A 57671-nucleotide genomic window follows, 5' to 3' on the forward strand; every position below is an offset into this window, starting at 1 on the left:
ACAAATGACAAACAATGACTACTACTTATTATGGTAACAGAAACACCTGAAGAAGCCAGAGCAACCCGTACTCAAAAGAACCACCTGCGCGAAGAAACGGGTATTGATGTAAACGCTTTAGAAGCCGAGCTGCGGCTGATGGTTAAAGGCGAAGTCCGGTTTGACCGGGGTAGCCGCGCTACTTACTCTACCGACGGCTCCAACTATCGGCAGGTGCCCATTGGCGTGGTGCTGCCTCATGACGATGACGACATCGTACAGACTGTCGCTCTCTGCCGAAAATACAACGCCCCGATTCTTTCGCGGGGGGGCGGAACAAGTTTGGCTGGGCAGGGCTGTAACGTGGCAGTAGTCATGGATATGTCGAAGTATTACAATAAGATTTTGAATATCGACCCCGACCAGAAAACCGTTACCGTGCAGCCCGGAATTGTGCTGGACTCCATGCGGGGCGAAACGAACAAAAAATACGGACTCACCTTCGGTCCCGACCCTGCCACGCACAGCCACTGTACGCTGGGCGGAATGCTGGGTAATAACTCCTGTGGTATCCACTCCGTTATGTCGCAGTGGGCGGGTATTGGGGCACGTTCGTCAGATAATACGCATTCGCTTAAAGTATTGATTTACGATGGTTCCATTATGGACGTTGGCCCTACGAGCGAAGATGAACTGGAACAGATTATTGAAGCGGGCGGACGGAAGGGCGAAATCTACGCCAAGTTAAAGGCCCTGCGCGACAAATACGCCGACGTTATCCGGCAGAAAATGCCGCAGATTCCGCGTCGTTCGTCGGGGTTTAATTTAGATGAGTTGCTGCCCGAAAAGGGCTTCAACGTAGCGCGGGCGTTGGTGGGCACGGAGGGCACCTGCGTGGTGATGCTGGAAGCCACGCTGATGCTGATGCCCAATCCTAAAGCGCGGTCTTTGGTCGTTTTGGGCTATCCCGATGTATATGATGCGGGAAAAAACGCGCCAAAATCCATGAAGCATCAGCCTATCGGTCTGGAAGGTATTGACGACCAGTTGATTGGCTATATGGAAAAGCGGGGACTGAACGTGGATGACCTCACCCTGCTGCCTGATGGCAAAGGCTGGCTGATGGTGGAGTTTGGCGGTGATTCCAAAGAGGACTCCGACAACAAAGCCAGGGTGCTTATGGACGACCTCAAAAAACAGGATAATCCGCCCAATATGAGTTTATTCGATGACCCGGCGCAGGAGAAAAAACTCTGGGAAATTCGCGAATCGGGCCTGGGTGCAACGGCTTTTGTGCCGGGTATGGATGATACATGGCCGGGCTGGGAAGATTCCTCCATTGCGCCCGATAAAGTGGGCGATTACCTCAGAGACCTACGCGACCTGTTCAACAAATACGACTATGAGGCCGCGCTTTACGGCCATTTTGGGCAGGGCTGTATTCACTGCCGGATAAACTTTGATTTGGTTACGGCTGAAGGCATCGAAAAATACCAGCGTTTTACCGAAGAAGCGGCAAAACTAGTGGTCAGCTACGGGGGCTCCCTGTCGGGCGAACACGGTGATGGGCAGGCCCGCGCCGATCTGCTCGAAATCATGTACGGCCCCGAACTGGTGCAGGCGTTCCGGGAGTTTAAGGCCATCTGGGACCCGACCAACAAAATGAACCCGGGCAAGGCTATTGATGCCTACGGCGAAACTGAACACCTGCGGCTCGGCACCGATTATAGCCCACCTCAGGTAATGACCCACTTCAAATTTCCTGACGACAAGGGCTCGTTTGCGCGGGCTACACTCCGTTGCGTGGGCGTGGGTAACTGCCGCAAGCACGAAGGCGGCACCATGTGCCCCAGCTACATGGTTACGCGGGAGGAGGAACACGCTACGCGCGGCCGCGCCCGGCTGCTGTTCGAGATGCTCCAGGGCGATGAACTGTCCGATGGTTTTCACAGCGATAACGTAAAAGACGCGCTCGATTTGTGTCTGGCCTGTAAAGGCTGCCTCGGCGAATGCCCCGTTCATGTAGACATGGCTACCTATAAATCGGAGTTTTTGTCGCACTATTACGACAACAGGCTGCGGCCCCGGTCGGCCTATGCGTTTGGCTGGATTTACTGGTGGTCGCGTTTGGCTTCGGTGGTGCCGGAGGTCGTAAACTTCTTTATGCATAATCCACTAACGGCTCCACTGGCTAAAAAAGCGGCTGGCGTAACGCAGAAACGAAGCATCCCGAAATTCGCCGTTCAAACCTTCCGCGACTGGTATCGGCGGGAGCACAAGCTGGATAGTACCGGCAGACCCCGCGTTATTTTGTGGGCCGATACGTTCAATAATTTTTTTCTGCCCCAGACCCTGGTAGCGGGCCATGAAGTGCTGGAAGCGGCTGGTTTTGAAGTGGTTGTGCCGAATCAAATCCTGTGCTGCGGCCGCCCGTTATATGACTTTGGAATGCTGGACACGGCCAAGCGGATGCTACGCGATATTATGACAACGTTACAGGCCGACATCCGGGCCGGTACGCCCATTGTGGGGCTGGAGCCGAGTTGCGTGTCAGTATTCAAAAACGAACTCTGCAACCTGTACCCCGAATACGACGATGCCAAACGCCTGCGTCAAAACACATTTACGCTGGCTGAGTTTCTAGAAAAGAAAGCGCCTGATTTCAGGGTGCCCAAATTAAAACGTAAAGCGGTTGTACACGGGCACTGCCACCACAAGGCGGTGATGAAAACGGAGGCCGAAGAAAAACTAATGGGCGATATGAAACTCGACTACCAGATGCTGGATTCGGGTTGCTGCGGCATGGCGGGTTATTTCGGCTATCTGGAAGGCCAGCAATACGACGTTGGTTTAGCGGCCGGGGAGCGCGTACTACTGCCCGCCGTGCGCGCTGCCGCTGCCGATACGCTGGTGATAGCCGATGGGTTTAGCTGCCGCGAGCAGATCGAGCAGGGAACCAACCGGCAGGGTATGCACCTTGCCCAGGTCTTACAAATGGCCCTGCGCGAACAAAAAGGGCCAAAAACCACTGTCTTTCCTGAAAAGAAATATGTGGAGGACATGAAACTGAAAGGAAAGGCTATCAAAAAAGAGCGGCTGGCGGTAGCACTAGGCGTGGCGGCAATGGGCGTGGTACTGATAAGTATTTTTTTGAAGAAACGTTAAAACGAGCCCTATCGGTTTTTAGATCCTGATGGGTTATGAGCTATAATCACTATGGAAATTGGTAAAAAAATATGGGCTATTGCCGAAGGATATATTCCCGGTAGGAGCAATGGGCCCGAACCACAGATGCTCAGCCACGAAGCAGCCTGTTTTCTGAACACCTCAGACCAGGAGGCTCACATCGAAATTACAGTGTACTTTGAAGACCGGGAACCGGCGGGGCCTTATATCTTCACCGTAGAACCCCGGCGAACAAAGCATGTCCGCTTTAATAACCTAACCGACCCGGAACCGATACCCCTGGATACCGACTACGCCAGCCTCATCCGGTCCGACGTGCCCATTGTGGTGCAGCACACCCGGCTGGATTCCCGGCAGGATGCCAACGCCCTGATGACAACTATCGCCTATACTGAATAACCCCGATACCAGGATGAAAAGTAAACTACTCAACGATGACCAGCAGAAAACCTACGCGCTCATTTTCGACAAAGGCGATGAGGTAATTGAGAAACTGAAAGAATTTGCCAGCTCCAATAGCTTGTCGGCCAGTCACTTTACGGCTATTGGTGCCTTTAGCGATGTGCTGCTGGGGTATTTCGACGTAACAAAAAAGAACTATAAAAAGATAGATGTACGGGAGCAGGTTGAAGTGCTTACCCTGATGGGCGATATTTCGCTCAAACCCGATGGTGAGGTGCAGATTCATGCCCACGTTGTGGTAGGCAAATCGGACGGAACGGCGCACGGTGGCCATGTGCTTTCGGCAACCGTATTTCCAACCCTGGAAGTAGTCCTGACGGAATCACCAGCCTATCTTCATCGGCAGTATGACGAAGAAACAGGCCTGGCGCTGATTCATTTATAGTCTATTGTCATTTATGCCGCGTTGGAATGACAAAAACAGCTTCTCAAAAACTGAATGCTATTATCTCTGCTCATACCGTCCATTTTCTCATCGGCCTCCTCAGAAGCCAGCGAAATTACGACGCTGACACTCTACTTTATTATTGCGTCGGTGGGCATATTGCTTACGGTTATCGGCCTGCTGATTTATGTATCTGTTAAATTCAGGGGTAAACCCGGCGACCCCGAACCCCGGCAGTTCACGGGCAACAAAGTGGTGGAAGGGGTTATGATTACTATCCCCACACTGCTGGTCGGGGGTTTTTTTTACCTGACCCTTTCCACCATGCAAACCGTGTTGCCCCCTGCCGATGGCCTTAAGCCGGAAGTCGTCATTCGGGGGCATCAGTTCTGGTGGGAAGCGCAATACGCCGGTAAAAACGCTGTTGTAGCTAACGAAATTCATTTGCCGGTGGGGCGCAGAATACTGATGCACATAGAAGCGGCTGACGTTATTCATGACTGGTGGGTGCCGGAACTGGGTGCGAAAATGGATGCTATTCCGGGCCGGACGAATCACCTGTGGGTAACCATCCGCAAGCCGGGTGTGTACGAAGGAGCGTGCAGTGAGTTCTGCGGAGCACAACACGCATGGATGCGCATTCGGGTAGTGGCTCAGCCCGAAGCTGAATACCAGCAATGGGTACGGGAGCGACAACAGAACGCCGTTACGCCCACGACCGCATCGGCGGTGGCGGGTGCTGCTTTCTTCAACCGGGAAACCTGCGGCACCTGTCACCGCATTCGCGGAACGGTAGCCAATGGCAATGTGGGGCCTGACCTGACGCATTTCGCCAGTCGGCAAACGATGCTGTCGGGAATGATGCCCAACACCCGCGAGAACCTGCGCCGGTGGCTACAGGACCCACAAGCTGTGAAACCCGGAGCCAAAATGCCCCGGTTTATTTATTCGAAAGACAGCATCAACGTGCTGGTAGATTATTTAACGACGCTCAAATGATAACGGACGTAACCATACCGGAACCACAGGCACCGCTACCCGGTGCGGGTGTTAACAGCAGTCAGGGGCTGTTGCAGTGGATTTCGTCGGTGGATCATAAGCAGATTGGTATCCTGTACCTGCTCATGTCGCTGTTCTACCTGTTGGTAGGCGGGGCGCTGGCGTTGCTGATGCGGGTACAGTTGATGGCACCGGAAAACCAGTTTCTGGGACCGGAAGCGTATAATCAGCTGTTTACCATGCACGGCACGACCATGATATTTTTCGTGCTGACACCGGCCATTCTGGGTTTCTCGGTCTACCTGACCCCGCTGATGATTGGCGCGAACGAAATGGCCTTTCCCCGACTCAATGCCTTCAGTTTCTGGATTGCCTTTTTTGGTGGGTTGCTGTTGTATTTCAGCTTCCTGGCTGGTGGCGCACCGAACGCGGGCTGGTTCAACTACGCCCCGCTCAATCAGATGCAGTACTCGTCGCAACCAGGCATTGATTACTATTGCATTGGCCTGTTGCTGGCGGGTATCGGTACGGTGGGTACGGGAGCTAACCTGATCGTAACTATTATTTCGCTGCGTTCTCATGGCTTTAAATATCGCTATCTGCCCATTTTTGTCTGGATGGTTTTTATCAACGGCTTTCTGATTCTGGCCGCGTTTCCGTCGCTCAATGCTGCGCTGGTGATGCTCCTGATTGACCGGCAGCTGGATGGGCATTTTTTCAATACCGCCAGTGGCGGCTCGGCGTTGCTCTGGCAACATCTGTTCTGGCTGTTTGGTCACCCGGAGGTGTACATCGTGGTGCTGCCTCCGTTTGGCATCATCTCCGAAGTGATTCAGGTGTATTCGCGCAAGCCGATTTTTGGGTATCCCTTCGTGGTGGGGTCGGGTTTTGCCATTGCGCTACTGGCTTTTGGGGTGTGGGTACACCATATGTTTGCTACGGGAATGGGCAATACGATGAACAGCTTTTTTGCGGCCAGTAGCATGCTGATCGGCATTCCGACGGGCGTGAAAATTTTCAACTGGCTGGGTACCATGTGGGGCGGTTCTATCCGGTTCACGACGGCTATGCTCTTCGCCACGTCCTTTCTGGTCGAGTTTACCATTGGTGGGCTGAGTGGTATTTCATTCGCCATTGTCCCCATCGACTGGCAATTGACCGATACGTATTACGTGGTGGCGCATTTGCACTACGTTTTTCTGGGCGGTAGTCTGTTCGGGTTACTTTCCGGGCTGTTTTACTGGTTTCCCAAGATGACGGGGAGGATGCTCAATGAAAAACTGGGTCGCTGGTTTTTCTGGCTGTTCGTCATTGGCTTCAACCTGACTTTTTTCATGCAGCATATTCTGGGCGTTATCGGGATGCCCCGGCGGGTGTATACGTTCCCGAACCTGCCCGGTTTTGGGTTACTGAACCTGATTTCATCACTAGGTGCTTTTCTGATGGGAGTGTCGATGCTGGTATTTCTGTACCTGCTGTATGAAGCACTCAGGCGGGGAAAACGAGCGTCGGACAATCCGTGGGATGGCTATACCTTCGAGTGGCTGACAACATCGCCCCCGCAGCTGAAAAATTTCGATACCCTGCCACCCGTATTCAGTTTCCGACCCTTGCACGACCTGAACCACCCTGAAATTGGCGACCATAAGAAATCAACGGACGATAAATACGGTACTTAACAGCGACGCTCATGGAATCTAAACTAATGATGAAACTGGTAGTCGGCTCCGAAGCGATTTTCTTTCTGGCCCTGATGATGGGGTTCGTGTATTTCGCTTACTTCCCCGGCTTCGATCCTAAATCGCTGGCTCTACTGGATTTGACAAAGACGGGGGCTTTTACTGTGTTACTACTGGCAAGCAGTTTTACCTTCTGGCGGGCTGAAATCAGCCATCGAAACGGGCAAATTGGTTCGCTGAAAGGGTGGTTGGCCGCTACGGTCGGGCTGGGTGTTATCTTTCTGTTTGGGCAGGGGATGGAATATAACCATTTACTCGTCAATCAGTTGGTTGTTAGTAAAGGCACGTTCGCAACTGGGTTTTTCACGCTGACGGGTTTTCACGGGCTGCACGTGTTTATTGGCCTTATCATGCTGGCGGTTGTGTTGTACCTGACTTTCCTGGGTGATTTCGACCGGCCACAATCCAGCGTTATCAGTGCGGTGGGTATCTACTGGCACTTTGTGGATATCGTCTGGGTCATCGTTTTTACACTGGTCTATATCCTGCCACACGTCGTAAACATGAAATAGTTATGAACCTGCTCATTAATTTCTGGACGTTCGATCTGGTCAGTATGCTGGTTGTATCCGGACTGGGTTTGGGATACGGATACTTGTCAGGCTGGCGGTTGAAGCCGGGTGCGGGGCTATATTTTTCAGGGGTAGTTTTAGTCTTGCTGGTACAAACGTCGCCGTTGCACTATCTGGGTATGTACTACCTGTTGAGCGCTCATATGGCTGGGCATATGCTGTTGCTATTGGTAGCGGCCCCGCTATTAGTACTGGGATTACCCAGCCAAACTGATAGCGGAAAATCCTGGAAAGCTATCTCTGTGTTCTTTCGGCAAAAGCCGTGGTTTGGCTGGCTGCTTTGCCTGGTCACTATGTGGTTCTGGCACATTCCCCTGGTGCATGACCTGATGGTTTCCCGCCCGGCTGCGGCTACGATTCCCCTGTGTACACTGACCGGAACAGCCGAAAATCCACTGGCAAATTTACTGCACATCATACAACCGGTTAGTCTGCTGGTGGCGGGTGTCTGCTTTGCCTGGCCCATTCTGGGGCCGATGCCTTCGTACCGGGTTCACCCATTAATGGGGGTGGGGTACCTGTTTACAGCCTGCGTCGGCTGCTCTTTACTGGGTATGTTGATCACGTTTGCGCCGGTCGGTGTTTATCAGGTCTACGGTGGGCCGGATTATTTCGGTATTGCTCATCAACTCAATACGGACTGGAACCTGAACCGAAGCACCGACCAGCAACTGGCGGGCCTGCTGATGTGGGTTCCGGGTTGCTTTATTTACCTGTCGGGGGTTTTGTATTTACTGATAAACTGGCTTGGGGAGAAGCAGCCGGTAGCCTGGGCTATCGAATCCAATGTGCAAACCGGTCATCGAACACTAGGAAAAGAGTAATATGGACGAAGAAGAGAAACAACGCCGAATCCAGGACCGTGCCAACTGGAAGACCGCACGCCCGAAAAAATTACCCAGACCCGCTTACTGGCCTTTCTTTCTGGCACTGGGCGTATCATTTCTGGTGTGGGGTATACTGACTAGCTGGATAATCAGCGTGGCCGGGCTGGTAGTGATGATCATTGCCCTGATGGGGTGGATAACCGAACTGCGACATGAGCAAGAATAAGGCAGATGCGAACGACGATAGCCGCCGGGATTTTATGATGAAAGTAAGTCTGGGTTTAGGCGGTCTGGCAGCCGTAGCCGTAAGCGTGCCGGTGGTAGGGGCTTTGATTGCCCCGCTGCTGGAAGCCAAGCCTGAACTATGGCGTAGCGTAGGTTCACCAGACGAGTTTCCGGTGGGTACTACTAAACTCGTGACCTTCGAAAATGCCGACCCTAAAACCTGGGCGGGTACCACGGCCCGTACCGCAGCCTGGGTGCGGCACGAGGAAGATAATAAATTCACGGTGTTCTCGGTAAACTGTACGCATCTGGGGTGCCCGGTACGCTGGGAGAAAGACGCCGAACTATTCATGTGCCCCTGCCACGGCGGGGTGTATTATAAAGATGGCTCCGTAGCCGCTGGTCCACCACCCATACCCCTGCCTCAGTACGCAGTTCGGGTGGAGCAGGGTCAGGTGCAGGTCGGCACGGCTCCAATTCCTATTACCAACTTTGGCGATAACTCGACCGTATGAAAATTCTTCGTTCCATCTGGCACTGGATTGATGACCGGACGGGCCTGTCTGAAACCATCGGCCCGCTGGCCAGACACCTTGTGCCGCCCGGTGCCAAATGGGCGTATGTATTCGGGAGTGGCACACTGTTTTGCTTTATTTTACAGGTCGTTACGGGCGTTGGTCTGTCGCTGCTCTACCAACCCTCTTCAGAAGGGGCATATGAATCCCTGAAGTTCATTACCGATCAGGCCGCTTTTGGCCGGGTGCTGCGGGGGATTCACTTCTTCGGCGCATCGGGTATGATCATTCTGGTGGGTATTCACATGATTCGGGTATACATAACAGCCTCTTACAAATACCCGCGCGAGATGAGCTGGATTAGCGGGGTTTTCCTGCTGTTTCTGACCATTATCATGGGTTTTACGGGCCAGCTACTGCGCTGGGATTCCAACGGCGTTTGGTCGTCGGTGGTGGCGGCTGAAAATCTGGGCCGTATTCCGCTGGTGGGCACCACGCTGGCTCGCTTACTGATTGGGGGCGACACCATCGGGGCGCAGTCGCTAAGCCGGTTCTTTTCGTTCCACGTCTTTCTGTTCCCCGCGCTCATTTTTATGTTCGTGGGGTTTCATCTGTATCTGGTGTTCCGCAATGGCATATCGGAACCACCAAAAGCCGGTCGGCCGGTCGACCCGAAAACATACCGGAAATGGTATGACGACATGCTCAAACGCGAGGGTGTTCCCTTCTGGCCCGATGCTGCCTGGCGAGACACTATGTTTGGCGCACTGGTCATTCTGGCTATTGTAGGGCTGGCCGTGATGATAGGGCCACCGGCATTAACACAACCCCCCGACCCGTCCATCGTCAACACCTCACCCGCCCCGGACTGGTACATGTTACCTATTTTCGCCCTGTTCGCGCTGATGCCGCCCCAGATTGAGTCTTTTGTTATTTTTGTGGGGCCAATCGTGGCGGTCCTGTCGTTGCTGGCGCTGCCGTTTGTGTCGGGTAAAGGAGAGCGTAGCCCCATCCGCCGACCCTGGGCGGTGTTTGGGGTCGTATGCGTTGTTATTTTTGTGGGGAGTTTGCTGGTAGTGGGAGAAATAGAACCCTGGTCGCCCCGGTTCAAAACGAAGCCGCTGGCGCAGTTTGTCCACTACGCCAGTCCAAAACTGCAACGGGGTACGGTGCTGTTCTACAAAAAGGGCTGTCAGTACTGCCACCAGATAAAAGGGTACGGTGGATTGAAAGGCCCGAACCTGAGCGCGATTGGACGCACCTGGACGGCAAACCAGTTAGCGGTCCGGATTGTCAATGGTGGGGGAGAGATGCCCGCCTACGGGGGTATACTCACTAAAACCGAACTCGCCGATCTGGTCTTCTTTTTACAGATGCAAAAATGAGTTTGGGCGGTACGAACACAAAGTACAACTTGTGCTAAAACGGATTTATACAAGCTGGATTGGCAAATTGACCATTCATCATTAACGGCTTCACAGGTCGTGTTGTTAGGGTAATCTTTATACGACCTAACAAAACTGCTATGCCCTCTTTTACAAAATCTGACCTCGATTTGCTGCGTCTTGACTTGACTGTCAAGGCTAAGAATGGTCTCAATTTCATTGTTGCCGCGATCCTCATCTGGCTGTTGATCACGTATATCTGGACGTTGCCCTACTCCACTGGCTCCAGGGGGCTACTAACATTTTATGCAGGTGGGCTGATGCTGCCCCTGGCCTGGGTATTCTCGAAACTGATGCGCACCAGCTGGAACATGCCCGACAATCCGATTCAACCGCTGGGTCTCTGGCTTAACTTCGCTCAGTTAGTGTATTTTCCTATTCTTGTGTTTGTCTATCTCAGGCATACCGAACATTTTATCATGGTGTACGTCATCATTACGGGTGCCCACTTTTTGCCTTATGCCTGGTTCTATAATACCAAATCGTTTGCGGTCATGTCTGTCCTGATCAGTGTTGGTGCTATGTGGCTTGGCCTTATCCTACCCGTTCAGAACGTCTACCTGATTCCGCTTTTTTTGAGTGCTTCGCTGTGTGTTCTGGCAATTTGGATAGGGTTGGATTATCAGGCCAAGAAAAAATTGGTCAAGGCTTATCTGTAGTCTATAGTTATTCGGTTGCCTGAAATTTATCCAGTCAAACCGGTGTACCACAGTGAGCCTGCACTGGTACGCCGGTGAGACACAAAACCTAATCGCTTTTCAGGTAGCCGGGTTTTGTGCTTTATCACAGATTGAGTTGTAGGCTATTGAACATAAATCTGGTATTGCAGTACCACCGCTCCCTTGCTTCCGGTGTGAGGGGCTAAACCCGTGGTGGTATCGGCCAGTCCGAAGATGGGACGATTCTGATAATTCAGCGAAAACTTACTGCCGTGCCCATTCACCAGCCAGTTAAGGCCCAGGTCATAACTCACCATCGTACTGGCCAATCGGTCGTAATTAGCCATCATTAGGGAAGCATAAGGCTGTAGTTGGCAGCTTGCTGGTTTGCTTTTTGGTAGTAGATACCCGGCTTGCCCGAAGAAAATGTCCCCCGTACCAATCATGGGAAACGCATTGCCAGACCCGTTGAATGAACCCTGCCCCGCTACGACTCCATTGGCCGGGTTGTTGACCCCCAGATTACGGATGTAGCCCGGTCCAAAGTCATAATGGGCGTAGCTGCCGTACAGCGTAACCGCCGAACTTTTTTCCCGGTTGATGGGCGCATCGTAGAAAACATCGACCGCAAGCAGGTTCATGGCCGTATTGACTACCTGACCCTGTGCGTCGAGGTGAGCCATAGCACCGGGCTGCGTAATAAAACCGGCTCCAACGTTAAAAACCCGCTTCTGACCCAGGTAGGAACCCGTATTGTACGGAGTCAGGTTTGATTCCTGATCGAAAAACTGGTACGAGAAATAACCCTGTACCTGGTTACTGGGGGCATCCAGCGAGAAATCAGCATTTCTGGTTACCACCGTTGGGGCCATAGTAGAGGTCTGAATCGGTAGTGGATTGGTCAAGGCAATCCGGTAATCCAGTTTACCCAGTTTTCCTTTGGCGTAAACACTCAGTTTCCGCAGAAACTGGTCGGTTGCATCGTTAGTTGCCTGCTGGTATAGCGGAGCATCCATACCCAAAATGGTACCCACACTCGGCGAGGCATAGCGCGAAAGACCACTCCAGGCCGTTAGCCCACCACCCAGCGAGAAGTGGCCGGGCACAACGGCGTATTCACCAATCACATCATGAAAAAACGTGCCGTTCTTACGCGCCGACAGGTAGTTGAAGTTATTCTGCCCAAACTGTGCGTAGAAGAAAACCCGATCGGTTAGCTGACCGAATAGCTGAATCCGGGTCCGGCGCAGGCTCACATCGAAGGTTGACGGTTTCGCTGTTTCATACACGCTGGTACCGGGGTTACTGTCGTTATACCGCAGCCATAGCTGATTGAGAAACGTTACCTGAATAAAGTGCTTCCCATCATCCGACAGGTTCATGCGTAGCATCGGTTTGGCGGCTGGTTCTGGTTTGGTAACGGGTGTTGTTGCCGGGGCGTTGGTGGAGTTCTGATCTGACGTTACCTGGGCTGAGCCAGTCAGGTACGTACCTGCTAATAGAAGCAGAAGCAAAAACAGCCGCTGTGAGGAGTAAGAACAGAGCATTGTATTCGGTATTGATGTTGTATTTAAAAGAAACCGGGTAACCCCCATCTAATGTTTACAGCGATTGCCCGGTAAAGCATAGCGTTGGTCAATCAGTTGCGTCGGTCTGCTGACTCTGTGCTACTGCCGACATTCCATCTTTTTAGAGACAGGACTGGAAATACTTAAAATAACGTGACTCCGGTATGGAGGTTACTTTGCCAGGCAAAGCGATCCCCATACCGGAGTCACGTTATGTATACGTTTTGGGTCAGATAACCGCTGTTTTGGTCGTTTCCGGTTTACTTTTACCCGTCAGCTCCGCTAACAATTCCTGTACGTTTACAGTGGCAAAGCTACTGGCGTAGTCGGCCATGGCGTAAGGAATAATCAGTTCGTCGTTGTTGATGAGTCCACCGCAACTATACACCACGTTGGGCACGTAGCCCTCCCGTTCGTTTTCGTCGGGACTCAGGATCGGCTCTTTCGTACGACCAATTACTTTGCTGGGGTCATTGAGGTCGAGCAGGAATGCACCGATGGCATACTTCCGCATAGGCCCTACGCCATGACTCAGTACTAACCAGCCTGCTTCCGTTTCGATGGGCGAGCCGCAGTTGCCCAGTTGTACATACTCCCAGTGATACGTTGGTTTCAGCAACAACTCTTTGGTTTGCCAGAAGTACAGATCGTCGGAGTACATCAGGTAAATATTCTCGCCGTCCTGCCGCGAAATCATGGCATATTTCCCATTGATCTTACGCGGAAACAGGGCCATTCCTTTATTGGAAACTTCGGCTCCGTTGAGCGTACTCACGCTGAAATGGGTAAAGTCTTTGGTCGCCACTAACTGGGGAAACGTTACCTTTCCATTGTAAGCTGTGTAGGTGGCGTAGTAGGTAACCTGTCCATCGTCCTCGGTGAACTGCACAAAACGGGCATCTTCAATACCGTTGGTTTCGTTGGGAGAGGTGGGGAAAATGCAGCGTTCGTCCAGGCTCTGGTCGTCTTCGAAGTGAATTTCGTAGTTCGATTTTGCCAACGCTGTCAAACCACTGGCAATGGTTTCGTACTCGGCATTGTAGCGGAATTGTGCCAGGACCCGCTTTATTTGTGCTTCGAGTTCGTCCAGGCTGAATTCGTCGCCCAGGCCAATCATCATCTTTTCCTGAATACTGTTTTCCAGCCGCAGCTCGTAGAGTTTTCGTTCAAACATAGCCCGGTTGAAGCGATGGTTAGGTACCATATCGGGCGAGGTTACATAGCGGGAGGGGGTTCGCAGGATGATTTTTCCCGCGTCGTCAATGTATCCCATTCGAAAAGAAATGGACGAGATATGCCCTTCTCCGGTAGCGCGCAAGCTTAAAATGAATCGTTTGAAACCCGGTGGCACGTTGCTCTGATCGGGATGCCAGATCATGGACGGGTTGAACAGCGCAGCCGATTCGAGCGAGTATTCCATGGTAAAATAAGCACCCAGCAGCAACTTACGATCTTCGGGCAGTGGTTCGTCGGTCAATAGTTGGGGTTTGATCTGCTCGAACCGCTGAAGAAGGAACCGCTCCAGTTTATAGTGCCTCCCCCCAAACTCGCGAATTACCTCATCGAGTTTCTGTTCGGCTTCATTATCACTCATGCTGCCCACGCGGGCAATTATTTTCAAGGTACGAGTCGTGCTGCCCAGATCAAACGGGCGAAATAACACTCGTGTTGGATCCGGTCGCAGAACGATACCAGTTCTGGTGGCTTTAATACTCATCTATATGTAGTAAGGGGTGTTTGTACAAACACAGAATAGAACGAAGAAGCCGCCAAAAGTAAGGTATGATTCGTAAGAAAGTAGCAATAGAATCGCTGAATCAATTGATTTTTAACTCTTTTACTCAGCCGTTCTCACGAATCGTTGACCGTTTATCCGTTCATCAGTATGGGCATTTTTACGTTGATGGGCTTTGCTGCAACCTGTTTTTTGTGGGCCAACTGTAACTCGGCCAGCGCTATCAGGTACGAAAGCGTCGATTCTGCCCCCTGGTTTTGATTGACCCGGTCAATGTGCAGTCCGTCACGGCATCCACCGGTTTGCTGGTCATATAATGGTAAGCCCAAGTCATTAAAACCCGAGAACCATTTGAAAATTCGAATTGCGGTGCGGTACCATTCCTCGTCCCCCGTAACTTCAAAGGCGGCCAGGCAGGCCGATACTGTACTCTGCGCTTCCAGTGGTTGCTGATCGAAAAAAGCGCGGGGAAAGCCTTTGGTGTAAAAACCATTGGACCCGATGGGCTGGAAGTGTCCGTACTGCGAGGTTTGCAGGTCGATTAACCACCGCAGCGAAGCGAGACCAGTCTCTACCAGCCGCTCATTACCGGAGCGCAGCAGGGCATGCGCCAGGATAGCATTGTCGTAGGTTAGTGCGTTCTCAAACCAGGGCCAGTCTTCCATAGCCGTTTCGGTATAGCGGAACATCAGTTTATCGAGTAACTGCCGCTGAATGTTTTTAGCCAGCCGGTCGTCATTGAATTTTTTCTGGTACTCATGAATACCCAGCAATGAAAAGGCCCAGGCGCGGGGAGATGTCATGGACGACACGCCGGAGAGTACATTTTCCAGCATGTTCATCGCCCAGGCAACCGTGTTGCGGTCGGTAGACCGGCCAATACAGGTACCCAATGCCCAGATGGTACGACCGGTGCTATCGTCGGAACCTACCTCTTCGAGCCAACGCCGGTCGTAACTCATAAAATTACGGAAGCGCCGGTAGTCGTGTGCGTAGGCGTGATTGATAAAGGCACAGTAATTATCGGCGGTCCGGGCCAGTTTGGGATCGTTCAGCCCGGCTTCCTGCAAAATCTGGGTCAGAATCAATGCCCGTGCGTTATCATCCGTACAATAGCCTTCCTCGTAATAAGGCAGGTGATGCCGGGCGTGCTGCACGATGCCAGTCGAATCGGTCAGCCGAAACAGATGATCAAGCCTTAACTCGGGCAGTTTGAAAGCGCCATTTGTGTGAGCACCCATTACGTAAGGCACTTCATTGTTGATGGTGCTCATCCGTTCTTGCCGGGCCTGGGTAAAGGAGTGAGCATACAATTTTATGACCTGCTCCCATATCATTTCGCGCCCCATCAGGTAGGCCTTCTTCCGCATAGAATGGCGGGTAGGTTCATCCGACAGCAAGTTGATAATTTGCGTAGCCAGAGCTTCCGAATCGCCAAAGGGTACCAATCCCCCGCGGCCATCGGCCAGGAGCTCTTCGGCGTGCCAGTAGGGGGTCGACACTACCGCTTTCCCACAACCGAAGGCGTAGGCCAGCGTGCCCGACGTAATCTGGGCTGGATTCAGGTAAGGGGTAATGTAAATATCGGCCGAACCCAGGTATTCCCGTAAATCGGCCAGTTCAACAAACTGGTTGTAAAAACGAATATGATCCCGCACGCCCAGGCTGGCCGCCAGTTTTTTCAGGCTGTTCCGATAGGCTTCTCCCTCATGCTTAAGCAGGTGCGGATGCGTAGCGCCCAGCACCATATAAACCACATTTGGGTGTTGCTCCACAATTTTAGGCAGTGCCTGAATCATGTTCTCAATTCCCTTATTGGGCGATAGCAAGCCAAACGTCAACAGCGTCTGTTTCCCCTCCATCCCAAACTTGTCCTTGTAAAAGTGCGGGTCGACAAAAGGCATATCGGGAATGCCATGGGGAATGACGTCTATTTTTTCATCGGGTACTTCGTAAATGTTAACCAGGAAATTCCGCCCTTTCTCCGTCATACAAATCACCCGGGACGATAAATCAGCAATGCTTTTCAGCACCAGCAACTGTTCTTCATTGGGATCTTTTAAAATGGTATGAAACGTGGTAACGATTGGCATGGTCAGGTTGCGCAACAGCGTCAGGATATAGCTACCGGCCGAGCCGCCATAAATGCCGTACTCATGTTGCAGGCATACCACATCAACATCTTTCGCATTCAGAAACTCAGCCGCTTTCTGATACGCGTTCTGGTCGTGCTGGTAAAAATCGTATCGAACTTCGCCCGGATAGTCATAGCCCTCCGGTGTATCGTTTACCGAGACGACAATGGCATTGGAATTGGTGATGAAGGAATTGTAGGATGCATAAAGGTCGGAGGTGAACGTAGCAATGCCGCACTGCCGGGGCAGGTAGTCACCAATAAAGGCAACATTTTGCGGGTTGTGCTCCCACACATCAGATGAGTGTTTATCTGGCGAAAGGGACCCATTATAGTTCATGAGCTTTGTCATAGATGTTGAGTTGACCGTACAAAAAAGAAGGTTCTTTACCTTCTACTATAAGCATCCAGCTTCGTTTTTGTTTGGCCATCTACAACATATTCTTATCCGCGAGACTGTTTTTTTCTATTCTGCCAATTATCGTTTAAATAAATCTTGTTTTTGGACTATAAGCCTGCTTTGAAGCTTCCGCTCTTTTACGAGCCAGGTGGTAAAAGATACACCGTTCAGTTAAACTTCTTCCAGCAGGGTATCGAACGAAAGAAACTGGTTGCCAAATCGATGCTGCATACGCTGACGCAGGGCGTCGGCGTGTAGTTCCTGATACGTAATATAGTCTCTCATCGTTTCAAAATTCAACTGAAATGAATAGGTGATACCTCCGTTGTCAAGCTCGGTAAGCAGGCGGAGAATTTTGTGGGAAACGGGCAGTTCTGTGGCTTCGGCGGCTGATATAAAGAACCGTTTCATCCACCGCAGCCAGTCATCGGCTACCTCGGTGGCAACGCTATAGGTCGTGTTGTAAAGAATCATTGCCATACAAACGTACAATTGTCGGTGTAAGTTGGCTGTTTGGTTGTTTCTTTGCTTTCAGAAACTGATATATTCATTAAATAGTCTGATTTATGTATTCTGGATTAGTACATGCTCACTCGGGGCTTCGGTGGGTAGCCCTCGTTTTGTTAGTTGCTGCTGTAGTTACGGCCATTGGTAAGTGGCAGGGGCGGGGCGGCTATACCGACGGTAATCGCAAACTATACCTGTTTACGCTTATTTCCGTACACACGCAGTTACTGCTGGGTATCGTACTTCTGTTCATCAGCCCAAAAGTAAATTTCGGTATGATGAGCGAGAAACTGTACCGTTTCTACAGCGTTGAGCACACAACCGGTATGCTCATTGCTATTATCCTGATCACTATTGGTTACTCCCGCTCCAAACGCGCTTCGGATGCCACGGCCAAACAACGACTGGTGGCTACTTTCTACGGAATAGGGTTGTTGCTCATTCTGGCTTCTATTCCCTGGCCCTTCCGAAATCTGGGAGCGGGCTGGTTTTAGGTTGATTGTCAACACGTAAAAAAAGCTGTCCGTTGTAAGGAGCCACAATCTCTTTACGACGGACAGCTTTTTTTATGAGTAACGCGTGAAAATAGTTTTCTCAACCGTTGAGGAAGAAAGATGAATTTGCCTTTATTTATCTAAAGGTCAATTGTTTATAAAAACTGGCACGAAAAAAATTGGGTAAAGTGTAGAGAAAAATCCTCATTTGAGTTGGTCCTTTTTTGAAAAAAAACTACTTTTATGAACCTAACTTGACTTTAACCCTATTATATAATGAAAAAAGTGCTCCTGACAGTACTTTGTACTGTCTCGTTTGGCATCGTTCAAGCTCAGAATATACCCACCGTAACACCAAAAGAGACTAGTTTTTACGAACAAATTCCGGTCGTTCATGAAGTAATCAGTTTTGCCAAAAAGCACCTTTCTATTCGGTATCGCTCGGGTGGAACAACTACACGGGGCTTCGATTGCTCAGGTTTTACCCGCTTCTGTTACAATCAATTCGGTATTTCTCTCCCTCACTCCAGCGCAGCTCAGGGTACGGTTGGTAAGGCTGTCGATAAAGAAGCCGCCCAGCCCGGCGACCTGATTCTGTTTAAAGGACACGATGCCGGAGGTAACCGTATTGGTCACGTCGGTATGATTACCGAAGTGATTGGGGACCAGATAAAATTTATCCATTCTGCCTGGAGTGGTGGTGTCCGGTACGATTACCTGAAGGCCAGTTATTATCAACGACGTTTTATGGGCATCAGACGGGTAACTAATTTACTCGCGGAAAAATAAAAGCTGTTGCCGGCATTATACTCTAATTTCCCGGAGCGGCTTCTCAGCCGCTTTATTTTTAGCTTGTCGGAATGACATAGGTGGCTGGTAGGGCAGATAAGCAGACTGGGGAAAGGCTACAACTTATAAAAACACTTCCTACCTTGCAGAATATCAGTCTAAAACCACCTGACCAACCATGAAACGTCTGCTTATTATCCTTGGGATTATTGCCGCTGTTGCGCTCATCGGCTTTTTTACACTGCGTAGCTGGACAAAATCAGGTAGCCCTGAAGCCATAGCACAGGTCGATCAGAATGGGCTTAAAATTAAAGTAGATTACTGCCAGCCTTACAAAAAAGGACGGAAAATTTTTGGTGGCCTGGTTCCCTATGGTGAAGTCTGGCGAACGGGAGCCAATGAAGCGACTGTTGTTGACTTTGATCAAAACGTACTCGTAGCCGGACAGCCGCTGGACGAGGGCGAGTACTCCCTCTGGACCATCCCATCAAAAGATGGCTGGATCGCTATTTTTAACCGGGAAACGGGCCAGTGGGGTACCAACTACGACCAGACCAAAGATATAGTGCGGGTGCCCATTGTTTCGCGTGAACATAGTCCCAAAGCGGAGCAGTTTTACATCAGCTTTTCGCCCACAGCTAACGGAACCGATATGATTCTGGCCTGGGATGAAACCGAAGCCATCATCCCGATTCAGAAGCGGGAAAGACGCTAGTGTCAGCGATGAAAACCCGTTCCGATAAACTTTAGTGCATCGGGCAGACCAGTACGCCAGTACGACCACGTATGAGCACCATCGCGGGCGCGGTATTCGTGCGGGATTTTTCGATCTAACAGGGCAATGTGCAGCATGGCATTACCAACTGTCAACGCATCATCATCGCCACAATCAATATACCAGCGTACCTGAGTGAGGTCGTTTGCCGGAGCCGACCGGGCCAGTACAAGGGGACTGTTTCGTTTCCAGGTGAGTGTTAGCCGTTCCTGCCCTTTCACGGGCCCACTGAATATAGGGGCGAAAACGGTATTATATCGTTCGTCGGGCATACTGGCAATGGTTTCGTCGGTGCGGACAGCCGCACTCAATGCTGCGCAGGAACTGAACAGCTCGGGATGGTGCATGGCCAGGGTCAATGAACCAAACCCACCCATCGACAGGCCCGATATAGCCCGGTATTCACGCTGGGTACGCGTTCTGAACATGGAGTCGATGTGCGGCACGAGTTCCTGTACGAACATATCCTCGTACCGGACTTTATTTTCAAAGTCATTTACGTACCAGGTAGTGCCTGCATTGGGCATGATGATAATCATGGGTGGTAACTCGCCGGATTTGATGCCTTCATCGGCAATACGGTCGGCCTCCCCAAACTGAACCCATCCGGTTTCATTATCTCCCAACCCGTGCAGGAGATACACGACGGGATAGCGCCGGTTGGAAACATAATAGTCGGGCGGGAGATAAACCGAATATTTGACTTGCCGATTCAGTAGGGAGCTGTTAAATATCATGCTCTCCAGCAAGCGTATCTGCGGAGCCGAAACAACCGGCACCGGGCCATTATTTTGGGGCGTTGTTAGCTGGGCACGCCGGCGCGATTGCGCCGGAGCGGTCAGCGTCAGTAGGATTAGGCAAAAACAAAGGAGTAAACTTCGAGCCATCATAATGTTTAACGAGAGGATTAAATTTTCAGGAAATTCATAGTAACCTACTTATCAAGAGTTAAGTTGACTTTTTCTTTACAAAGCCACTCCGCAAAACTAATCGCCTGTGTCATAAACTAAACGTGTTCACGATGTACAAACGCCTGCTAAGCTGTCTATTTTTAACAACTTTAACGATAGTAACCAGTATTGCCCAGAATCTGCCCGACTGGGAGAATCCTGAGGTTATCAGTGTGAATACAGAAAAACCCCATGCCACACTAATACCGTTTGCCAATGAACAACAGGCACTCAATACTGCCGACTGGCGTACGTCGCCCAACGTTACCCTGCTCAACGGGACCTGGAAATTTCGCTGGGTGAAGCATCCCCTGCTGGTACCGAATGATTTTTATCAGCCGTCAATCAACGACCAGTCCTGGGATAACCTGCCCGTTCCGTCAAACTGGCAGGTTGTTGGTGCCCGCGAAGGCAGGGCGTATGACCGGCCTATTTTTACGAATATAAAGCACCCTTTTCCCGCTACGCCCCCACGTATCACCTCAGATACAAATGCCGTTGGCCTGTACCGTGTTCGCTTTACGGCTCCGGCCAATTTTCAGGATCGAAATATATTTCTTCATTTCGCGGGTGTCCAGTCTACCTGCCGGGTATTCCTGAATGGAGAATTGGTCGGGTACCATGAAGACAGCATGACACCGGCCGAGTTTCTCATTACCGATAAGCTAAAGGCGGGAGAAAATTTACTGGCGGTGGAGGTTATCAACTGGTCGGACGGGAGCTACCTGGAGGACCAGGATTTCTGGCGGATTTCGGGTATTTTTCGCGATGTGTTCCTCGTCTCGACTCCCAGAAATTACCTGCGCGACCTGACCGTTCTGACGGACTTGGATGAGCAGTATAAAAACGCGACGATAAAAATTATGGCCAACGTCCGAAACCTGGCTCCCGGACGGACACCGCCCGTTTATCAGCTTCGCGCTACCCTGTACGATGCAAAAAAAGCGGTCGTTTTTACGGAAACCATCGATTCGGACAATATGACCGATACGGGGCAGGAACGTTTTTTTCGGTTGCAGAAGGCCGTGAAAGCGCCTGCCCTCTGGAGTGCTGAATCTCCTGAATTATACACACTTACCATGCAATTGATTGGAACGGGTGGGCAACCGACAGAAGCTATTAGTCAGCGGGTTGGTTTTCGGGAAATGACGCTGGCCAACGGACAACTCCTGCTGAACGGGAAAGCAGTTGTTTATAAGGGCGTTAATCGGCACGAATTCGATCCGAATACGGGGCGGGTTATCAGCCGGGAGTCCATGATTCAGGACATTAAACTGATGAAGCAACATAATATCAACGCTGTCCGGACGTCGCACTACCCGAACGTAACGGACTGGTATGACCTGTGTGATGAGTATGGATTGTATGTGATTGATGAAGCGAACATCGAAAGCCACGATCTGTGGTCGAAGGAGCAAACCCCGGCCGCTAAACCAGAGTGGCGCGATGCCTTTGTGGCGCGGGGACGTGCTATGGTGGACCGGGATAAAAACCATCCGTCTATCGTTATGTGGTCGCTGGGGAACGAAACGGGCATGGGGTCGAATTTTAAAGGGATGGCCGATATTGTGCGCCTTATTGATTCTTCCCGGCCTATTCATTACGAAGGCCGACAGCCCTATACCGGCACATCGCTAACCAGTTTTGATATTATTTCGACCATGTATCCGTCAGTCGATGACATGGTAAAACTGATGGAGAAAGACCCCAACCGGCCGTTGATTATCTGCGAATACGCCCATGCTATGGGAAACAGCGTCGGTAATCTGTCCGACTATTGGTCCATTATCGACAAGTACCCCCGGATGCAGGGGGGCTTTATCTGGGATTGGGTTGACCAGGGGCTGCGATTGAAAAATAAAGACGGCAAAGCGTTCACAGACCATATCAATCACATCGATGGGGCCAATGCGGGCGATGGGCTGGTTAATCCCGACCGCACCCCCCAACCCGAAATTAACGAGGTTAAATTTGTTTACCAGTCCATAAAACTGGCACCACCGGCCCCGTTGCTGGCGGGCCAACCCATCAAAATAAACGTTCGGAATACCTACAATTTTCAATCGCTCGAACCCTTCAGGCTGGAGTGGGAACTGATCAGGAACGGGAGCGTTGTGCAGCGGGGGGCAGAAAATAATCTGGTAGCCAGGCCTGGCCAAACGCAGGTACTGACCCTGCCTGTCAAACTGGGAGCTTTAGTGGATACCCGGTTGATTGATGGTAATGCACGACCTTCGGCGGCAGTGCTCGCCAAACGGGCTGCTCAGTCGGGAGAATATTTTCTGAATATCAGCGTACGACTGAAGCAGGCAACGAGTTGGGCATCCGCCGGGCATGAAGTGGCTTCCGGTCAGTTTCCCGTTAAAGCCGACCCCCTGCCCGCTACCGTTATGAATATGAGCCGTATTCCGCCCGTAAAGGCTACCGCTACGGCAACGGGCGTAACGGTTCGGGGAAAAGATTTTGCTCTGGTGTTCGATAAGGCCACCGGATCACTAAAGGAGTGGATGTATAAAGGCAAGAACCTGCTGGCGCAGGATTTTCAGCCGAGTTTGTGGCGCGTTCCTACTGATAATGATGAAGGAGGAGGGGCCGCTTCTTTCGCTGCCCGCTGGCGTAAAGCAGGCCTTGATACCGCAATCGCCTATCCGGTAGATTTTGCCGTCGAGAGCCACACGCAAACCGTGCTGGTAAGCTGTATTAATGATGTGATAGGCAAAGGAGGGCGTATCCGCCAGCAAACGGACTATACTGTTTATGGAACTGGCGATGTACTGGTTACAACCACCTACACACCCTCCGGCACCCTACCGCCCCTGGCCCGGGTTGGGCTGCAATTTCAGATGCCTGCTGTCTTTACTGACCTGACTTGGTACGGTCGGGGTCCGTTTGAGAGTTACCCAGACAGGAAAGATGCGTCTAAAGTCGGCCGGTACGAAGCCAAGGTTTCTGAACAGTTTTTTCCATACACCATGGCGCAGGAAAATGGCAACAAGACCGATGTGCGCTGGGCTAAGCTGACCGATGCAACAGGTATGGGACTACTAATTATGAGTGACGGAGTTGATAATCATTTTCTCAGTATCAACGTTCGGGATTATACCGACGATACGTTGCTGAACGCTAAACAACCCGATGCGCAGGAGGTGGAGCGTGGTGATGTTATTGTGGTAAATGTCGATATGGCACAGATGGGACTTGGTGGTGATGATAGCTGGTCACCACGTGTCCATCCCGAATACCAACTACCGACAAACAAGCCTTACTCGTACTCATTTCGAGTTCGTCCGGTCGATACGCGGACGAACGTTACGGAAGTAGTGAGCCTGTCGCTGCCTAAATAGGAGAGAATGAATTTGATGAAGGATGGTTTGTGGTAAATTAGTTGGTTATTTGTGTTTATATTTCCCTATCGGGAAAGTAGGGAACGTATATTACTTATTCGCTTAATTGGTAAAGAAAGAAATACGTTTAATGAAAAATTAGTTGCTTATGTATCGAATTCCGATATAAAATCACCTATTTTCGGGCTTGTACTAATCTATTAAATAAAAATTTACCCAGTTTATGGCCAAACTAATTATCGTGGACGACGAAAAACAAATTCGGGCTGCTCTACGCGATATTTTAGAATACGAAGGCTACGAGGTCGACGAAGCGAAAGATGGTGAAGAAGGGCTGGACATGATTATGCACAAAAAGTACGACGTGGCTTTGTGCGACATCAAAATGCCTAAGATGAACGGCCTGGAATTACTGATGAAGGTGAATGAAGCTGAAAGAAGCACGCAGGTTGTGATGATTTCGGCCTTCGGCAATGTAGAGAATGCGGTAGAAGCAACGAAGCGCGGAGCCTTCGATTTTATTACGAAACCACCTGATCTTAACCGGTTGCTGATTACCGTCCGCAACGCGATTGAACAGTCTAAACTGGTTCAGGAAACGAAAACGCTCAAGAAGCGTATCTATAAACTCAATGAAATTATCGGGGAATCCGATCCGATCAAAAAAGTTAAGGATACCATAAATCGGGTAGCGGCTACAGAAGCCAGGGTACTTGTAACGGGGCCAAATGGCTCCGGAAAGGAGATGGTGGCCAAGCAGATTCACGAAAAAGGAAGCCGGGCCACGCAACAACTAGTGGAAGTAAACTGTGCTGCCATTCCCAGTGAACTGATTGAAAGTGAGCTATTTGGTCACGAACGTGGGGCATTTACCGGAGCCGCATCCCGCCGGGTGGGTAAGTTCGAACAGGCAGATGGGGGTACGCTGTTTCTTGATGAAATTGGTGACATGAGCCTGTCGGCGCAGGCTAAAGTGCTGCGGGCTTTGCAGGAGAACAAGATTACCCGGGTAGGTGGTGATAAGGAAATCAAAGTAAATGTACGGGTCATTGCAGCGACCAATAAGGACCTTCGAAAAGAAATTATAAACGGCAACTTCCGCGAAGACCTGTTCCACCGCCTGAGCGTTATTCTGATTCACGTACCAGCCCTGGCAGAGCGACGCGGGGATATTCCACTCCTGACCGATAAGTTTCTACATGACATTGCCACCGATTACAATGCCCCCCCCAAAAAGCTGACGCCCGGTGCCATAAACTTCCTTCAGTCGCTACCCTGGACCGGTAACGTTCGGGAACTGCGCAACGTCATCGAACGATTGGTGATTATGTGTGGCGACGAAATTTCGCTGGAAGACGTAAAGCTGTACACGTAGCCTGTATTAATAATTGGTAGGCTGCTGCCGCACGGTCTTTTTCGCGATACCACTGTCATGAAAAGAACCGTGCGGCAGCAGCCTACAATCAATCTCCTCAGATAATCATCAGGTTACAGCCGCGAATATCCGAATTGTCGAACCGGCCAATAACCCGGAAATCTTCCTCTGTGCCAACATACTGACCCAGGTCCTGCGTCTCGATAAACGAACACGAGTCCAGATTGGCTAAATCTACCACGTTGATGCCGCCGGTGCGACGCTCGCCGGTACGGGTATAATCCCTGGGGTACAGATGGAAAGGGTCATTGATATCCCGCAATACGATCCGCATCGTTGAACCGGGCTGAAAAACGCCCCCGCCAGTCGAGTAAGCCTGCGACAGTAATTCGGTCATTCCGTATTCAGAATGGATGGTTTGCACACCAAGCCGGTCGGTTAGTATGTCGTGTACTTCTTCGCGCAGTAATTCTTTCCGCCGACCTTTCATGCCACCCGTTTCCATCACAATCAATTGCGGCAAGTCGCCCAAAAACGCCAGATCCTGGGCTGATTCCGCCCAGTCCAGCAAGCCAAACGTTACCCCGATAAGCAAAATCTTTTTCTGGTCGGGTTGCCGGGCCAGTTGTTTTAGTTGCTCGGTCAGGGCTGCGTGATTATGCAGGAAAAAACCATCCTCATTCCCGGAAGTCTCCCCATTTTTGGTTGGCAGACGGGCACTTCGGGCCATAAATCGCTGAACCATATACACCAGCGAGGAGTTATTTCGTTCAAGATAGGAGGGAAGTAATGCCAGAATCCGGACATCTTGTAGTGGGCCGTACGCCCGCTCGAAAATTCGGGTGCTGATCGCATCATAGAGGGCTGAATCCGGCACAAAATGCTGACTGGTCAACTGACTTTTTTCGGCCGTAGTGCCGCTGCTGGCAAAGGTTAGCGTATCTTTAGTCGTCGCTTTTGCCCAGTCGATACCGGTTAAAACCGCGTGGTTTTTGAAAAAGCCAATGGGCATGAACGGTATCTGTCGAAGGCTGGTAATTTGTTCGGGCTGCGTAGCCAAATGAGCCAGATACGCGTTGTAGAGGGGATTATGAACGGCCTGATACCGGAAAACAGCTAACGCCAGCGATTCGAAGGCGTGCTGGTGTGGTGGGGCCAAACTGATTGCCAGGATTTGCTGCCGGAGTGATTGCCGAAGAACAGCAGCCCCGTCGGAAAGTGTTAATGAAAAAGACAAGATAACAAAATCGTTTATTGCACAACGAGTACAACAGTATGCGACGGCAACAAATTCAACCGTATTTATTCGTGTTCGGACTGGTCCTGACAATGTCGGCCTGTTTTAATGAACCCAATTATTCGAGTACCCCCGAAATTGACTTTAAAGGGCTGTTCAAATACTCCCTTAATGCCGGTACGGGCGTTGGTAAAGCTAAGCGGGACTCCGTTGTGATTACTATCGGCTTCAAAGACGGAGATGGTAATCTTGGAGTCGATAATCCTACCGAAGCTACCACCTCCAGTTATTCGGCTAATGGCGGTTGGGGTAACTATGAAATAAAAGCATTCAGACTTATTAATAAGCAATATGTAGAGTACCCCCAGCCGGTTCTTACCACGTTATTCTTTCCTGACCTCACCAAAGGGAAGCCCAAAGGAGCGATTGAAGGGACACTGGATTTCAATCAGACGTTTCCGTACGGGACAACCAATGTATTCTATCCGACTAAGTTTCAGATTCGCATTCGGGACCGCGCTTTTAATGCTAGCAATATTATCGAAACCGATACGATCACGTTGCCTTACGTACGATAACAGTACTCTGAAAATTAATTTAAGCAGGCGACCCACTATTCAGGATAATTCGGAACGTAGTGCCTTTGCCGACTTCGGAGCTTTTGACGAACAACCGGCCCTGGTGGTATTCTTCCACGATACGCTTTGCCAGCGTTAAGCCCAAGCCCCAACCCCGTTTTTTGGTACTGAAGCCCGGAGAAAATACTTTCTGCATGTTGGCTTTCGAGATGCCTTTACCCGTGTCGGTAATGTCGATGGCTACCTGTCGCTGCGATAGGGGTAGTATGTTTATCTGCAACCCGCCTACTCCTTTCATGGCATCGACCGCATTCTTGCAGACGTTTTCGATGACCCATTCAAATAATAGTTTGTTAATTCGGACCATCTGGTCGGGTGGTAACTGGGTGGCGAAAGTCATCTTCACTTTCGTCGAAATGCGCCTTGCCAGGTAATTGATGAACTGTTGCACCACGTCATTCAGGTTCTCCTCTTTCAGCGTGGGTACGGAGCCAATGCTCGAAAAACGGGCGGTTATGGTTTCCAGCCGCTGCACGTCTTTTTCGATTTCATCGGTAATGGAATCGTCAAACTGGTCGGGGTCGGAGCGCATGTACTCCACCCAGGCCATCAATGAAGACATGGGTGTACCCAGTTGGTGAGCCGTTTCCTTCGCCAGACCAACCCAAACCCGGTTCTGCTCCGCCCGGCGCGAGGAACTAAAGGCCAGATAAGCCAATACGCCCAGTGCCGTAAGGATAGCCAGCAACGCATACGGAAAATAGGCTAACTGACGCAGTAGTCGCGAATTTGTATAGTACACCAGCCCACGCTGGTCATCCCCCATTTCAACCATCAGTGGATCATGCTTTTTTTTCATCTCAGCAATTTTTTGCCGAAGAAAAGGCTCCATTTGATCATCTGTAGTTCCTTCCGGAATATCAAGATTGCGCTGAGCGGATATCTGGTTGTTCTGATTCACATAAATGACGGGGATCGTCTGATTTGCCTGCAAAATCTCACTCGTTACAAAGGTCAGATCGCCCGCATCCGGGTGGCTTGAGCCATACAGATAGCCTAATGCCCTGGCGTAAAGCTGCACATACTGCTCTTCCCGGTCTTCCAGTTTATTAATAAGCCGGTCGGTGTATAGTAGCGAACCTGTGCCAACAAGCAGGAGATTCAGGGCCACAATAATTTTCAGAATATTATTCTGATTATAAATATCGAATGATTTCAGCATGGGATACGGGCAGCAAATCCTGAAAATAGCTGCCTGAAAAGTAGCGTTTACCCGCACAAAAGTAAAGTAGCTTACCCACTAAACCATTACCGGGTAACCCTACTCTAACGAATAAGGATGGACGTTTTTTACTAAACGATAAAACAGGCGTAAATGTGCAGATTTGAACGTATGACCAAGTTAAGACGTTTCTATTCGTAGAGAACACAGGCGTGAGATGCAATCTGTTTAGATGGATTATAAATAAACCGCCGACATTTACAGGTCGTATTTATATCCGGCAATTATGCCGTAATTTTGTAGAGGCCACGGGCCAGTTAAGGCAATGTCAGTACCATGTTAGATACCTTCAAAGCAATTAGTTTATCGCACAAAACAGCTCCCTTGCAGGTGCGCGAACTGATTGCATTAAACGAAGAAGAAGCGAAGAGACTCATGCTTCGTCTGCGTGATTTTTTTGGATTGTCCGATTTGCTGGTGATTTCCACCTGCAACCGGACGGAAGTATATTACGCGTTTGAGCAGGACGTAAGTACCGAAATTGCCCGATTGTTACTCATTGAGAAAGGGCTGACAGATACGGATAATTACCTGCCGTATTTTCAGTTTTTCGCGGCTAATGATCAGGCCATCCGGCATTTATTTGAAGTGTGTGTAGGTTTACACTCGCAGGTGGTAGGCGACATGCAGATACCGAACCAGGTGAAGCAGTCATACCAGTGGTCGGCGGATATGGAAATGGCCGGCCCGTTCCTGCACCGTCTTATGCACACCATTTTCTTCACCAACAAGCGGGTAGCGCAGGAAACTGCCTTTCGCGATGGAGCTGCTTCCGTTTCGTACGCAGCTGTGGAGTTGATTGAGGAATTAGTGGGCGATCATCAGAACCCGACTATACTGGTGATTGGTCTGGGCGAAATCGGGACCGATGTCTGCAAGAATCTGGAAGCCCGGAAACTGACTAATATCACCCTCTGTAATCGGACTCATACCAAAGCCGAAGAATTAGCCCGTCAGTATAATTTCCGCGTGGCTGACTTCGCCAACCTGACCGAAGAAATTCGTCGGGCCGATGTTATTATATCATCGGTCATGCGCGATGAGCCGCTCATTACGCCCGACCTGTTGCAGCAGGTTGATGTATTGACGTTTAAGTATTTTGTTGATCTATCGGTTCCCCGCAGTGTGGATACCGCCGTTGAACAGATTCCCGGCGTGCTGGTGTATAACATCGACCACATCCGCAGTCGGGCCGATGAAGCCCTGAATCAGCGACTGGCTGCCATTCCACGCGTGGAAGCTATCGTGACGCAGGCCGTAGCTGAATTTGGCGACTGGTCGAAAGAGATGGTCGTTTCCCCAACCATCAACAAACTCAAAAATGCATTGGAGCAGATTCGTCGGGATGAGATTGCCCGGCACATGAAGCACCTGACGGTGGATGAGTCGGAGAAGATTGATAAGATTACCCGGGGCATCATGCAGAAGATCATCAAACTTCCCGTCCTGCAGCTTAAAGCGGCCTGCAAGCGGGGAGAGGCCGAAACGCTTATCGATGTGCTGAATGACCTGTTCGATTTAGAAAAACAATCGGTCGTAGAGCAAAAGCACGACTACTGATTTTATTGATATCGTTTACTTTTCAAGACTCCTGGCTCGTTAGTAAGTCAGGAGTTTATTTTTGACCCCTGGTCAAACCCCAGGAAACACCACTATTCCATGGCCCGACTACTTAATGCCCTGCTGCGTTTATTTCTGATTGCCCTGTTCGTTGCCGGTCTGCTGGCCATCTGGGAGCAGATTCGGGGGAGTGATATGCTCAGTCGTTTCCGGCGGGGTGATAACACTACGCAAAGCATTGTGCTAAAGGAAATCAAGGCGCTGGGTAAACTGGAACTGGTGAAATACACCTTCAAGGACATTGTGGAGCATGAGCAGGTGAATACCTACTTGCCCAATGCCAACGCCATCCTAATTGTGGAAGGCGAAGCAACCGGCTGCATCGACCTGACTAAAATTACTGCTGATGACATTCAGGCTACCACCGATTCAATAACGGTTTACCTGCCCAACCCTGAACTCTGCACCTGGAAAATAAACCACGACCGGTCGCGGGTGTACGATACGCGGTTTTCGTTTCTGGATCAATCTATGTTGGTTAGTGATGCCTACAAGAAAGCCGAACGTCAGGTCAGGCAATCAGCGCTGGATGGGGGTATTCTGGATCAGACGCGCAAGAATGCGCACCAGCTATTGCCCCCGTTGCTGGAGCAACTCTCCGGCAAAAAAATAGGACTGGCCTTTCGGGAGTAAACACCACAGCCCCGTAGCGTTTACTCCCGGGATTTATGGCTCCAGTTTATACCATTTAACCTGTTTCATGGGGGGGCGTCGGAAGGTGCCTTTGTCACTCATCGACGCCGGGCCGTAATATGTTTCGAGGTAGTCCAGAACGACTTTTTCTGATTCGCCCAAATCCCAGAGCTTGTGGTATTTCTGCATCCACCGGATTCGGTCTACCCAGCCTGCCCGCGTAAAACGGTGCTGTAAAATAAGTTTTGAGGAGTGGCAGGCCGTACACTGCGCTTTTACCATCATCAGGTTCGGTGCATCGATGAGGCCACTTTCGGCATCTTTTTTTAGCGTATCGGCCCTGAAAGGTGGTTTTGCGCTGGAATACTGGGTTACGGAATTGTTCCGAAAACTGGCCAGGCCAATAAGTAGTGCACCCAGTAAGAAAGCTATTTTCACTCCATTCATACGGCTATTGGTTGAGCAATGGGAAATCCTATTTTATGTGAACGGTTTTATACAACTGCTTTGACTGCAATGCGGTGGCAGGCGTTATTCAGATACCCACCCGGATTCCATTGCGGAATAACCATAGGCTGCGTAACGCCTTTGTCGTCTGTTGCCCGTACCCATACCTCGTAGTAACCGGGTTGCGGAAAGGCCAACTCGGCCGACCACTGTTGCCAGGCCAGCCTGTTTTTGGGCGGTGACAACTTACTTTTCTGCCAGGTAGCGCCGTAGTCGATAGAGGTATGCACTTCGGCAACGCTTCGATCACCTGCCCAGGCATGGCCGCGTATCGCTAATGGCTTTTTTATATCAACCATGGCCCCCGTTTTGGGATAAGTTACCAGCGACTTCACCGGCATAGACTCGATGATGCGGAAGTTCTGGGGCGTTTCGGCAACTTTTTCACCCGGCTCCACGGGTCGAATGGGAACCTGGTAGCTATGCCCCTCCATCTTGGCTCCGTCGTGTATTTTGTTACGAACGGCAATCGTGTGCAGCCACTTGCCCGATGTGGATGCGGGCCAGCCACCTACTACCAAACGGAGCGGATAGCCATGTTCCAGCGGTATATCCTGCCCATTTACCGCCCAGGCAATGAGCGTTTCCTCTTCCAGCGCTTTCTTCATGGGCACCCCGCGCGAGATGGCTACTTTGGTGGGGTCCTGACTCAAATGCGGGTCTTTGCCGTAATAACCGATATATACCGCATCATCTTTTATACCCACATCGGCCAGAATATCCTTTAACCGAACACCCGTCCACTCGGCGCAGCTTACAGCACCCTGCTCCCACGGATTACCGGATGTTTGTGGCTGATACCCCGCCCGACCATTGCCCCCGCACTCAAGCACGAGTTGATAGGTGTAGGGCTTAAATCGCTTTTTCAGATCATTGAGGGTATATGTTTTTGCACTTTTCACCGATTCGCCATTGATGGTCAGGGTCCAGGTTGCCGGATTGATGGGGTCGGTTGGTATCAGGCCATTGTTTCGAATAAACATTTTGCTGACCGGTGTAACGGCATCGTCGAGCAGATGAACCGGCGGCTCCACATTCCAGGGTTTGTCGCCCAGCACGGTCATTTCAGGGCTTTTTCCTTTGAGTGGATCGTAGTCGAAGGCGAGTGGCCGGTAATGAGGGGGTATTTTATCGGCGAAAATAATACTAGTCCCTGCCAGGGTGGCTACTGTTGCTAAAGTACTCTGCTGGAGAAAGCCCCGCCGATTAAAAATTGGTTGTTTCATACCGTATGTTTTGCCCATTTAAAAGTAATCTGCCCAATAAGTATACTACTGAATAGATGCTCTGGTTCCACTGAAATCTGTTCAACTGCGTAATCCGTATAAATAATATCTCATTTTGCGATAGCGTATTTAAGACTTTTTAATGAATATAGTGGTTGAAAAAAGCGTTTTATTAGACCATTTAATGACCAGCGTTTTATGAATACAACCCCATTTTCTGTAATGAACGGAAGTCTGCTGATTGCCGAGCCATTTATGGGCGATACTAATTTTGAGCGTAGTGTCGTGTTGGTTTGCGAACATAATCAGGCCGGCACATTTGGACTTGTTCTGAATCAATCGACTAACATTCACCTGAGCGATGTCATTGAAGAAGTTCAGGCCGACCTCCCCGTGTTTGTGGGTGGACCTGTTCAACAAAACACGCTCCACTTCATCCACCGTCGCCCCGACCTCATCGATGATTCGATTCCGGTGGTGGATGGGCTGTACTGGAGTGGTGATTTTGACCAGATCAAACGTGCTGTCAATCTGGGAACGCTCACGGAACGGGATGCCCGCTTTTTTATCGGTTACTCGGGCTGGAGTGAGGGGCAACTAGAAGACGAACTGCGTCAGAAATCCTGGATCATCAGCCACATCAATGCTGATTTTCTGTTCGACACACCAACCAGCGAGTTTTGGCGGGGCGTATTGAAACGAATGGGGGGGGAGTACAAATCCATTGCCCATTACCCGGTCGATCCACGGCTTAATTAATTGGTCCGGATAGCCGTACACTGAAAGTAGACAACGGCTTCCTGACTTTTTTTAACCAATTTTGTACTACTCCTGCGTTTTGGACGAAACCGGGCCGGAGGAGTAGTTCACCTTATCAGTTCTGTATGCATACGTATCGATTACTGTTTTTTGTTTGCCTGATAACTTCTTGTTTCGTCGCGCAGGCCCAAAGCGACAAGCCCATTGGTGGGCATTTTGGGGTGAAAGTTGGTGCCTCATTCACGCAGATAGCCATTTCGGGTTCTACTGTCAATATTCCAAAACGAGGTTTACAGCCTCATCTGGGCCTCATGTACCGGTACCGGTACAACCGCTATGTGGTGCAGCCCGAAGTAATACTGTCTGTTAGAGGGGGTACGTTTCAGCAGGAACAGAATGGCGGAACGCGGTCTACAACGGGCGTTTCCTATTACTATGCCAGTATTCCGCTGATGCTTGGCTACATTCCAACGGAAGGCCTGACCCTACAGGCCGGCCCTGAATTTAGTTATGCCCTCAATGCCGGACAAACTGGTGGCCCTGGAGCCAATAGTGATCTTGGTATAGCCGTGGGAGCTCATTACGACTTCCTGGACATGCTCAATAAATTCAGTTTGCATGTCCGTTACATATACGGCTTTACCAACGTGTCGCCTGAAGCAACAGCTGCCTATTACAACCGAAACCTGCAAGTCTCACTGGTTTATAACCTGTTTCCCAAAAAGAAGAAGTAGCGAGGTAGTCGGTTTATGGTTTGTAGTATACGGTCAGCTGATCGCACCGGCGGACCGGCATGGATTACTGCTGCATTCGCTTCCCGTAAACTATAAACCATAAACTACAAACCTGTCCATTCATGCTCTCCCAGTTCGGTATAATTCTGCTGTTTATTCTGGCCGCGTTTGCGTTCGTAGCTATCGTATTGTTTGTGGCGCGTCTACTGCGGCCAAACAAACCGAATGTTGAGAAGAACAGCACGTACGAATCGGGTGAGGAGCCTGCCGGGAACGCGAACGTGCAGTTCAACATCCGATTTTATGTGATTGCCTTAGTGTTCGTCCTGTTCGATGTTGAACTGGTTTTTCTGTTTCCGTGGGCCACCGTATTCGGTCAGGAGCGATTGATCAGTGCAACGGGTGGTAGGTGGGGCTGGTTTGCCCTGGTAGAAGTTATCCTGTTCGTTGCCGTTCTGGCCCTGGGGCTGGCCTACGTGTGGGCAAAGGGCTACCTCGACTGGGTGAAGCCTCAACCTAAAGTGCCAACGCTGGAAACGAAAGTACCCCCGCATTTGTATCAACAGGTAAACGACCGTTACAAACGTTGACCTGGTCCCTGTTTCGCTACTTCTGGCTAACGCTATTTACGGGTTGTTTCCTGACTGATACCCTATGGGCACAGCAACCAGCTGTTGCAGGATATCACGTGAAAGTTAAAACAAGCTCAGGAAATTATTTTTCAGGCTTATTACAAGAGGTAACAAGTTCATATCTGTACATTGGGAATGACCCCTATGAACCAGAGAGTAGGATTCCGCTGGACGATGTATTGAAAGTAGTTATTCGTCGGCAAAACAAAAAGAACGCGGTTATCAGTGGAGCCGTTGTCGGAGGGCTCATGCTGGGATTCATAACGAACCAATCCCTTCAAAGGGTTCCGCCCCGAAGTTTGTTTACCTACGGTCTGATTCTGACATTTGCTGCGGCAGGTGGCGCTGCTGGCGGGGCATTGGCCGGATCAACACTACATAACGTATCGACCAGCCGAACGATTCGTCCGCCAAAAAATGAAGACGCCAGCCTTAACCTGTTTCGCCAGTTGGAGCCTTACAGCGCACGATATCAGCAGGATTTTATTAACCGATTACCCCAAACTAATAACTAAATGGCTACTCATCCCGCATCCGATAAATCAGGTGAAGCCAGCGTCATGCTGATGCACTCCGAAGACCTGCTAAACTGGTCGCGGGAGAAATCGATGTGGCCCCTCACGTTCGGACTCGCCTGCTGCGCTATTGAAATGATGGGCGCCATGACGGCCAGTTACGATCTCGAACGGTTTGGTATCTTCCCGCGCCCTTCTCCCCGTCAGTCCGACATCATGATCGTTTCTGGCACGGTAACCTACAAAATGGCCGATCGTATCCGACGCTTATATGAGCAGATGGCCGAACCCCGGTACGTTATTTCGATGGGGTCCTGCTCCAACTGCGGTGGTCCTTACTGGCAGCATGGCTATCACGTAGTAAAAGGGGTGGATCGCATTATTCCGGTAGACGTGTATGTGCCCGGCTGCCCACCCCGCCCCGAGGCCCTTATCGATGGTTTTTTGAAATTACAGGAGAAAATAAGAACTGAGCATCCGCTCCAGAAGGAGCCTGTGCAGAAAGAGCATCTCCCAAACGAGTGAATTTTTAGCCCTTGTAACACGCTGAAGGGAACACGCCATGAACGTACTAAGTAACGCACTTCGTCAAACGTCCGGATCAATCCGATTGATAGGACTCATCTACTGCGTCACGCTGGTGCTGGGTTTGCTGGTGACGTTGCCGTTTTATAACACGCTTAACGCTGAAGCGCATAGCTCAATGGCTTTCCTGAAGTTGCTGGATGGGTTTAATTATACCGTTTACTCCGATTTCATGCATAATAGCCAAAAGGCCCTTTCGCCACTTTTCAGCGTTGGCCGGTTGTTGGGTGTGTTGTACATTTTTCTGAGTATTTTCTTTGCCGGGGGTATCCTCCTGCGTTTTGCTCAACCCGGCACCCCATTCAACGCTGGTTCATTTTGGCAGGGATGTGCCGAGTACGTTGGGCGATTTTTGAAAATCTTCGGCGTAACGATGCTGTTTATTCTGGTCGAAACGATAATCTGGCTGTTGGCGGGTTCGCTGGCTGGTTTTGCTCTGAGCGATTCCCTGACAGAACGAGGACTGTTCTGGATTGGAGCCGTATTTTTCGCGCTCTTCCTTCTTACCAGTACCTTACTGCTGTGCATTGGCGATTATGCCAAAGTCCTGATGTTTCGGGAAGACGAGCGTAACCCATTCCGGGCGTTCGGTCGGGCTGGTCGGCTGGTGCTCAAAAACATAGCCCGAACCTATGGCTTATACTGGCTTCTTATTCTTATCGGTTCAGCTTTGTTTGGTATCTACTTTCTGCTCGATGCCCTAATTCCCATGAGCAACTGGGGGACCGTCCTGCTCATGTTTATGATTCAGCAAAGCCTGATCTTCGCCCGCACCGGGCTGAAAGTGTTGTCGTTGGGTGTAACTTATACTGTTTACGAAAGTCTGCCTCATCCAATTCTCATTCCCACCCCCATCACGGTAATTACCCCGGCTTCTGCATCCGATGATGAATCACAATTTAGTACGGTTTAAGCAGTGGGCGGAGTATGATGGACTTTAGTCCTATTACTACAGTGACATACCCATGAGCCGGAGTGAATGCCGTATTATTCGATCATTATTCACAACAAAAAAAAGCCCCAGCCAAAAGACCGGGGCTTTTTTTATAGACTAGCGAAGCGGATGTTACATCATACCGCCCATGCCGCCTGGGTGACCGTGGCCACCACCGGCTGGAGCTTCTTCTGGCTCGTCGGCAATAACACACTCGGTCGTCAGCAACAGACCAGCGATAGAGGCTGCGTTTTCCAGCGCCAGACGCGTTACTTTCTTAGGATCGATAACACCAGCAGCAAACAGGTCTTCGTAGGTGTCGTTTTTGGCGTTGTAGCCGTAGCCACCCGTACCTTCTTTCACCTTATTTACAACCACTGAACCTTCACCACCAGCGTTGGCTACGATCGTGCGGAGTGGTGACTCCAGCGCCTGACGGATGATGTTGATACCCGTTTTCTCGTCTTCGTTGATAGCGTTGATGCTGTCAAGGGCCGGAATGGCACGAATCAGGGCAATACCACCACCGGTTACGATACCTTCTTCAACGGCAGCGCGGGTTGCGTGCAAGGCATCGTCAACACGGTCTTTCTTTTCTTTCATTTCTACCTCGGTAGCAGCACCGATGTAGAGGATAGCCACACCACCCGACAGTTTAGCCAGACGCTCCTGCAATTTCTCGCGGTCGTAGTCCGATGTCGTGTTTTCGATCTGGGCTTTGATTTGGTTCACGCGGCCCGTGATGTCTTCTTTCTGACCATCGCCATTAACAATAGTCGTATTGTCTTTGTCGATCAGCAGTTTTTCGGCTTGTCCCAGATAATCAATCGTAGCGTTTTCCAGTTTGAAACCACGCTCTTCGCTGATAACCTGTCCACCCGTCAGGATAGCAATATCTTCCAGCATCGCTTTCCGACGATCACCAAAGCCAGGAGCCTTAACAGCGGCTACTTTCAGGGCACCCCGGATTTTGTTCACAACCAGCGTAGCCAATGCTTCACCATCAACGTCTTCTGCGATGATCAGCAACGGACGACCGGTTTGAGCTACCTGCTCCAGAACGGGCAGCAACTCTTTCATGGACGATACTTTCTTCTCCGAAATCAGGATGAACGGACGCTCCAGTTCAACTTCCATTTTCTCGGTGTTGGTCACGAAGTAAGGCGATAGGTAACCGCGATCGAACTGCATCCCTTCCACCGTTTTAACTTCGGTTTCCGTTCCACGCGCTTCTTCCACCGTGATAACACCTTCTTTGCCCACTTTCTGCATGGCTTCAGCGATCATCGAACCGATTTCCTCATCGTAGTTGGCCGAGATCGTTGCTACCTGCGTAATTTTGCTGAAGTCGTCTCCAACAGTTTGTGCCTGCTCAGACAAGTTTTTAACAACCGCCAAAACGGCTTTCTCAATGCCCCGCTTCAGGTCCATTGGATTAGCGCCGGCAGCCACGTTCTTGGCACCGATTGAGTAGATAGCCTGTGCCAGAACGGTAGCCGTTGTCGTACCGTCACCAGCCGAATCAGCCGTTTTCGATGCTACTTCTTTTACCAACTGAGCACCCATGTTCTCCATGGCATCTTTCAGTTCAATTTCTTTGGCTACCGTTACACCGTCTTTGGTGATGACTGGTGAACCAAATTTCTTATCTAAAATAACGTTACGGCCTTTAGGTCCGAGGGTAACTTTAACCGCGTCGGCCAGGGTGTCAACACCCTTCTTGATGCGCTCGCGGGCTTCTGTATCAAAAAATATTTTCTTAGCCATGATTGGTAATAAAGAATTATGAATGATTAATTATGAATGTAAAAGACGAATGGAAATTGCAGGTAAAGCAATTCATCATTCATCCGCATCGGCGGACCGATTCATAATTGAGTTACAGGATTGCGAAAATATCGGATTCACGCATGATGAGATACTCTTTGCTGTCAACGGTGATTTCCGTACCAGCATACTTGCCGTAAAGAACCGTATCGCCCACCTGAACCGTGAGTGGCTCATCTTTCTTACCCGCACCAACAGCAACGACCGTTCCACGTTGGGGTTTCTCTTTGGCTGTGTCAGGAATAATAATTCCGAACGAGGTTTTCTCTTCAGCCGGGGCGGCTTCCACCAGGACCCGGTCGGCCAGCGGTTTCACGTTTACTTTAACGCTTTCCGTTTCTGCTACCATGATAATGAATTGATTAAGGTTATTAAACTGTTTGTATAAATGTACATCCAACAACCGCACTAGCGGTTATACTTGTCAGGGTGCCAATTACTGTGCCAACCCGGGCAGACTGTCAAATTTTCAGACTTTAGCCTGACATACTGCCAATTACCCTCTTTACTAAACTTTCTTTGGCAGGTAAAGCGCATTTGACGAACAGAATTTGGCAGTCTTTTCTAAATTGAGTACTTTACGTATTGAATACACCTGAAAAGACATTGTCCGGTCTATGAAAAAATTACAATCCGACTGGTTCACGCAAAACTGGCTTGATGCCGAATACCAGAAATATGTCTTGATGGCATACCTGCAAGCCGTTCAGCAAAACTTTACAGACCATAAACTCTGCCCCGACTTGCCCGAACTGCGTAGTCATTACGACGATGGGATTCGTTTTTCGAGGGGCAAAGGTACGCTAAATGCTGCGTTCCCCAAGCGGGTTAGTGGAGTGAGTGGCCCACCACCCCGCATTGACTATAAATCGGAAGTGACGGACTCCGCATTCATGGCCGAAGTAGATGCCATTATGGATTTTGCCCTGCCGCGTTTTCAGGCCCTGGTGACGGAAGGGCAGCAGCGTTGGACTGATATTGCCCAGTCACTAATGCTGACCCCCATTGGGCTTTTGCCCCTGCGGCCGGAGGAGGGCTATTTAATGCTTCACGCGACTAACCAGGCCGAAACGCAGGTTTACTATTTCTGCCTGACGCTATACTCAGAACAGGAACCCGGTGGTCGTTTGGTCCAGCTACGATTGGTGGATGTTATCCAGAAGAGCATAGTGAACACGTTTGAAAATATTAAACTCGACCTCATTCGGAGACACCGGGAATTACCAAACCCGGCAACGTACATGCTGGAGAGTCAAAAACCCTACCCTGTTCAGGAAACGCTCCTGCCCATTGCCCGTCAGTTACTGGCGCAGGCAGTAGCATGACACATAGAAAATGCTGAAAATCAAAAAGCCACCTTTTATAAGGTGGCTTTTTGATTGCCGAATAATCAGTAATAAGTTACTTCTGGGGCGTCAGCGCCGAGGTAGAAGCACCCGGTGTAACCGCACCCGGAGCCGCCTGATTGGGGGCCGCGCCCGCAGCAGGACCTGGAGCCGCAGCGCCGGGGAGCGTTTGTGTTTGTGCCCGGTCTACGTTGGCACTGTTGATGACCCCTGCCTGATTTCGGTCTACCAGTACGTACGTGGCCAGCGACAGAACCATCATGGCGATTCCAAGCCCCCAGGTAATCTGTTCGAGCAGGTCGGTCGTCTTTTTGACACCCATCAGTTGATTGGAACCCAGACCGCCAAATTCACCTGTTAATCCACCACCTTTCGAATTCTGAATCAAAACAATCAGAATGAGCAGAACTGTGATGATGCAGATGAGGATAATAAGTGCCGTTATCATGAAAAAATTGCTAAATTATATACGTTATATGTGTTGTCAGGGCTAAAGAAAAGAATCGGTCAATCCTCCGTTGTGTTTTGGTTCGTCTTTAATTCTCCCATTTTTTCCGCAAAGTAAGCCTTTTTTTCGGGATTTTTCACCATCAGTTTGCTGTACATTTCCAGTGCTTTGTCAACTTTACCCTGCCTCACCAGAATCTTGGCTAAACTTTCCGTTACTAAACCATCGCCCACAGGCTTGCTGCGTTTTGTCAGGTCTTCCTGTTGCTGGTTAGCGATTGGTTTGGTGCGTATGGGCGATATACGGGGTTCATTGCGGATGAAACTATCAATCAGGTCGAATTGACGTTGCCGTTCCAAATCATCGGGCCTGGGTTCCGGTTGGTCCGGCACCGGTTCTATTTGCTTTGATAGATCATTCTGGAGCGTTTTTTCGGCCAGCGTTGGATCTTCCGGCATGGGTATCGTTTCTGCCTGTTCTGGCTCAAAATGGGCAGCAATCTGTAGTAGGGGTAGGGTTGGAAAGCCGTTTTCCAGTTCGACCTTCGATTTAAAAAGTGCGTAGCTTTCGTGTTGATAGTCCTCTGGAATCGGAACGTGTTTCGCTGATAGCTCATTCAGCTTCGTCAGCAGGTTGTCTGACCACTGGAACTCATTATCGATAAGCTTTCGCAGGGCATTTCTACTCAGTGCATGGGCGGCTGCCTGCCGTACGTGCCCTATGGCCTGACTTCGCTGGTATACGGAAGCCGCTTTGGCCGTTAGGGTGTGTAAAGACTGGCAATAGGGATAAGCCAACAGGCTTTCCTGCAACTGAACAAAATCGGTGGCGGTCAAATCATCTGGGTAAGTTACCCAGTATGAAAAGGTTTCTTTATCGAGCGCTAGCATGGGGCGAAAGTAATGATGAATGATGAATAGTGCAGAAATTTCTATGCTATTCATCATTGTGAGCTTACCAATCGGCGGCTGTTTTGCTGAAAATATCAAGGACTATCTGGTCGAGAATTTTAGGTACCAGCCGACTTTCATTCTGACTGAGGGTCTGGCCCTGCGGAAAATCCTGATAAAAGGAAAACGCCTGCTCGAAGTTCTTGGTCTCGTCTTTGTTGTTATAAAACCGGACCAAAACGGTTATCTGCAACCGGTTTACGGCGGCCTGGTCCTGGGCCGTTGGGGCTACGGCTACCAGTTCGTATCCCGTTATGTTGCCTTCCAGCAAAATATCCCCGTTAGCCGGTACTACTTTCAGGTTTGTATACCGCTGGTAATATTCCTTTAATTTTTCATTGAACGTCAGAGGCAGGTTAGCTGGTCCGCCCGCCGTGGCCAGCACGAAGTTGTTGACCGTTACGGTTTTTATATCGGGTGAGAGCGTTGTTCCCGTAAACGAATAGACACCGCAGGAGGTAATGAACAATGTACAATGGATAATGAATAACGTTAGGAATGCACTTCGCATGCTTGTGCGGCAGCCATTAGCCATTATCCATTGTACATTATTCATTAAGAACTTACTCTTCATCAATCTCATACTGTTTGATTTTGCGGTATAACGTCCGTTCGGATATACCGAGTGCCTGGGCTGCGTATTTTCGTTTGTTGTTGTTTCGCCGAAGGGCTTTCAGAATCATTTCCTTTTCCTGCCGTTCGAGGGAGAGGGAGTCATCCTCTTCGGTTTCGTGGGTAACATCTTCCACTTCGGTCACTTCGTTGATATCGCCATCAACCTCATCGAATAGCTGAACGGGTGGATGATGGCCGTAGTTTTCGGAGGGCGGTACGGCGGGCCGGGTCGGAGTTTCGGGTCGGGAGCCGTTGAGGGCGGGTAGAAAACGGGTTACGCCCGTTCCCATATCTGACGGTTGCCGGGGTTCTGCGTCCGGGGCAATAGAATCGAACAGGTCCTTGTGGTTACTCAATATCTGCCGGCTGTCATGTTCATTACCAAGCACATCGCGAACCAGTTTCTTCAGGTCATTGACATCCCGACGCATATCGAACAGCACTTTGTACAGCAGTTCGCGTTCCGAGAAATTATCGTTATGCGTACCTGAAAAAAGTGCCAGTGACTGCGTGGGTGCCTGCCATTGAGGCAGGTATTTTGCCAGCGTGTCTGTGTCGATGGGTTTATTCTGTTCTGATTCGAGAATAGAAATCTGCTCAGCGATATTTTTCAACTGACGGATGTTGCCCGGAAACGGGAACCCGATGAGGGTTTGCTTGGCACCTTCGGTTAATTGTAGTGGTTTGATCCGGTACCGTTCGGCAAAATCGGTAGTGAACTTGCGGAACAGCAATTCAATATCGGTGCCCCGTTCGCGCAGGGGAGGCACAAAAATGGGAACGGTGTTGAGCCGGTAATATAAATCCTCCCGAAATTTTCCTTTCTCCACCGCGTCCATCAAATTAACATTCGTGGCTGCAACGACCCGTACGTCGGTCTTCTGGGTTTTCGAAGAGCCTACCCGAATAAACTCACCATTTTCGAGCACCCGCAACAGCCGTGCCTGGGTGCCGACGGGCATCTCACCAATTTCATCTAAAAATATCGTACCTCCATTGGTCGTCTCAAAATACCCCTTTCGTGAGTCGACGGCACCCGTAAAGGAACCTTTTTCGTGGCCAAACAACTCGGAGTCGATGGTGCCTTCGGGAATAGCTCCGCAGTTGATGGCAATAAATTGACCGTGTTTACGCGCACTCAGGCTATGGATAATTTTGGAGAAAGACTCCTTGCCACTGCCACTTTCACCGGTAATGAGCACCGTCAGGTCCGTGGCGGCTACCTGCATGGCTACGTTGATGGCGTAGTTGAGGGCGGGAGCATTTCCAATAATGCCGAAGCGTTGCTTTACCGACTGTATTTCCTGTTGATTCATTATACTATTGTCATTTGTGGTCATTGATTGTCATTTGTGGTCATTCAATTGTTATCTGACGTAAGGACGACAAATGACAATCAATAACTGTGAATGACGATTAATGACTAACAACGCTTCCACGCAACGTGGCCGATGTGCAATCGGTCACCAACACGTTGACGTACTGGCCTTTCTGATGGTTTCCTTTTGGGAAAACGACCATTTTGTTCTGGTCATTCCGGCCACACAGAAAATCGTCAGAACGTTTGGACGGGCCTTCTATCAGTACCCGCTGTAGCTGCCCGATGTGACGCTGATTGCGCCTGGATGAGTGGGTCAACTGTCTGGCGATAATCTCACTCAACCGCCGTTTCTTCTCGTCTTCTGGGATGTCGTCGGCGTATTTTTTGGCTGCCAGCGTACCTGGCCGTTCGGAATACGCAAACATGTACGCATAATCGTACTGCACGTAATCCATTAGCGACAGTGATTCCTGATGTTCGGCCTCGGTTTCCGAGCAGAAGCCCGAAATCATGTCCGTCGAGATGCCGCAATCGTCACCCAGAATTTCGCGGATACGGTCAATTCTGCCGATATACCAGGGCCGGTCGTACGTCCGGTTCATCAGTTTCAATACCCGGCTGTTGCCGCTTTGTGCAGGGAGGTGAATGTAGTTGCAGATATTGTCATATCGGGTCATCGTATGCAGTACATCATCCGTAATGTCTTTCGGGTGAGAGGTCGAGAACCGAACCCGAAGGTCAGGGTGAATCTGGGCGACCAATTCGAGGAGGTCGGAAAATGTGGTAATAGAAGCGAGGAGCGAGGAGTGAGGAGTTGCTGACGCACCAGTCATTCCTGCGTCAGCAACTCCTTGCTTCTCACTCATCGTTTCTATTACTTCCCACTTATATGAGTCCACATTCTGCCCAAGCAACGTTACCTCGCGGTAACCCCGGTTGAAGAGGTCCTGCGCTTCGCGGACAATGCTGTATGGGTCGCGGCTACGCTCCCGGCCACGGGTGAAGGGTACCACGCAGAAACTGCACATATTATCGCAGCCACGCATGATCGAAACGAAGGCGGTTACCCCGTTGGAATTCAGGCGAATAGGTGAAATATCGGCGTAAGTTTCCTCCCGCGACAAAAAGACGTTCACTGCTTTCTGGCCTGATTCTGCTTCTTCCACCAGTTTGGGAATGTCGCGGTAGGCATCGGGACCCGCTACGATGTCAACCACTTTTTCTTCTTCCAGCAACTGGGTTTTCAGTCGTTCGGCCATACACCCCAGCAACCCAACGAGGAGTTCCGGCTTCAGCCGTTTCAGGCCCGTCAGGTGTTTGAGCCGGTTCCTGACTTTTTGTTCGGCGTTATCCCGGATGGCACAGGTATTCAGAAAAATTACGTCGGCTTCTTCGGCAACGGAGGTAGTAGCAAAACCAGCGTTGCGCATCACGGCCGCCACAATTTCGCTATCGGCGAAGTTCATCTGGCAACCGTAGCTTTCGATATATAGGCGTTTTTTACCCACGGCCAGTTCGTCCTCTGAGGTACGGGGCAGATCAATCTGTTCCTTATCAGCCGGTTGCAGGATAGTTAATTCAGGAATGCGAGTCATAAAAAGTTCCAGTCAACGGTCGATAACCACTGATGGCGACCGAATGGGCTACAAATTTACGAAGAAAGCCCCGTTTATGCTGTCATTTTGGCAGGAATTGGTGGTTAAATTCTCTTAAAAGGGCTGATTGTTTTTTGACCTTCCTATCCGTCGGCTTATTGATTTGATGTAAATAACCGCCGGATTGCGACCACCCCCAACCCCCTCCTAAAACAGGAGGGGGCTACGCTGAAGGGNTCCCTTTTTCAAGTCCCCTCCTGTTTTAGGAGGGGGTNGGGGGTGGTCGCAATCCGGCGAAAAAGCGATTGTTGGTTCGGCGGTTAATTAATTCAAATCAATAAGCAGACGGCAATGGGTGCGCAGTCCCCGAAGGGACTTTTCATGGGTTGGCATTAGCTAGAAGTCAATGGCTAAGTGGGTGAAGTCCCGCACGGGACTTCTCATTAGTTGCCGTCTGCTTCAGCGGACGGACTCAATTCCCGGTATTACCCATACCCGAAAGACTTCGCCAGCCCCAAACTCCGACTGACTGGCGGGCAGTTCCATAAAACCGTCGGCGGCTGTCAGGTTAGCAAAATCGGCCGAACCAGAGCCGGGTAGAGGATTCGCTATTGTTCGGCCATCGGTTTCGGAGGTGAGTTTTACCGGCAAAAAGTAGGTGACATTAGGCTTGAACGTAATGGAGGTGGCTAACTGGGCGTACTGCACTGGCGCGGGTGACAGCCCCAAGGATGCCCTTAGGTACGGCAGCACGTACCGGCACGCACAGAGCACCGTAGAAACCGGGTTGCCGGGTAGCCCGAAAACGGTCTTGTTTTCCGTCGTGCCAAACCAGAGTGGCTTACCGGGCTTTTGTTGTATCTTATGAAAACGCTGTTGCACCCCCAAGCGGGTTAGCACGGCAGGGACAAAGTCAGCCTTGCCGGCCGACACGCCCCCGCTCAGGATAAGCACGTCGTTATCGGCCAGTAAGCGTTGTATTTCGGTTTGCAGGACGGCTTCGTCATCGGTAATGTGGTGCATCGTTGCGTTGATGCCCAGTGATAGTAGCACCGTTTGCACCATATACGTGTTCGAACGCCGAATCTGGTAGGGTAGGGGTATTTCGTTTACTGCCACCAGTTCATCGCCGGTAGAGATGAGTGCTACGCGGGGCAGGGCGGTCACAACCAGTTCGGTTTGCCCAACTGACGCGGCTACGGCCATTTCGGATGGCCCCATCCAGGTACCAGTCGGCAGGAGTTCTTCGCCGGCGTGCCGGTCGGTAGCCTGGGCGTGGATGTTAAGCCCCTTTTCCACATCGTCGATGGTAATCGTAGCCTGACCATCGGTTATGGTCACGTCTTCGTAGCGGACCACCGTATCTACCCCGATAGGCAGCATAGCCCCTGTCATCACTTCGAGACAGGTAGTCGGCTCACGCAGTGTTTGGGGAGGCTCGCCAGCGCGTTGCGTACCCACTACCATAAACGTTCGTTGTCCGGCACTATAATCCGCAAACTGAATGCCGATGCCGTCCATCGCCACCCGATCGAAGGGGGGAAAGTCGCGGTCGGCGTTGATGGCTTCCCGCAGTACGCGGCCCGTAGCGTTGTGAATTGGAACTATTTCGGTGGGTAAGGGCAACACATGTTGTTGCATGAGGGTGAACGCATCAGAAACGGAAAGCATACGGATTGTACGGTTTATGGGCGGTTTTGTCCGGCGGTACTAGTTACCACTTCATTCTCAGTAAATGGTAAAAAGAGCATTATTGTTTTTTGTACGTTCGCGACAAAACTAATTGGAGATAGCTGGTCGATGAACAGATTATCTCCCGAACCCGCTACATCTGACCGGACGTTAAATTAAGTATGCCATAACCTGATAAACCATGAAGACTAGAGCCAGTACGACCGCATAAGGGACGCCGGATAAATTTAAAATGATGGATGTTGGGCTATTAGTTGCCGTCTGTTTCAGCGGACGACAACTGATAGCCCAACAGATGCCTGATTCAATTTAATCAATGGCCTACGATTCGTATTGATCGGGTTTGGGTATCCGTTATGGCCTGGAGTATGAAAATTCCCGATTGGTTACGCTTTATAGGGAAAACCTGTATTTCCTCCGCTCGTGCCATCTCGATATGACGGTTTTCAACCAGATTTCCCTGTAAGTCGCTTAATTTGAGTTGCACAGACTTATTTTCCAGACCCCGGATTAAAACCGTTAGCTGTTCCTGAACGGGGTTCCCCAATATAGTCAGGGTTAACTCTGCCGACGACTTTTCCACGGTGCCAGTCCTTGCCCGGCCACAGGTCTCCTTCAGGTTCCAGCTACAGGTAACTACCTTTCCACTTTGGCGGGCCATAATGACAAAAGGCTTCACGTCATTAGCTGTGCGACTTTCTCTGTCGACAAACTGGTCCGGGTCGGTTGTCCAGGCCGTAATGCCAGCGGCCATATACTCGATGGGGGTTCTGTCGCCCCCGGTCGTGTTAAAATGTATGGCTCCACTCTGGCAATCGTAAGAGGGAGTTAGCAGCCGTAAAGCGGGAAGATTGGAGCAGTATGTATTAAAGTCGAATAGATACGTTGATTTCTGCCCGTTTTGGCTAGCCTCTATCAGGATGGGCTTTGGGTCATTCCGTAATTGCTGCTCAACAATGCCAGAATTATCAGTCAGCGAGGTCCTTGTAATACCGGGAGCGGTGTAACTAATGGGGGTGCCGTCGCCCCCAGTCGTCAGAAAGGTGACGGCTCCCGTCTGGCAATTGTAATCGGGTTGTACCAGTGTTAGCTGAGTGTAAGGATTGTAATCTACAACTATAATGTTGAAGCTGGCGGTAACCGGCTTATCAGGAAAGGCAGCTGTGCTGCCCCTCACCGTAATCTGGAAGGTGCCGACCTGTTGGGGTGCACCTTCCAGATAAAAGAAGGGGATGGCACGGCCCTCTACAATTTTTGCAGAGACATATAAGGTCGCGGGCAATCCATCAATATGCAAATCCCAGACTGGATTGTAAACGGGGGAGCCGGGGGTATTGGTCGGTGTGGGATCGGAAAAGGGGCAGTACAACGTACGGGAGATGGGTTGTTTAACCATCAGCACCATGTCGGAGAAAGAAGGTTTTGTAAGGAGGGGCGGCAGGGGCGTAAATTCACAATAGGCCTTGAGATTGAAATTATACGTAACGCTGAAGCCCGACTGACTAGCGGTGATGGGAATTACTTTGGGGTCATGGCGTAGTTCCTGCTCTACAAATCCGGAAAAGTCAGTGGGCAGGGAGCGCGTAACGCCGGGAGCTGAGAAAGTGATAGCCGTACTGTCGCCCCCTTCGACCCTGAAGGTAATTGCGCCCGTTTCGCAATTGTAGGTAGGTTGTTTAACGGAAAGTGTATTGATGGAAATCGGATAATCATCGCTTTTCACGTCGGGTTTGGTACTGGCAACGCGGAGCCTGTACTGATTTATTCCTGAGCTTGTAGTCGTGATTATACCCGTTATGGTTGAAGCACCGGAGCCCTGCGCTCTGCCAATCTCGAATGAGTTGTTGTTTTTATCGATCTCAAAGAGCGTAAACTGATTTGCCGGGTCAAAAACACCCGTTGTTGTAAACGACACGGCAACTTTATCCCCAAGGTTAAAATGGCTGGCACTAACGCTGGTTAATTTGATCGAAGCGGCTGGCGTACTTACGGGAATGATAATGTCTGCGTTGTAGGTCGAGCTGGCTCCATTGCGGAAATAGGCATTCTGTACCTCACACAAGGGCATCCATTTATACACCACCGTCGAATTGAAGGTAGCTTTAATGAGGAAGTTTGAATAGCGCATGGTCCAGGGATAGCCGCTGGTGGCTGGCTGGAACGGATTCGCTGAAAAGGCGTAAGTTCCAAAAGGGGTGGTCGTGTACCGCAGGATCGGCGTTGGGCTAACCGAATAGGAAAACCAGTCGACCGGGTACATCTCTAGCAATACACCCGCCAGCGGCTGGCCCAGCGCATCAACGGCTGTCAGACGCATAGAGGCTGGAAATGGTTTGATAACCCAGGCATCACCGATGATCGGGTCGGGGCCGGTTGAGTTCAGCAGATTCGTCGTGTACTCGTCCCAGGTTACATTGCCATAGGGGTAGTTCATAATCGAATTCACCGGCTCAAAGGTCTGACCATTTACCGGATTCTTCGCGCCCTCAACCCGCATTCCGTAGATGTCAACCGCCCCTCTGGCGTGGGCAAATTCGTGGGTCAGTCCATCCGTGGCATACTGGGCAAAAGGGCCATCGAATGAATCCCATTTCCAGGCATGGTAGATGGACTGAGAGGAGCCATACCAACCACCTCCCACTGATCCATCAAAAAAACCATCGACAACGACGGCATAATTGTACCGGGGATGGGGCCTGAAAACTTCATTGGCTACACGCCCGCTAAACACATAAATCGAGTCAATCCGGAAGGTATAGGTGCCTTTGAAGTTGCCTGATTTGTTGAAGTTAGCATTCACTGTTTCAAACTGCTCTTTTGCAATCTGCTCAATACTCTTCGCGTATGCCCGTTGGTAGTAGTCAGCCGTTTGCTTTTCGATAGCTACCACCACACTGAGTGTCCAGACCGGTTTTGCCCAGAGGGTAAAGCTGAATCCAATCATGACCAGGGTCAGCCAACCGCTTTTTGTAAAATGTGTTTTCATATAGATCTCCTTAATCGTGTAGTTGCCAGCAAAGTAGTTGAAAACTATACTGAACGATTATGAGCCCTGATAGACAGGAAGATGATTTTGATTAGCTTTCGTATGATATCATCCAATGGAAAAACACAGTCAATTACCCCACGATAGGGTTATGGTGGAGAACGTATTGCCATCGACGCACCATTAAACCGGTACTCTATGGATATCCCACAGATATACATCAGCAACCGTCGGTTATAAGGATTACAAGTGGAAATACACAGGGTGTGCTTACAGTTTTCTACACGATTCGAATGTACTATCGATGGGAACCCTTACCTGTCAGGGTTTCAAATCATCCAGTAATTGCCGTACGGCAGCTCTTGGCAGTTTGAATGAGTAATTGCTTTCCCCGCCAGCCGGGCCTGCTTCCGGGCGGAACGTGGTTGAAGGGGACGCATATTGCCCGTTTCGACCGGCGTCGAGTAACTTTTGCATAGTAAGCGGATCAAACAGCAACTCGTTGGGAATGAGGTTGAATAACTCCAGGGGCATGAAATAAAACGTCAGGGTAATGGCCGGTTCCGTTTCCGAATCACTCACGACGGTGGTGGTCTGCATGGCTTCCTGTTGTTGTAGCAGTCGATTCAGCAATTTACCGATAGTAATGTTCATTTCGCGCGTTCCGCTGCCGTAGGTGTCGCGCGTTCGGATAACCATCTTCAACAGGGTCGCTTTGCCATTGGGCCAGTCTGAATCAGGTTCATCGGCACTCGGCGTGCTGTTCACGATAACATCCACGGCAGAGTACTTTTTATCGTAAGCAATCTGGAGGCCCTGCCGGATGGGTATCACATTCCGCACGCCCCCATCGAACCAGATGTCGGTTTTCCGGTGGCCTTATCCGTCGTCATATAAGGCGACATGAAGACCGGCTCATTGGCCGATGCCCACATCCAGTTAACCATCTCTTCGTAAACGGGGTACTCACTGGCCGACCGGTAGGCCGCTTCCCGTGTCCGGAAATTCACCACTGCCACCGTGAAGTCAAGGCCCCCGGAGCCGGTACGAATCTGCTGGTAGTCGGTCGGGGTGACGAATGTTCCGATTAAGGTGCGCAGGTTGTCTGTGGTACCAAGCGACGGTTTACAGAATCGGAACAGGGCGTTCAACGTTCGGATACCGCCATCTTTTTTAAACGGGTTGATGTTGAAAATGCTTTTTTGATTGACCGATGTGTAAGCCCGGTTCAGCACCTCGAACTTCCGCAGTAATATCAGGCTACCCGTGCTGGTGCCTACCACGTGGGCATAGCGGTTGCCCAGTGAGTCGAGCCGATTGGCAACGCCTACGCCCCAGGCACCCCGTGCGCCCCCGACCGATACGACTAACAGGCGATTGGGTGCCTGGGGCGATTGGGCCAGTACTTGAGTTTCTGAAGTCATGAGTATGATTGGTATGATTGACAGGTAGAACGAGTTCATGGTAGTGGATAAACAGGCACTTGAAACAACAGTCGCTAATGAATCAGGCATGTATGCAGTCATTCGGCAACCGGGAATACATAAAGTGGCCTGGTTGCTTTCCTGCTGATAGTCAGCAAGGTAGGAAAGACGGGTAGGTTAAGGTCTTACCTATTGATGAAACGGTCGAATTTGTCAATGGTACTAAATTTTCTCACCAAAGAGGATTTGGCCTGAAAAGATAACGTTCACTTTCAGGCAATCGCTCTGGTTTCCGTATGTCTTCCGAAACAACTAAAGCTTGAAAGAGGATTCTGCGAGTATAGCGTGTATTTTTGCAACCGGACAATAACACCCGACTATGGCTTCATTCACGCACCTCAACGCCGATAACAACCCCGCTATGGTGGACGTAGGGGGCAAAACTGTTACCCGACGGACGGCCCGTGCCCGGAGCGTCGTAGCCCTGGGTCCCGACATTATGCAGCACCTGGTACCGTCCGGGCCAACCGGACAGGATATTGCTACCAAGAAAGGCCCCGTGTTCCAGACCGCCATCATTGCCGGTACGATGGCTGCCAAACGCACCGACGATCTGATTCCCCTGTGCCACTCGCTCGGCCTGGACAATTGCCAGATTACCGTTACGACCGAAGGCACCGACGCTATTATCGAATGTCTGGTGTCGACCGAGGGTAAAACCGGGGTCGAGATGGAAGCGTTGGTGGGTGCATCGGTAGCGGCCCTGACGATCTACGACATGTGCAAAGCCTTCTCCCACGACATCGTTATCCGGGAAACGAAACTGATGGAAAAAACGGGGGGCAAACGGCACTTTCTGCGCGATGAATAAGCCGAATGTCCTCAACGGCCTTGTGCTGACGGGCGGACGCAGTACCCGAATGGGGCAGGATAAATCCCAGCTTATTTACCACGAAAAACCCCAGCGTGAACACCTCACAGACTTGCTCCGGCCGTTTTGCGATGCTGTTTTCTGGTCGGTCAATGTGGGGCAGGCGGCTGAGTTATCATCGACCGAACAACCCCTTATTGTGGATGCATTCGATATTCCGGGGCCGCTAAACGGGATTTTATCGGCCTTCCGGCATGACCCAAAAGCTGCCTGGCTGGTCGTGGCCTGTGATATGCCGTTGCTGACCGAAACCTCGTTGACCGCACTGGTAAACGGTCGGGATGCGGCTAAACCCGCCACGTCGTTTTATGATTCAAACGGGCAGTTTCCCGAACCACTCCTAAGTATCTGGGAACCCACCATGGAGCCCATTCTACAAACGGCACTGGCATCGGGCTATTATGCCCCCCGGCCAATTCTGATGCTGGCTGACTGTCACCTGCTGACGATTCCCGACGTTCGGGAACTGCTGAACGTGAATAAACCGGCAGAACAAAAGGCGCTGAAACATCGGGGTTGATTCTGGGGTTCATCCAGCAACGAACAACTATGAATCCCATCCGAAGCCTATTGGTTGCCGCTGGCTCCTTTTTGCTGGGCCATGCCGCAACGGCGCAGCGCGCAACGCTTTCGCCCGAATTACGGGCGTTTAGCGAGCAGCGCATCAAACACCAGAAAACCCTGGGTCTGGCCCTCGGTAGTTTTGCGCTGGCCAACATTGCCGTGGGTGCCGTAGCAGCCGGGCAAACAGCGGGCGAGACGCAGCAGTTTCACAAGATGAACGTCTACTGGAACCTGTTCAATCTCGGTATTGCCGGAGCCGGTCTGCTGGGGTCGCGCAGACGCAGTGCCGATACCGAAACCCTGGCCGATGCCGTGCGGCAACACGAGAATATGAAGCAGATTTTGCTTATCAATGCCGGGCTTGATGTGGCCTACGTAGTGGGCGGAGGTTATCTGCGGGAGCGCTCAAATTCGCACCCCGACAAGGCCGATCAATTGCGGGGCTACGGTAAATCAATCATGTTTCAGGGAGGATTCCTGCTGGCGTTCGATCTGGTCAATTACTTTATTTTCAGAAACCGGGGCGATAAACAGGAACGATTCCTACTCTCCGCTACCCCTAACGGCCTTGGTGTGGTACTACCCATCCGATAGCTACTGGCTTAACTGTAAAAACTGCACCGCTCCGAACGAATCAAACCGGCGGATGGTTACGTCATAATTTACCAGCCACAACTGAGCAATGCCCGATTATCTGCTACCCTTCAAGTCGTTCATTGCAACCGCGGTTAAAAAAATCCAGCAGGACTCTTACGCCGTCGGTTTAGCCGCTGGCGGCTCCTGGGCATCGGGCGATATGGACGCCTACTCAGACCTTGACCTGGTGGTGGTCACGAGCCGGAAAATTGCCCCTGACCTACATGAGATGCAGCAGTATGCCGCCAAATTCGGACCCATGCTGGCTTCTTTCCGGGGCGATCACGTGGGTGAAATTCGGTTGCTGATTGTGCTCTATGAAGTCTCTTTACTGCATGTTGACATCAAGTTCCTGCTGCCCGATGAGTTTCATGACCGGATAGAAGACCCAACCATACTCTGGGAGCGGGATCAGGCATTGACGACGATCATGGAGCAGTCGACGGCAAAATATCCGCCCTTTGATTTTCAATGGGCCGAAGACCGATTCTGGATTTGGGCGCACTACGCGGCCGTCAAAATTGGGCGGGGGGAGTTTTTTGAAGCCATTGATTTTCTGGCCTTTGTTCGGAATGCCGTGCTGGGCCCCATGCTGCACCTCAAAAATTCAGGCTTGCCCAGGGGCGTGCGCCGAGCTGAAACTATGTTTAAAACCGATGAACTGATGCAACTTCGCAGGACGGTAGCTACACCCGACCGCGCTACTCTGCTTAGTAGTTTGTGGGAGGTGATGTATCTTTACGAATCATTGCGCGATGCATTAACCCCGCATACATTCTCAAAAAACAGGGCTGCCCAGGTAGCCGTTACCAGGTATCTTTCTACGCTTTAAAATGAAGCATTCATTGCCATTAGTAACCAATAATGCCAAAATGCCAATGAATGGCTACCAATAACGATGAATGACGACTTCTTTCTCCGACAAACGTTCCAGCTCGCCCGCGAGGGTATGACCACGAATCAGGGTGGGCCATTTGGCTCCCTTGTTGTTCGCGATGGCGAAATAGTGGGACGGGGTTACAACCAGGTTACCTCAACCAACGACCCCACGGCCCACGCCGAAGTAGTGGCCATCCGGGATGCGTGCCGAAACCTGGGTACCTTTCAACTGGAGGGCTGTACGCTCTATGCCTCCTGCGAACCCTGCCCCATGTGCCTGGGCGCCATTTACTGGGCCAGACCCAGCCGAATTGTGTACGGAGCTTTTCACTCCGACGCGGCCGGTGCTGGTTTTGACGACCAGTTTATCTACGAAGAACTGGATAAACCCCGCGAGGACCGGAAAATTCCGATGCAGCAACGGCTGCGTGAAGAAGCCAACGCTGTTTTTCAGGAATGGGTAGCCCTGGAAAAACGAATTCCGTACTGACACTAGGTCAGTACGGAAACAATAAAAAATAGATAGGGGGAAGTGAGATCAGGCGGTAACCAGCGCATCGCTCATTTGCCGGAGCAGCGCGACCACGTCCCGCTGTCGGGCGAGCCGGTACCGGGCAAACGAAACACCCGCGCCCACTTTTATCGTGTAGGCCCAGTTGGGCAACTGTCTGAACATATCCTCGTCCGTGGTATCATCGCCGATGCTCACCACAAAATCATAGGGTTTGTCGTCAAAGAGTGTGACGGCTACCGTGCCTTTACTGTGCTGAGCGGGTTTTACTTCAATGACTTTATTACCCTGAATAACGGCCAGTGGAACGGAAGACGAAAGACCCCGGAGCTGGGTGGCCAGTTCAACGGCCTGTCCTTCAATATCGTCGGACTCCGCCCGCCGGTAATGCCAGGCAATGGCCGTTTCTTTCTCTTCTACAGATGTACCGGGAAACCGCTCCACAAACTGATTCATAGCGGGTCGGACGGAGTCGACCCAATCGTCGGCCGATAAATCGAGTCGGGTCCAGGGCTTATTCGGGTTCTTCAGGAACGCACCGTGTTCGGCTACCAGATGAACAGGAATACCCGCGAATGTTTTTTCAAGAAACGCCCGGTTACGACCGCTGATAACCACCAGATTGCTGTGCTCTGCCAGAGTATGCAGGGTTTCTGCCAGGGTCTCCGAAAGCTGTGCCTCGGAAGGGTCATTAACGATAGGAGATAGTGTTCCATCGAAGTCAAACAACAGCAAACGCTGTCGGGCTTCGCTAAAAGCGGTTATAAAGGGAACAACAGGAAGGGTCGTTTCTACATCAGGTTGGTTTGTCATGGTTTCATCGAAAGCAGTGAAAAAATCGTTACTCCATCGGAAAACGCTATGATTTTGCAGGTGATGCTGCATCGTCATTATACGTCGTTCCTGTTCCGGCAGCGGCATTAACAGCCCCTGTTTAATGGCACTGGCCATTTCCTGGGTATCGGTAGGGTTTATGATCAGGGCGTTACTCAGTTCCTGGGCGGCTCCGGCCAGTTCGCTCAGGATCAGTACGCCTTTATGGTCATAACGGCTGGCCACAAACTCTTTACAAACCAGATTCATACCATCCCGGACGGGGGTAATCAAAGCCACATCGCAGGCGGTGTACAAGGCCAGTAATTCGGTAAAGTTCAGCGACCGATAAATGTAGATGATGGGTCGCCAGCCGATAGTGCCAAATTGACCGTTTATCCGCCCGACTGCTTCTTCGATTTCCCGCTTCAGTTCCTGGTATTGACTAATCTTATCCCGGGAGGGAACAACCGTCATCACGAACGTTACCTTGTCGTGCCAGTCGGGATTTTCGGTCAGGAACCGCTCAAATCCCTGTAGGCGGTATGTGATCCCTTTGGTGTAATCGAGCCGGTCGACAGAAAAAATGATTTTGTTATTGCGGATCAGGTCCTGGTACTCCTGCCGGGTTGCTACCACTTCGGGCTCCTGACTGCTCCAGTTGAACTTGACAAAGTCGATGCTGATGGGGAAGTCTTTCACCAGAACGGAGCGTTCGGGCAAAACCACCCGCTGCTCAATGGTAGGTAAAGACAGCACTTCAGAAACACTCTGCAAAAAATGCTGGACGTAATCGGACGTATGAAAACCCACTACATTAGCACCAAGTAGTCCCTCAATCAGCACCTGCCGCCAGGTACGGGGTAGTAGTTTTATGATTTCATAGGTCGGAAAGGGAATATGGAAAAAGTACCCAATACTGGCATCCGGAATAGCCTGCCGCACCATATTGGGTAACAGCATGAGCTGGAAATCGTGAATCCAGACAAAATCGCCGGGCTCAATCAGGGTGGTTAGTTCTTCCAGGAAACGGGTATTTGCCTGCTGGTAATGCTGGAAGTCACTTTCATTGAAGTTGGCATACGAAGGAAAATAGTGGAATAAAGGCCAAATCAGGTCATTGCTAAATCCTTCGTAAAATCCTTTGTGTACGTCGTCATCCATGAATACCGGATGGGCCACGAAGGTTTCGTTTTCCAGTTTCGATTTGTCGATGTGTTGCAGGGAAGAATCGGCGTGGCCAATCCAGTGAATTTTGGCCGAGGTTCCATGCTGACTTTGCCCCATTCGTTCGGCCATCGATAATACCGCCGAAACCAGACCACCAGAGTTCTGAATCAGCTCCACCCCCTCTTCTCTCTCCCGAATGGTAAAGGGCAGGCGATAGGAGACGATTAGTAATCGGTTAGATGTGCTCATGAAGTTTGTTGTTGTGGAAGGTTAGTTGTATTCCTGTAAATATCGCTTCACTGACTTAGAGGAGGCTTAAGTAAATCTTAGAAACTCATTAGAATAAGTATCTGCATCCTCTAAGCAATTTCTAAGTGAATTGTAAGCCAATTCTTAAGGTATCGGTACAAATTGCCAACGATTCAATACGCCAGTCGAAAACACTAAAACCGTCCTGCGGTTAAATAGTTAATTCTTTGGCGGGCACATGATGTACTTTTCTTATGTGCCGCTGTACCACATACACCGAATGCACGGGTGTTCGTTGGTAAATCACTATATTCTTAAAAACCTAATCATGACGGATAACAACACAGACATACAGGCCAACCTGCGATGGTATAAGGACGCCATCATTTATGAACTACACATAAAAGCATTTCGCGATGGAAATGGCGATGGGGTTGGTGATTTTCAGGGCCTGCTCGAAAAACTGGATTATTTACAGGAACTGGGCGTTACGGCTATCTGGTTGCTTCCGTTTTATCCATCGCCCCTGCGCGACGATGGCTATGATATTGCCGATTATTACACCATTAACCCATCGTACGGGAACATTGCCGAGTTCAAGACGCTGCTCAAAGAAGCCCACGACCGGGACCTGAAGGTTATTACCGAACTGGTTATCAATCACTCGTCCGACCAGCACCCCTGGTTTCAGCGGGCACGCCGGGCACCCAAAGGCTCACCCGAACGCGAATACTACGTCTGGACCGATGACCCGATGCAGTTTAAAGACGTTCGGATTATTTTCCAGGATTTTGAAAACTCCAACTGGACCTGGGACAATGAAGCCCAGCAGTATTACTGGCACCGCTTTTTTCATCACCAGCCCGACCTGAATTACGATAGCCCGCTGGTACAGGCCGAAGTAATCAAAATGCTTGACTACTGGTGCGAACTGGGCGTTGATGGGTTCCGGCTGGATGCTGTTCCGTACCTGTTTGAACGGGAGGGCACCAACGGCGAAAACCTGCCCGAAACGCACGATTTCCTGAAAAAACTCCGGTCGCACATCGACGCGCATTTTCCGGGAGTGGTATTTCTGGCCGAAGCCAACATGTGGCCCGAAGATTCGGCTTCCTACTTTGGCGATGGCGATGAGTGCCATATGAACTACCATTTTCCGGTGATGCCCCGCATGTTCATGGCCCTGCAAATGGAAGATCGGTATCCTCTTACCGACATATTCGACCAGACCCCCGCTATTCCCGACAACTGCCAGTGGGCCATATTCCTGCGGAATCATGACGAGTTAACGCTCGAAATGGTGACCGACGAGGAGCGGGACTACATGTATAAAACCTACGCTAAAGATCCAAAAGCGAAGATTAACCTTGGTATCCGGCACCGTCTGGCTCCGTTGATGCAGAATAAC

General features: G+C 50.6%; 53 protein-coding genes (1 of these 53 running past the window's edge). 32 read left to right on the plus strand and 21 right to left on the minus strand.

What is annotated here, in order from left to right; all coding sequences use genetic code 11:
• The first annotated feature begins 30 nt into the window (after window positions 1-30).
• The 11 genes from B157_RS0100675 to B157_RS0100725 all read left to right on the plus strand — a co-directional run bounded on the left by B157_RS0100675 (window position 31) and on the right by B157_RS0100725 (window position 10993).
• A complete protein-coding gene (locus tag B157_RS0100675) occupies window positions 31-3144 on the plus strand; it encodes an FAD-binding and (Fe-S)-binding domain-containing protein (RefSeq protein WP_020601444.1) in 3114 nt (1037 codons plus the stop codon).
• A 51-nt stretch (window positions 3145-3195) separates the two neighbouring features.
• Complete coding sequence (locus tag B157_RS0100680; RefSeq protein ID WP_020601445.1) at window positions 3196-3564, plus strand: sensory rhodopsin transducer; 369 nt, start codon at window positions 3196-3198, stop codon at window positions 3562-3564.
• A gap of 13 nt (window positions 3565-3577) precedes the next feature.
• Window positions 3578-4012 carry a PPC domain-containing DNA-binding protein gene (locus tag B157_RS0100685; protein ID WP_020601446.1) on the plus strand — a complete coding sequence of 145 codons (435 nt, stop codon included), beginning with the start codon at window positions 3578-3580 and terminating at the stop codon, window positions 4010-4012.
• Between the two features lie 54 nt (window positions 4013-4066).
• Window positions 4067-5011, plus strand: coding sequence for a cytochrome c oxidase subunit II (gene coxB, locus B157_RS0100690; RefSeq protein WP_020601447.1), 945 nt, complete (start codon window positions 4067-4069; stop codon window positions 5009-5011).
• Window positions 5008-6690 carry a cytochrome c oxidase subunit I gene (gene ctaD, locus B157_RS0100695; RefSeq protein ID WP_020601448.1) on the plus strand — a complete coding sequence of 561 codons (1683 nt, stop codon included), beginning with the start codon at window positions 5008-5010 and terminating at the stop codon, window positions 6688-6690. The genes coxB and ctaD overlap by 4 nt, the downstream gene beginning before the upstream one ends.
• A gap of 11 nt (window positions 6691-6701) precedes the next feature.
• Complete coding sequence (locus B157_RS0100700) at window positions 6702-7262, plus strand: cytochrome c oxidase subunit 3 (RefSeq protein ID WP_020601449.1); 561 nt, start codon at window positions 6702-6704, stop codon at window positions 7260-7262.
• A gap of 2 nt (window positions 7263-7264) precedes the next feature.
• Complete coding sequence (locus B157_RS0100705; RefSeq protein WP_020601450.1) at window positions 7265-8146, plus strand: cytochrome c oxidase assembly protein; 882 nt, start codon at window positions 7265-7267, stop codon at window positions 8144-8146.
• 1 nt (window position 8147) lies between these two features.
• Complete coding sequence (gene ctaF, locus B157_RS0100710; RefSeq protein ID WP_020601451.1) at window positions 8148-8375, plus strand: aa3-type cytochrome oxidase subunit IV; 228 nt, start codon at window positions 8148-8150, stop codon at window positions 8373-8375.
• Entirely contained in the window at window positions 8362-8889 is a 528-nt protein-coding gene (locus B157_RS0100715; RefSeq protein WP_020601452.1) for a QcrA and Rieske domain-containing protein, read from the plus strand. The genes ctaF and B157_RS0100715 overlap by 14 nt, the downstream gene beginning before the upstream one ends.
• Window positions 8886-10274 (plus strand): cytochrome b N-terminal domain-containing protein, encoded by a 1389-nt coding sequence (locus tag B157_RS0100720; protein WP_020601453.1) that lies wholly within the window; start codon window positions 8886-8888, stop codon window positions 10272-10274. The genes B157_RS0100715 and B157_RS0100720 overlap by 4 nt, the downstream gene beginning before the upstream one ends.
• Window positions 10275-10414: 140 nt before the next feature.
• The gene (locus B157_RS0100725) at window positions 10415-10993 is read left to right on the plus strand and encodes a DUF7010 family protein (RefSeq protein ID WP_020601454.1); all 579 of its coding nucleotides are present in this window, start codon (window positions 10415-10417) and stop codon (window positions 10991-10993) included.
• Between the two features lie 143 nt (window positions 10994-11136).
• Here B157_RS0100725 and B157_RS0100730 read toward each other — a convergent pair whose 3' ends face one another.
• The 4 genes from B157_RS0100730 to B157_RS0100745 all read right to left on the minus strand — a co-directional run bounded on the left by B157_RS0100730 (window position 11137) and on the right by B157_RS0100745 (window position 17310).
• Window positions 11137-12540, minus strand: a complete 1404-nt coding sequence (locus tag B157_RS0100730; RefSeq protein ID WP_157618256.1) for a hypothetical protein — start codon at window positions 12538-12540, stop codon at window positions 11137-11139.
• Window positions 12541-12790: 250 nt separating this feature from the next.
• Window positions 12791-14278 (minus strand): glycoside hydrolase family 130 protein, encoded by a 1488-nt coding sequence (locus B157_RS0100735; RefSeq protein ID WP_020601456.1) that lies wholly within the window; start codon window positions 14276-14278, stop codon window positions 12791-12793.
• Window positions 14279-14430: 152 nt separating this feature from the next.
• Window positions 14431-16782 (minus strand): glycosyltransferase family 4 protein, encoded by a 2352-nt coding sequence (locus B157_RS0100740; protein ID WP_026308386.1) that lies wholly within the window; start codon window positions 16780-16782, stop codon window positions 14431-14433.
• A gap of 219 nt (window positions 16783-17001) precedes the next feature.
• Complete coding sequence (locus B157_RS0100745) at window positions 17002-17310, minus strand: DUF4286 family protein (protein WP_020601458.1); 309 nt, start codon at window positions 17308-17310, stop codon at window positions 17002-17004.
• A gap of 86 nt (window positions 17311-17396) precedes the next feature.
• On the opposite strand from B157_RS0100745, the gene B157_RS0100750 reads away from it, so the two are divergent.
• The 3 genes from B157_RS0100750 (at window position 17397) to B157_RS0100760 (ending at window position 19335) form a co-directional block, all read left to right on the plus strand.
• The gene (locus tag B157_RS0100750; RefSeq protein ID WP_020601459.1) at window positions 17397-17831 is read left to right on the plus strand and encodes a hypothetical protein; all 435 of its coding nucleotides are present in this window, start codon (window positions 17397-17399) and stop codon (window positions 17829-17831) included.
• 276 nt (window positions 17832-18107) lie between these two features.
• Complete coding sequence (locus B157_RS0100755) at window positions 18108-18620, plus strand: C40 family peptidase (RefSeq protein ID WP_020601460.1); 513 nt, start codon at window positions 18108-18110, stop codon at window positions 18618-18620.
• 178 nt (window positions 18621-18798) lie between these two features.
• The gene (locus tag B157_RS0100760) at window positions 18799-19335 is read left to right on the plus strand and encodes a DUF2911 domain-containing protein (protein ID WP_020601461.1); all 537 of its coding nucleotides are present in this window, start codon (window positions 18799-18801) and stop codon (window positions 19333-19335) included.
• Window positions 19336-19337: 2 nt separating this feature from the next.
• Here B157_RS0100760 and B157_RS0100765 read toward each other — a convergent pair whose 3' ends face one another.
• On the minus strand, window positions 19338-20285 hold the full coding sequence (locus B157_RS0100765; RefSeq protein WP_020601462.1) for an alpha/beta hydrolase: 948 nt from the start codon (window positions 20283-20285) through the stop codon (window positions 19338-19340).
• A gap of 131 nt (window positions 20286-20416) precedes the next feature.
• On the opposite strand from B157_RS0100765, the gene lacZ reads away from it, so the two are divergent.
• On the plus strand, window positions 20417-23689 hold the full coding sequence (gene lacZ / locus B157_RS34095; RefSeq protein ID WP_020601463.1) for a beta-galactosidase, LacZ type: 3273 nt from the start codon (window positions 20417-20419) through the stop codon (window positions 23687-23689).
• A 223-nt stretch (window positions 23690-23912) separates the two neighbouring features.
• Entirely contained in the window at window positions 23913-25064 is a 1152-nt protein-coding gene (locus B157_RS0100775) for a sigma-54-dependent transcriptional regulator (RefSeq protein WP_020601464.1), read from the plus strand.
• Window positions 25065-25161: 97 nt separating this feature from the next.
• On the opposite strand, the gene B157_RS0100780 is transcribed toward B157_RS0100775, so the two are convergent.
• Window positions 25162-26301, minus strand: coding sequence for a hypothetical protein (locus B157_RS0100780; protein WP_020601465.1), 1140 nt, complete (start codon window positions 26299-26301; stop codon window positions 25162-25164).
• A gap of 38 nt (window positions 26302-26339) precedes the next feature.
• On the opposite strand from B157_RS0100780, the gene B157_RS0100785 reads away from it, so the two are divergent.
• A complete protein-coding gene (locus tag B157_RS0100785) occupies window positions 26340-26879 on the plus strand; it encodes a hypothetical protein (protein WP_020601466.1) in 540 nt (179 codons plus the stop codon).
• 19 nt (window positions 26880-26898) lie between these two features.
• Here B157_RS0100785 and B157_RS0100790 read toward each other — a convergent pair whose 3' ends face one another.
• Window positions 26899-28101 (minus strand): sensor histidine kinase, encoded by a 1203-nt coding sequence (locus B157_RS0100790; protein ID WP_020601467.1) that lies wholly within the window; start codon window positions 28099-28101, stop codon window positions 26899-26901.
• 336 nt (window positions 28102-28437) lie between these two features.
• Here B157_RS0100790 and hemA point away from each other — a divergent pair, with 336 nt between their 5' ends.
• Together hemA and B157_RS0100800 are read left to right on the plus strand one after the other, a co-directional pair.
• On the plus strand, window positions 28438-29721 hold the full coding sequence (hemA, locus tag B157_RS0100795) for a glutamyl-tRNA reductase (protein WP_020601468.1): 1284 nt from the start codon (window positions 28438-28440) through the stop codon (window positions 29719-29721).
• A 99-nt stretch (window positions 29722-29820) separates the two neighbouring features.
• Window positions 29821-30414, plus strand: coding sequence for a DUF4230 domain-containing protein (locus tag B157_RS0100800; protein WP_020601469.1), 594 nt, complete (start codon window positions 29821-29823; stop codon window positions 30412-30414).
• Between the two features lie 33 nt (window positions 30415-30447).
• Here the strand turns inward: B157_RS0100800 and B157_RS0100805 are convergent, their stop codons facing one another.
• A complete protein-coding gene (locus B157_RS0100805; RefSeq protein WP_020601470.1) occupies window positions 30448-30861 on the minus strand; it encodes a hypothetical protein in 414 nt (137 codons plus the stop codon).
• Between the two features lie 47 nt (window positions 30862-30908).
• A complete protein-coding gene (locus B157_RS0100810) occupies window positions 30909-32147 on the minus strand; it encodes a sulfite oxidase (RefSeq protein WP_026308388.1) in 1239 nt (412 codons plus the stop codon).
• 222 nt (window positions 32148-32369) lie between these two features.
• Here B157_RS0100810 and B157_RS0100815 point away from each other — a divergent pair, with 222 nt between their 5' ends.
• The 6 genes from B157_RS0100815 (at window position 32370) to B157_RS0100840 (ending at window position 36285) form a co-directional block, all read left to right on the plus strand.
• Window positions 32370-32906 carry a YqgE/AlgH family protein gene (locus tag B157_RS0100815; protein ID WP_020601472.1) on the plus strand — a complete coding sequence of 179 codons (537 nt, stop codon included), beginning with the start codon at window positions 32370-32372 and terminating at the stop codon, window positions 32904-32906.
• A gap of 125 nt (window positions 32907-33031) precedes the next feature.
• Window positions 33032-33640, plus strand: coding sequence for a porin family protein (locus B157_RS0100820; RefSeq protein WP_020601473.1), 609 nt, complete (start codon window positions 33032-33034; stop codon window positions 33638-33640).
• Between the two features lie 122 nt (window positions 33641-33762).
• Complete coding sequence (locus B157_RS0100825) at window positions 33763-34230, plus strand: NADH-quinone oxidoreductase subunit A (RefSeq protein WP_020601474.1); 468 nt, start codon at window positions 33763-33765, stop codon at window positions 34228-34230.
• A complete protein-coding gene (locus B157_RS0100830; protein ID WP_020601475.1) occupies window positions 34227-34787 on the plus strand; it encodes a hypothetical protein in 561 nt (186 codons plus the stop codon). The genes B157_RS0100825 and B157_RS0100830 overlap by 4 nt, the downstream gene beginning before the upstream one ends.
• Complete coding sequence (locus B157_RS0100835) at window positions 34788-35312, plus strand: NADH-quinone oxidoreductase subunit B (protein WP_020601476.1); 525 nt, start codon at window positions 34788-34790, stop codon at window positions 35310-35312.
• Between the two features lie 37 nt (window positions 35313-35349).
• The gene (locus B157_RS0100840) at window positions 35350-36285 is read left to right on the plus strand and encodes a hypothetical protein (RefSeq protein WP_026308390.1); all 936 of its coding nucleotides are present in this window, start codon (window positions 35350-35352) and stop codon (window positions 36283-36285) included.
• Between the two features lie 153 nt (window positions 36286-36438).
• On the opposite strand, the gene groL is transcribed toward B157_RS0100840, so the two are convergent.
• Both groL and B157_RS0100850 read right to left on the minus strand, forming a co-directional pair.
• Window positions 36439-38073: a chaperonin GroEL gene (gene groL, locus B157_RS0100845; RefSeq protein WP_020601478.1), complete on the minus strand. Its 1635-nt coding sequence runs from the start codon at window positions 38071-38073 to the stop codon at window positions 36439-36441.
• A gap of 112 nt (window positions 38074-38185) precedes the next feature.
• Window positions 38186-38482, minus strand: coding sequence for a co-chaperone GroES (locus tag B157_RS0100850; protein ID WP_018620347.1), 297 nt, complete (start codon window positions 38480-38482; stop codon window positions 38186-38188).
• Between the two features lie 268 nt (window positions 38483-38750).
• On the opposite strand from B157_RS0100850, the gene B157_RS0100855 reads away from it, so the two are divergent.
• Window positions 38751-39458 carry a hypothetical protein gene (locus tag B157_RS0100855; RefSeq protein WP_020601480.1) on the plus strand — a complete coding sequence of 236 codons (708 nt, stop codon included), beginning with the start codon at window positions 38751-38753 and terminating at the stop codon, window positions 39456-39458.
• A 76-nt stretch (window positions 39459-39534) separates the two neighbouring features.
• On the opposite strand, the gene secG is transcribed toward B157_RS0100855, so the two are convergent.
• From secG to B157_RS0100900, 9 genes are all read right to left on the minus strand, one after another.
• Window positions 39535-39927, minus strand: a complete 393-nt coding sequence (secG, locus tag B157_RS0100860; RefSeq protein WP_020601481.1) for a preprotein translocase subunit SecG — start codon at window positions 39925-39927, stop codon at window positions 39535-39537.
• Between the two features lie 59 nt (window positions 39928-39986).
• Window positions 39987-40817 (minus strand): hypothetical protein, encoded by an 831-nt coding sequence (locus B157_RS0100865; protein WP_026308391.1) that lies wholly within the window; start codon window positions 40815-40817, stop codon window positions 39987-39989.
• Between the two features lie 64 nt (window positions 40818-40881).
• A complete protein-coding gene (locus tag B157_RS0100870; protein WP_020601483.1) occupies window positions 40882-41346 on the minus strand; it encodes an LPS assembly lipoprotein LptE in 465 nt (154 codons plus the stop codon).
• Between the two features lie 94 nt (window positions 41347-41440).
• Window positions 41441-42808: a sigma-54 interaction domain-containing protein gene (locus tag B157_RS0100875; protein WP_026308393.1), complete on the minus strand. Its 1368-nt coding sequence runs from the start codon at window positions 42806-42808 to the stop codon at window positions 41441-41443.
• Between the two features lie 100 nt (window positions 42809-42908).
• Window positions 42909-44408: a MiaB/RimO family radical SAM methylthiotransferase gene (locus tag B157_RS0100880; protein ID WP_020601485.1), complete on the minus strand. Its 1500-nt coding sequence runs from the start codon at window positions 44406-44408 to the stop codon at window positions 42909-42911.
• 459 nt (window positions 44409-44867) lie between these two features.
• Window positions 44868-46079, minus strand: coding sequence for a molybdopterin molybdotransferase MoeA (locus B157_RS0100885; protein WP_020601486.1), 1212 nt, complete (start codon window positions 46077-46079; stop codon window positions 44868-44870).
• 334 nt (window positions 46080-46413) lie between these two features.
• Window positions 46414-49086: a hypothetical protein gene (locus B157_RS0100890; protein ID WP_020601487.1), complete on the minus strand. Its 2673-nt coding sequence runs from the start codon at window positions 49084-49086 to the stop codon at window positions 46414-46416.
• Between the two features lie 321 nt (window positions 49087-49407).
• Window positions 49408-49929 carry a hypothetical protein gene (locus B157_RS0100895; RefSeq protein WP_020601488.1) on the minus strand — a complete coding sequence of 174 codons (522 nt, stop codon included), beginning with the start codon at window positions 49927-49929 and terminating at the stop codon, window positions 49408-49410.
• The gene (locus B157_RS0100900) at window positions 49917-50510 is read right to left on the minus strand and encodes a patatin-like phospholipase family protein (protein WP_026308395.1); all 594 of its coding nucleotides are present in this window, start codon (window positions 50508-50510) and stop codon (window positions 49917-49919) included. Before B157_RS0100900 ends, B157_RS0100895 begins: the two co-directional genes overlap by 13 nt.
• 379 nt (window positions 50511-50889) lie before the next feature.
• Between B157_RS0100900 and moaC the strand changes: the two genes are divergently transcribed.
• The 5 genes from moaC (at window position 50890) to B157_RS0100930 (ending at window position 54010) form a co-directional block, all read left to right on the plus strand.
• A complete protein-coding gene (gene moaC, locus B157_RS0100905) occupies window positions 50890-51381 on the plus strand; it encodes a cyclic pyranopterin monophosphate synthase MoaC (protein ID WP_020601490.1) in 492 nt (163 codons plus the stop codon).
• Entirely contained in the window at window positions 51374-51961 is a 588-nt protein-coding gene (locus tag B157_RS0100910) for an NTP transferase domain-containing protein (protein ID WP_020601491.1), read from the plus strand. The genes moaC and B157_RS0100910 overlap by 8 nt, the downstream gene beginning before the upstream one ends.
• A 29-nt stretch (window positions 51962-51990) precedes the next feature.
• Window positions 51991-52599: a DUF6992 family protein gene (locus tag B157_RS0100915; protein ID WP_026308396.1), complete on the plus strand. Its 609-nt coding sequence runs from the start codon at window positions 51991-51993 to the stop codon at window positions 52597-52599.
• A gap of 88 nt (window positions 52600-52687) precedes the next feature.
• The gene (locus B157_RS0100925) at window positions 52688-53473 is read left to right on the plus strand and encodes a nucleotidyltransferase domain-containing protein (protein WP_020601493.1); all 786 of its coding nucleotides are present in this window, start codon (window positions 52688-52690) and stop codon (window positions 53471-53473) included.
• Window positions 53474-53539: 66 nt separating this feature from the next.
• A complete protein-coding gene (locus B157_RS0100930) occupies window positions 53540-54010 on the plus strand; it encodes a nucleoside deaminase (RefSeq protein WP_020601494.1) in 471 nt (156 codons plus the stop codon).
• A 48-nt stretch (window positions 54011-54058) separates the two neighbouring features.
• Here the strand turns inward: B157_RS0100930 and B157_RS0100935 are convergent, their stop codons facing one another.
• On the minus strand, window positions 54059-56263 hold the full coding sequence (locus B157_RS0100935) for a bifunctional alpha,alpha-trehalose-phosphate synthase (UDP-forming)/trehalose-phosphatase (RefSeq protein ID WP_020601495.1): 2205 nt from the start codon (window positions 56261-56263) through the stop codon (window positions 54059-54061).
• A gap of 328 nt (window positions 56264-56591) precedes the next feature.
• Between B157_RS0100935 and treS the strand changes: the two genes are divergently transcribed.
• Window positions 56592-57671: the start of a maltose alpha-D-glucosyltransferase gene (gene treS / locus B157_RS0100940; protein WP_020601496.1), read on the plus strand. 2271 nt of this gene lie beyond the right edge of the window; 1080 of the gene's 3351 nt are visible here — the first part of the coding sequence; its start codon is at window positions 56592-56594; the stop codon falls past the right edge of the window.

The organism is Spirosoma spitsbergense DSM 19989, assembly GCF_000374085.1.
Classification (GTDB): domain Bacteria; phylum Bacteroidota; class Bacteroidia; order Cytophagales; family Spirosomataceae; genus Spirosoma; species Spirosoma spitsbergense.

Coding starts and splice junctions, on each gene's coding strand:
- B157_RS0100925 (WP_020601493.1), top strand. CDS start 52,688: ATGCCCGATTATCTGCTACCCTTCAAGTCGTTCATTGCAACCGCGGTT.
- hemA (WP_020601468.1), top strand. CDS start 28,438: ATGTTAGATACCTTCAAAGCAATTAGTTTATCGCACAAAACAGCTCCC.
- moaC (WP_020601490.1), top strand. CDS start 50,890: ATGGCTTCATTCACGCACCTCAACGCCGATAACAACCCCGCTATGGTG.
- B157_RS0100680 (WP_020601445.1), top strand. CDS start 3,196: ATGGAAATTGGTAAAAAAATATGGGCTATTGCCGAAGGATATATTCCC.
- B157_RS0100735 (WP_020601456.1), bottom strand. CDS start 14,278: ATGAGTATTAAAGCCACCAGAACTGGTATCGTTCTGCGACCGGATCCA.
- B157_RS0100820 (WP_020601473.1), top strand. CDS start 33,032: ATGCATACGTATCGATTACTGTTTTTTGTTTGCCTGATAACTTCTTGT.
- B157_RS0100850 (WP_018620347.1), bottom strand. CDS start 38,482: ATGGTAGCAGAAACGGAAAGCGTTAAAGTAAACGTGAAACCGCTGGCC.
- ctaD (WP_020601448.1), top strand. CDS start 5,008: ATGATAACGGACGTAACCATACCGGAACCACAGGCACCGCTACCCGGT.
- B157_RS0100875 (WP_026308393.1), bottom strand. CDS start 42,808: ATGAATCAACAGGAAATACAGTCGGTAAAGCAACGCTTCGGCATTATT.
- B157_RS0100915 (WP_026308396.1), top strand. CDS start 51,991: ATGAATCCCATCCGAAGCCTATTGGTTGCCGCTGGCTCCTTTTTGCTG.
- B157_RS0100935 (WP_020601495.1), bottom strand. CDS start 56,263: ATGAGCACATCTAACCGATTACTAATCGTCTCCTATCGCCTGCCCTTT.
- B157_RS0100730 (WP_157618256.1), bottom strand. CDS start 12,540: ATGCTCTGTTCTTACTCCTCACAGCGGCTGTTTTTGCTTCTGCTTCTA.
- B157_RS0100930 (WP_020601494.1), top strand. CDS start 53,540: ATGAATGACGACTTCTTTCTCCGACAAACGTTCCAGCTCGCCCGCGAG.
- B157_RS0100800 (WP_020601469.1), top strand. CDS start 29,821: ATGGCCCGACTACTTAATGCCCTGCTGCGTTTATTTCTGATTGCCCTG.
- B157_RS0100705 (WP_020601450.1), top strand. CDS start 7,265: ATGAACCTGCTCATTAATTTCTGGACGTTCGATCTGGTCAGTATGCTG.
- coxB (WP_020601447.1), top strand. CDS start 4,067: ATGCTATTATCTCTGCTCATACCGTCCATTTTCTCATCGGCCTCCTCA.
- B157_RS0100740 (WP_026308386.1), bottom strand. CDS start 16,782: ATGACAAAGCTCATGAACTATAATGGGTCCCTTTCGCCAGATAAACAC.
- B157_RS0100750 (WP_020601459.1), top strand. CDS start 17,397: ATGTATTCTGGATTAGTACATGCTCACTCGGGGCTTCGGTGGGTAGCC.
- B157_RS0100865 (WP_026308391.1), bottom strand. CDS start 40,817: ATGCTAGCGCTCGATAAAGAAACCTTTTCATACTGGGTAACTTACCCA.
- B157_RS0100785 (WP_020601466.1), top strand. CDS start 26,340: ATGCGACGGCAACAAATTCAACCGTATTTATTCGTGTTCGGACTGGTC.
- B157_RS0100685 (WP_020601446.1), top strand. CDS start 3,578: ATGAAAAGTAAACTACTCAACGATGACCAGCAGAAAACCTACGCGCTC.
- B157_RS0100840 (WP_026308390.1), top strand. CDS start 35,350: ATGAACGTACTAAGTAACGCACTTCGTCAAACGTCCGGATCAATCCGA.
- B157_RS0100805 (WP_020601470.1), bottom strand. CDS start 30,861: ATGAATGGAGTGAAAATAGCTTTCTTACTGGGTGCACTACTTATTGGC.
- B157_RS0100790 (WP_020601467.1), bottom strand. CDS start 28,101: ATGCTGAAATCATTCGATATTTATAATCAGAATAATATTCTGAAAATT.
- B157_RS0100855 (WP_020601480.1), top strand. CDS start 38,751: ATGAAAAAATTACAATCCGACTGGTTCACGCAAAACTGGCTTGATGCC.
- B157_RS0100880 (WP_020601485.1), bottom strand. CDS start 44,408: ATGACTCGCATTCCTGAATTAACTATCCTGCAACCGGCTGATAAGGAA.
- B157_RS0100775 (WP_020601464.1), top strand. CDS start 23,913: ATGGCCAAACTAATTATCGTGGACGACGAAAAACAAATTCGGGCTGCT.
- B157_RS0100725 (WP_020601454.1), top strand. CDS start 10,415: ATGCCCTCTTTTACAAAATCTGACCTCGATTTGCTGCGTCTTGACTTG.
- B157_RS0100825 (WP_020601474.1), top strand. CDS start 33,763: ATGCTCTCCCAGTTCGGTATAATTCTGCTGTTTATTCTGGCCGCGTTT.
- B157_RS0100765 (WP_020601462.1), bottom strand. CDS start 20,285: ATGATGGCTCGAAGTTTACTCCTTTGTTTTTGCCTAATCCTACTGACG.
- ctaF (WP_020601451.1), top strand. CDS start 8,148: ATGGACGAAGAAGAGAAACAACGCCGAATCCAGGACCGTGCCAACTGG.
- B157_RS0100675 (WP_020601444.1), top strand. CDS start 31: ATGGTAACAGAAACACCTGAAGAAGCCAGAGCAACCCGTACTCAAAAG.
- B157_RS0100885 (WP_020601486.1), bottom strand. CDS start 46,079: ATGCTTTCCGTTTCTGATGCGTTCACCCTCATGCAACAACATGTGTTG.
- B157_RS0100720 (WP_020601453.1), top strand. CDS start 8,886: ATGAAAATTCTTCGTTCCATCTGGCACTGGATTGATGACCGGACGGGC.
- B157_RS0100755 (WP_020601460.1), top strand. CDS start 18,108: ATGAAAAAAGTGCTCCTGACAGTACTTTGTACTGTCTCGTTTGGCATC.
- B157_RS0100715 (WP_020601452.1), top strand. CDS start 8,362: ATGAGCAAGAATAAGGCAGATGCGAACGACGATAGCCGCCGGGATTTT.
- B157_RS0100910 (WP_020601491.1), top strand. CDS start 51,374: ATGAATAAGCCGAATGTCCTCAACGGCCTTGTGCTGACGGGCGGACGC.
- B157_RS0100760 (WP_020601461.1), top strand. CDS start 18,799: ATGAAACGTCTGCTTATTATCCTTGGGATTATTGCCGCTGTTGCGCTC.
- lacZ (WP_020601463.1), top strand. CDS start 20,417: ATGTACAAACGCCTGCTAAGCTGTCTATTTTTAACAACTTTAACGATA.
- secG (WP_020601481.1), bottom strand. CDS start 39,927: ATGATAACGGCACTTATTATCCTCATCTGCATCATCACAGTTCTGCTC.
- B157_RS0100700 (WP_020601449.1), top strand. CDS start 6,702: ATGGAATCTAAACTAATGATGAAACTGGTAGTCGGCTCCGAAGCGATT.
- B157_RS0100890 (WP_020601487.1), bottom strand. CDS start 49,086: ATGAAAACACATTTTACAAAAAGCGGTTGGCTGACCCTGGTCATGATT.
- groL (WP_020601478.1), bottom strand. CDS start 38,073: ATGGCTAAGAAAATATTTTTTGATACAGAAGCCCGCGAGCGCATCAAG.
- B157_RS0100835 (WP_020601476.1), top strand. CDS start 34,788: ATGGCTACTCATCCCGCATCCGATAAATCAGGTGAAGCCAGCGTCATG.
- B157_RS0100900 (WP_026308395.1), bottom strand. CDS start 50,510: ATGACTTCAGAAACTCAAGTACTGGCCCAATCGCCCCAGGCACCCAAT.
- B157_RS0100815 (WP_020601472.1), top strand. CDS start 32,370: ATGAACGGAAGTCTGCTGATTGCCGAGCCATTTATGGGCGATACTAAT.
- B157_RS0100810 (WP_026308388.1), bottom strand. CDS start 32,147: ATGAAACAACCAATTTTTAATCGGCGGGGCTTTCTCCAGCAGAGTACT.
- B157_RS0100745 (WP_020601458.1), bottom strand. CDS start 17,310: ATGGCAATGATTCTTTACAACACGACCTATAGCGTTGCCACCGAGGTA.